The 56991-nt window shown below is 73.1% G+C and carries 47 protein-coding genes and 1 pseudogene (2 of these 48 running past the window's edge); 33 read left to right on the top strand and 15 right to left on the bottom strand.

The window, feature by feature from the left end:
- Together ACFKCF_RS35520 and ACFKCF_RS35515 are read left to right on the top strand one after the other, a co-directional pair.
- A protein-coding gene (locus tag ACFKCF_RS35520) for a CU044_5270 family protein (RefSeq protein WP_394499662.1) crosses the window boundary here: on the top strand, positions 1-18 show its 3' portion. It extends 1011 nt beyond the left edge of the window; only the last 18 of its 1029 coding nucleotides appear in the window; its start codon lies off the left edge, out of view; its stop codon occupies positions 16-18.
- 74 nt (positions 19-92) lie between these two features.
- Positions 93-923 carry a hypothetical protein gene (locus ACFKCF_RS35515; protein ID WP_394499661.1) on the top strand — a complete coding sequence of 277 codons (831 nt, stop codon included), beginning with the start codon at positions 93-95 and terminating at the stop codon, positions 921-923.
- Between the two features lie 79 nt (positions 924-1002).
- Here the strand turns inward: ACFKCF_RS35515 and ACFKCF_RS35510 are convergent, their stop codons facing one another.
- Positions 1003-1734: a helix-turn-helix transcriptional regulator gene (locus ACFKCF_RS35510; protein WP_394499660.1), complete on the bottom strand. Its 732-nt coding sequence runs from the start codon at positions 1732-1734 to the stop codon at positions 1003-1005.
- Between the two features lie 16 nt (positions 1735-1750).
- Positions 1751-2740, bottom strand: a complete 990-nt coding sequence (locus ACFKCF_RS35505) for an alpha/beta hydrolase (protein WP_394499659.1) — start codon at positions 2738-2740, stop codon at positions 1751-1753.
- Between the two features lie 110 nt (positions 2741-2850).
- Between ACFKCF_RS35505 and ACFKCF_RS35500 the strand changes: the two genes are divergently transcribed.
- On the top strand, positions 2851-3237 hold the full coding sequence (locus ACFKCF_RS35500; protein ID WP_394499658.1) for a VOC family protein: 387 nt from the start codon (positions 2851-2853) through the stop codon (positions 3235-3237).
- Positions 3238-3253: 16 nt separating this feature from the next.
- On the opposite strand, the gene ACFKCF_RS35495 is transcribed toward ACFKCF_RS35500, so the two are convergent.
- Positions 3254-8731 carry a biotin carboxylase N-terminal domain-containing protein gene (locus ACFKCF_RS35495; protein ID WP_394499657.1) on the bottom strand — a complete coding sequence of 1826 codons (5478 nt, stop codon included), beginning with the start codon at positions 8729-8731 and terminating at the stop codon, positions 3254-3256.
- A 519-nt stretch (positions 8732-9250) separates the two neighbouring features.
- Between ACFKCF_RS35495 and ACFKCF_RS35490 the strand changes: the two genes are divergently transcribed.
- Positions 9251-11341, top strand: a complete 2091-nt coding sequence (locus ACFKCF_RS35490; protein ID WP_394499656.1) for a S8 family serine peptidase — start codon at positions 9251-9253, stop codon at positions 11339-11341.
- 182 nt (positions 11342-11523) lie between these two features.
- Here the strand turns inward: ACFKCF_RS35490 and ACFKCF_RS35485 are convergent, their stop codons facing one another.
- Complete coding sequence (locus ACFKCF_RS35485) at positions 11524-13329, bottom strand: glycoside hydrolase family 2 protein (protein WP_394499655.1); 1806 nt, start codon at positions 13327-13329, stop codon at positions 11524-11526.
- Positions 13330-13429: 100 nt separating this feature from the next.
- On the opposite strand from ACFKCF_RS35485, the gene ACFKCF_RS35480 reads away from it, so the two are divergent.
- The 6 genes from ACFKCF_RS35480 to rbsD are packed head-to-tail and all read left to right on the top strand — an operon-like array spanning position 13430 to position 19234.
- On the top strand, positions 13430-14446 hold the full coding sequence (locus tag ACFKCF_RS35480) for a LacI family DNA-binding transcriptional regulator (protein ID WP_394499654.1): 1017 nt from the start codon (positions 13430-13432) through the stop codon (positions 14444-14446).
- Positions 14443-15951 (top strand): sugar ABC transporter ATP-binding protein, encoded by a 1509-nt coding sequence (locus ACFKCF_RS35475; protein ID WP_394499653.1) that lies wholly within the window; start codon positions 14443-14445, stop codon positions 15949-15951. The genes ACFKCF_RS35480 and ACFKCF_RS35475 overlap by 4 nt, the downstream gene beginning before the upstream one ends.
- Entirely contained in the window at positions 15935-16903 is a 969-nt protein-coding gene (locus tag ACFKCF_RS35470; protein WP_394499652.1) for an ABC transporter permease, read from the top strand. The genes ACFKCF_RS35475 and ACFKCF_RS35470 overlap by 17 nt, the downstream gene beginning before the upstream one ends.
- A gap of 41 nt (positions 16904-16944) precedes the next feature.
- Positions 16945-17898, top strand: a complete 954-nt coding sequence (locus tag ACFKCF_RS35465) for a D-ribose ABC transporter substrate-binding protein (protein WP_394499651.1) — start codon at positions 16945-16947, stop codon at positions 17896-17898.
- The gene (locus ACFKCF_RS35460) at positions 17895-18848 is read left to right on the top strand and encodes a ribokinase (protein ID WP_394499650.1); all 954 of its coding nucleotides are present in this window, start codon (positions 17895-17897) and stop codon (positions 18846-18848) included. The genes ACFKCF_RS35465 and ACFKCF_RS35460 overlap by 4 nt, the downstream gene beginning before the upstream one ends.
- Positions 18845-19234 carry a D-ribose pyranase gene (gene rbsD, locus ACFKCF_RS35455; protein WP_394499649.1) on the top strand — a complete coding sequence of 130 codons (390 nt, stop codon included), beginning with the start codon at positions 18845-18847 and terminating at the stop codon, positions 19232-19234. Before ACFKCF_RS35460 ends, rbsD begins: the two co-directional genes overlap by 4 nt.
- A gap of 16 nt (positions 19235-19250) precedes the next feature.
- Here the strand turns inward: rbsD and ACFKCF_RS35450 are convergent, their stop codons facing one another.
- Entirely contained in the window at positions 19251-20348 is a 1098-nt protein-coding gene (locus ACFKCF_RS35450; protein ID WP_394499648.1) for an enolase C-terminal domain-like protein, read from the bottom strand.
- Positions 20349-20627: 279 nt separating this feature from the next.
- On the opposite strand from ACFKCF_RS35450, the gene ACFKCF_RS35445 reads away from it, so the two are divergent.
- Both ACFKCF_RS35445 and ACFKCF_RS35440 read left to right on the top strand, forming a co-directional pair.
- Complete coding sequence (locus ACFKCF_RS35445; RefSeq protein WP_394499647.1) at positions 20628-21491, top strand: phytoene/squalene synthase family protein; 864 nt, start codon at positions 20628-20630, stop codon at positions 21489-21491.
- Positions 21488-22357, top strand: coding sequence for a DMT family transporter (locus ACFKCF_RS35440; RefSeq protein WP_394499646.1), 870 nt, complete (start codon positions 21488-21490; stop codon positions 22355-22357). Before ACFKCF_RS35445 ends, ACFKCF_RS35440 begins: the two co-directional genes overlap by 4 nt.
- Here ACFKCF_RS35440 and ACFKCF_RS35435 read toward each other — a convergent pair.
- On the bottom strand, positions 22317-23414 hold the full coding sequence (locus ACFKCF_RS35435; protein ID WP_394499645.1) for a hypothetical protein: 1098 nt from the start codon (positions 23412-23414) through the stop codon (positions 22317-22319). The two genes, ACFKCF_RS35440 and ACFKCF_RS35435, sit on opposite strands and share 41 nt — an antisense overlap.
- Here ACFKCF_RS35435 and ACFKCF_RS35430 point away from each other — a divergent pair.
- Positions 23305-23841, top strand: a pseudogene (locus ACFKCF_RS35430) (polysaccharide deacetylase family protein); the annotation flags it as partial. The gene ACFKCF_RS35435 and the pseudogene ACFKCF_RS35430 sit on opposite strands and share 110 nt — an antisense overlap.
- 5 nt (positions 23842-23846) lie before the next feature.
- Here ACFKCF_RS35430 and ACFKCF_RS35425 read toward each other — a convergent pair.
- Positions 23847-24095, bottom strand: coding sequence for a hypothetical protein (locus ACFKCF_RS35425; RefSeq protein WP_394499720.1), 249 nt, complete (start codon positions 24093-24095; stop codon positions 23847-23849).
- Between the two features lie 183 nt (positions 24096-24278).
- On the opposite strand from ACFKCF_RS35425, the gene hpnC reads away from it, so the two are divergent.
- Genes hpnC through hpnH form a run of 6 tightly spaced genes read left to right on the top strand, consistent with a single transcriptional unit; the run spans position 24279 to position 31042 of the window.
- A complete protein-coding gene (gene hpnC, locus ACFKCF_RS35420) occupies positions 24279-25157 on the top strand; it encodes a squalene synthase HpnC (RefSeq protein WP_394499644.1) in 879 nt (292 codons plus the stop codon).
- 16 nt (positions 25158-25173) lie between these two features.
- The gene (gene hpnE / locus ACFKCF_RS35415; protein ID WP_394499643.1) at positions 25174-26505 is read left to right on the top strand and encodes a hydroxysqualene dehydroxylase HpnE; all 1332 of its coding nucleotides are present in this window, start codon (positions 25174-25176) and stop codon (positions 26503-26505) included.
- Positions 26502-27512 carry a polyprenyl synthetase family protein gene (locus tag ACFKCF_RS35410; protein ID WP_394499642.1) on the top strand — a complete coding sequence of 337 codons (1011 nt, stop codon included), beginning with the start codon at positions 26502-26504 and terminating at the stop codon, positions 27510-27512. Before hpnE ends, ACFKCF_RS35410 begins: the two co-directional genes overlap by 4 nt.
- A 1-nt stretch (position 27513) precedes the next feature.
- On the top strand, positions 27514-29391 hold the full coding sequence (gene shc, locus ACFKCF_RS35405; RefSeq protein ID WP_394499641.1) for a squalene--hopene cyclase: 1878 nt from the start codon (positions 27514-27516) through the stop codon (positions 29389-29391).
- On the top strand, positions 29388-30041 hold the full coding sequence (locus ACFKCF_RS35400) for a hypothetical protein (RefSeq protein ID WP_394499640.1): 654 nt from the start codon (positions 29388-29390) through the stop codon (positions 30039-30041). The genes shc and ACFKCF_RS35400 overlap by 4 nt, the downstream gene beginning before the upstream one ends.
- Positions 30038-31042 carry an adenosyl-hopene transferase HpnH gene (gene hpnH, locus ACFKCF_RS35395; RefSeq protein WP_394499639.1) on the top strand — a complete coding sequence of 335 codons (1005 nt, stop codon included), beginning with the start codon at positions 30038-30040 and terminating at the stop codon, positions 31040-31042. The genes ACFKCF_RS35400 and hpnH overlap by 4 nt, the downstream gene beginning before the upstream one ends.
- Here hpnH and ACFKCF_RS35390 read toward each other — a convergent pair.
- Both ACFKCF_RS35390 and ACFKCF_RS35385 read right to left on the bottom strand, forming a co-directional pair.
- Entirely contained in the window at positions 31016-31789 is a 774-nt protein-coding gene (locus ACFKCF_RS35390; protein ID WP_394499638.1) for an SDR family NAD(P)-dependent oxidoreductase, read from the bottom strand. The two genes, hpnH and ACFKCF_RS35390, sit on opposite strands and share 27 nt — an antisense overlap.
- An 847-nt stretch (positions 31790-32636) precedes the next feature.
- A complete protein-coding gene (locus tag ACFKCF_RS35385; protein WP_394499637.1) occupies positions 32637-35708 on the bottom strand; it encodes a BTAD domain-containing putative transcriptional regulator in 3072 nt (1023 codons plus the stop codon).
- A gap of 167 nt (positions 35709-35875) precedes the next feature.
- On the opposite strand from ACFKCF_RS35385, the gene ACFKCF_RS35380 reads away from it, so the two are divergent.
- From ACFKCF_RS35380 to ACFKCF_RS35320, 13 genes are all read left to right on the top strand, one after another.
- Positions 35876-36703 (top strand): S8 family serine peptidase, encoded by an 828-nt coding sequence (locus tag ACFKCF_RS35380; RefSeq protein ID WP_394499636.1) that lies wholly within the window; start codon positions 35876-35878, stop codon positions 36701-36703.
- A gap of 10 nt (positions 36704-36713) precedes the next feature.
- A complete protein-coding gene (locus ACFKCF_RS35375; RefSeq protein WP_394499635.1) occupies positions 36714-37367 on the top strand; it encodes a GAF domain-containing protein in 654 nt (217 codons plus the stop codon).
- Complete coding sequence (locus tag ACFKCF_RS35370) at positions 37367-38458, top strand: radical SAM protein (protein ID WP_394499634.1); 1092 nt, start codon at positions 37367-37369, stop codon at positions 38456-38458. Before ACFKCF_RS35375 ends, ACFKCF_RS35370 begins: the two co-directional genes overlap by 1 nt.
- Positions 38458-39441, top strand: a complete 984-nt coding sequence (locus ACFKCF_RS35365; protein ID WP_394499633.1) for a hypothetical protein — start codon at positions 38458-38460, stop codon at positions 39439-39441. The genes ACFKCF_RS35370 and ACFKCF_RS35365 overlap by 1 nt, the downstream gene beginning before the upstream one ends.
- Entirely contained in the window at positions 39438-40157 is a 720-nt protein-coding gene (locus ACFKCF_RS35360) for an iron-containing redox enzyme family protein (protein WP_394499632.1), read from the top strand. The genes ACFKCF_RS35365 and ACFKCF_RS35360 overlap by 4 nt, the downstream gene beginning before the upstream one ends.
- A complete protein-coding gene (locus ACFKCF_RS35355; protein WP_394499631.1) occupies positions 40115-40300 on the top strand; it encodes an aroma-sacti cluster domain-containing protein in 186 nt (61 codons plus the stop codon). The genes ACFKCF_RS35360 and ACFKCF_RS35355 overlap by 43 nt, the downstream gene beginning before the upstream one ends.
- Positions 40301-40387: 87 nt before the next feature.
- Positions 40388-43369, top strand: coding sequence for an AAA family ATPase (locus ACFKCF_RS35350; protein ID WP_394499630.1), 2982 nt, complete (start codon positions 40388-40390; stop codon positions 43367-43369).
- A gap of 68 nt (positions 43370-43437) precedes the next feature.
- Positions 43438-44304 carry a thiopeptide-type bacteriocin biosynthesis protein gene (locus tag ACFKCF_RS35345; protein ID WP_394499629.1) on the top strand — a complete coding sequence of 289 codons (867 nt, stop codon included), beginning with the start codon at positions 43438-43440 and terminating at the stop codon, positions 44302-44304.
- A gap of 5 nt (positions 44305-44309) precedes the next feature.
- Positions 44310-46697 (top strand): lantibiotic dehydratase, encoded by a 2388-nt coding sequence (locus ACFKCF_RS35340; protein WP_394499628.1) that lies wholly within the window; start codon positions 44310-44312, stop codon positions 46695-46697.
- A 53-nt stretch (positions 46698-46750) separates the two neighbouring features.
- On the top strand, positions 46751-46900 hold the full coding sequence (locus ACFKCF_RS35335) for a hypothetical protein (protein ID WP_394499627.1): 150 nt from the start codon (positions 46751-46753) through the stop codon (positions 46898-46900).
- 82 nt (positions 46901-46982) lie between these two features.
- Complete coding sequence (locus tag ACFKCF_RS35330; protein ID WP_394499626.1) at positions 46983-48164, top strand: lanthionine synthetase LanC family protein; 1182 nt, start codon at positions 46983-46985, stop codon at positions 48162-48164.
- Positions 48165-48187: 23 nt separating this feature from the next.
- Positions 48188-49963: an ABC transporter ATP-binding protein gene (locus ACFKCF_RS35325; protein WP_394499625.1), complete on the top strand. Its 1776-nt coding sequence runs from the start codon at positions 48188-48190 to the stop codon at positions 49961-49963.
- Positions 49956-51824, top strand: coding sequence for an ABC transporter ATP-binding protein (locus ACFKCF_RS35320; protein ID WP_394499624.1), 1869 nt, complete (start codon positions 49956-49958; stop codon positions 51822-51824). The genes ACFKCF_RS35325 and ACFKCF_RS35320 overlap by 8 nt, the downstream gene beginning before the upstream one ends.
- Here ACFKCF_RS35320 and ACFKCF_RS35315 read toward each other — a convergent pair.
- The 4 genes from ACFKCF_RS35315 to ACFKCF_RS35300 all read right to left on the bottom strand — a co-directional run bounded on the left by ACFKCF_RS35315 (position 51821) and on the right by ACFKCF_RS35300 (position 55589).
- Complete coding sequence (locus ACFKCF_RS35315) at positions 51821-53314, bottom strand: protein kinase (RefSeq protein WP_394499623.1); 1494 nt, start codon at positions 53312-53314, stop codon at positions 51821-51823. The two genes, ACFKCF_RS35320 and ACFKCF_RS35315, sit on opposite strands and share 4 nt — an antisense overlap.
- Positions 53314-54855: a serine/threonine-protein kinase gene (locus ACFKCF_RS35310; protein WP_394499622.1), complete on the bottom strand. Its 1542-nt coding sequence runs from the start codon at positions 54853-54855 to the stop codon at positions 53314-53316. The genes ACFKCF_RS35315 and ACFKCF_RS35310 overlap by 1 nt, the downstream gene beginning before the upstream one ends.
- Before the next feature lie 88 nt (positions 54856-54943).
- Complete coding sequence (locus tag ACFKCF_RS35305; RefSeq protein WP_394499719.1) at positions 54944-55300, bottom strand: hypothetical protein; 357 nt, start codon at positions 55298-55300, stop codon at positions 54944-54946.
- Positions 55191-55589, bottom strand: coding sequence for a GNAT family N-acetyltransferase (locus ACFKCF_RS35300; protein WP_394499717.1), 399 nt, complete (start codon positions 55587-55589; stop codon positions 55191-55193). Before ACFKCF_RS35300 ends, ACFKCF_RS35305 begins: the two co-directional genes overlap by 110 nt.
- Here ACFKCF_RS35300 and ACFKCF_RS35295 point away from each other — a divergent pair.
- Positions 55522-55698 carry a hypothetical protein gene (locus tag ACFKCF_RS35295; RefSeq protein ID WP_394499718.1) on the top strand — a complete coding sequence of 59 codons (177 nt, stop codon included), beginning with the start codon at positions 55522-55524 and terminating at the stop codon, positions 55696-55698. The genes ACFKCF_RS35300 and ACFKCF_RS35295 overlap by 68 nt on opposite strands.
- Before the next feature lie 20 nt (positions 55699-55718).
- Here the strand turns inward: ACFKCF_RS35295 and ACFKCF_RS35290 are convergent, their stop codons facing one another.
- The gene (locus tag ACFKCF_RS35290; protein ID WP_394499621.1) at positions 55719-56963 is read right to left on the bottom strand and encodes an MFS transporter; all 1245 of its coding nucleotides are present in this window, start codon (positions 56961-56963) and stop codon (positions 55719-55721) included.
- On the bottom strand, positions 56954-56991 hold the 3' end of the coding sequence (locus tag ACFKCF_RS35285; RefSeq protein ID WP_394499620.1) for a MarR family winged helix-turn-helix transcriptional regulator. The gene runs 463 nt beyond the window's last position; 38 of the gene's 501 nt are visible here — the last part of the coding sequence; the start codon falls outside the window, past its right edge; the stop codon is at positions 56954-56956. Before ACFKCF_RS35285 ends, ACFKCF_RS35290 begins: the two co-directional genes overlap by 10 nt.

The following is a 56991-nucleotide window of genomic DNA, read 5'->3' as shown; positions in this document are numbered from 1 at the left end:
CTGCGCATCCCCTGCTGAGACCTTCCCCCGATCCGGCGCCTCTGGCGCCGGGAGCTCTGTTTCGCATGTCCGGATAACGAAGGGAAATCACCATGTTCATTGCCAAGGCGGTCGCCGCCGGCCTGCTCGCGACCTCGTTCGGCGGCCTGGCCACGGCCACGCCGGGGACCGAGGCCGCGTACGAGAACAAGGCCAAGATCGAGTCGATGCGGGCCGGCTGCATGAAGGAGCAAGGGCTCACCTACCTGCCGGAGAAGGTCATCAAGCGCGACCGGACGAAGGAGGAGCTGGCCCGGCGCGCGGGCGACCACGAGGCGCTGCGGGCCTACCGCGCCAAGTACGGCTTCGGCGTCTGGTCCAGGCTCGTCTTCCCCGGTGACCCCGCGGTCGACCGGGACATGGGGGAGAGCAGGAACAACAAGCTCCTCATGTCGCTGTCGGCCAAGGACCTCAAGGCCTGGCGGGCGGCGGACGACAGGTGCTTCGCCAAGGCCGTCAAGAGCGTGCTGGGCAAGACGGTGACCTCGCAGGCCGGCTTCCTCGCCGACGTGAACTCGGCGCTGGCCAAGGAGCTGCGTGAGCTCGACAGCGACCCGAAGCTGGCCGCGCTGGGCAAGGAGTTCGGCGGCTGCCTGAAGATCGCCGAGACCAGGCCGACGGTGCTGGCCGACCGGGGACGGGCCGCGTTCGCCTCGGAGGCCACCGAGGTCGCCAGGAGCCAGAGCAAGGGCTCGCTCCCCAAGGGAACCACCGCGCTGCCGGGCCTCACTCCCGAGCAGGCCCGGCCGTATCTGGCCAAGGAGGTGAAGGCGGCGCTGGCCGACCTGGAGTGCGGCAAGGCCTTCTACCCGGCGTACGCGCCCCGGGCGCGGGTGATCGAGGAGCGGGTGTACCAGGAGTTCGCGCTGGACTTCGCGCTCTGAGCACCGGACGGGGACCCGTGACCAGGGTCCCCGTCCGGATCGAGCGGCCACCGCGCCGCCGACCTCACCCGGACCGCCGTCAGGACCTGCGTGGTGGGCTCTCCCAGCTGAGGGAGCGCAGCGTGTCGGCCTGCCGGACGCGTTCGGCCAGGCCCTGGTCCAGGGACGACACCGTACGGGCGGGGCAGGGCTCGTCCCGCAGCTCGGCGGCGAGGATGCGGTCCAGGCGGAAGCCCCGCCCCGCCCGCCGGCTGCGGCACCATCCGATCAGGTACCACGAGCCCAAGGCGGTGAGCAGCCCGCCCGGCTCGACCTCACGCTCGCTCTCCCGGCCCGCCGAGTCGGCGTACCGGATCCAGACGACGCGCCGGCGGGCCACCGCCTGCTCGACGACCGGGAGCACGCCAGAGGCGATCCGGGCGGGCAGCAGGTAGATGCGTTCGGTCAGGGCACGCACCTCCTCCGCGTCGGACTCGCCCAGGGCGGCGGCCAGTTTCCGCATGGCGGCCGGCCCCGCGGCCGAGAACGGCGTCGTCTGCTCGGCTCCGGCCAGCGCCGCGGCCACCGCCAGTGCCTCCGCCGCGGTGAGGTTGATCGGCGGCAGGGCGGTGTCGCGGTCGATGAACCAGCCGCCGTGCCGCCCGGCCTCCGCGCGCACCGGCACCCTGGCCTCCATCAGCGCCTGCAGATCACGCTGTACGGTACGCCGCGACACCCCGAACCGCTCGGCCAGCCAGCCCACGGTGCGCGGCCGGGGCGCGGCCGCGCGCAGCTCGTCCACCAGGGCGTAGAGGCGTTCGGTACGGTTCATGGCGTCATCCCTCAGGTTAGGCCAGCCGCTCGCGCAGGAAGTCCTCCTGGGCCGCCAGCTCGCGCCGGGCCAGCGCCGTGGGATGCAGCGTGAACCCGTGCCAGCCCTCCTCCGCCACCACCAGCTCGGCCGTGTTGCCGGCTGCCGCCCAGCGGGCCGCCATGAACAGCGTGTCGTCGAGGACGGGATCGGCCGTTCCCACCGTGAAGCGCGCGTGGGGCAGGTCACGCAGGTCCGCGTAGAGGGGGGAGATGTCGGGATCGAGGCGTTCGTCGGGCGACAGTCCCGGAAACTGCTTGCTCCAGAACCATTCCTGGACCGGCCGGTTGATCAGCCGGTTCCGATCGCCCGACGCGCGGCTGCTCGGCGTGCCATGGCCCAGGTCGTAGCCGCCGAAGGAGAGCTGCGCGGCCAGGAACGCCTCGGCGGGCACCACGGCGTGCCGGTCACGCAGCCGCAGGAGCGTGGTGACGCTCAGCCGCGCCCCGGCCGACTCGCCGCCGACGAGCAGGCGTTCCGTGCCGAACTCGGCGGCGGCGTTCGCCAGCAGCCACAGCGCCGCCTGCTCGGCGTCGTCGTTCCCGGCGGGGTAGGGGTGCTCGGGGGCGAGCCGGTACCCGACGCTGAGCACCGCCACCCCGCAGTGGGCGGCCACGTCGCGCAGGCGCGGATCCTGCCCGTCCGCCGAGCCGATCACCCCGCCACCGCCGTGGAGGTGCAGGAACACGCCCTCCGGCGCACGCCCGCCCGGCGGCAGGAAGACCCGGAGCGGGAGCCGGCCGCCGTCGGAGGTGGTCACGGTGCGCCAGCTCGCCTCGGGAACCAGCGGCAGGGTGGGGAATCCGCCTCCGCCCGTGCGCTGGAACTCCCGGGCCGCCACGGGGTCGTCCTGGACGTGCAGCGGCACCTGGCCGTCGAGCAGCTTCTCCATGCGGTCGTTGACGGCGACGGTCTCGGCCAGCTCATCGGGGTCCTGGCCGATCAGGTTGATGGTGGGTACGTTCATGCGGCCCAGCGTCCCGCCCTGCCGCGACACCGTTGTGTCACGGTTGGCGAGTGATGTCGCTCACATCGTGATACCGCGTTTCCGCCGGTCCGACGGGGAACAGGTCGGGAATGGAGGTGCTGAGCAATCGAGTGCTGCTGCGTCCGAAGGATCTCGCGCGGAGCCTCGGCTTCTACCGCGAGACGCTCGGCCTGGCCGTCTATCGCGAGTTCGGCCCCGCCGACCACCCGGGCGTGGTCTTCTTCCTCGGCCAGGGGTTCCTGGAGATCTCCGGGCACTCCGACGACGGGGCCGGCTCGGGGCTGTCGCTGTGGCTGCAGGTACGCGATGTCGCGCAGGAGGAGAAACGGCTCCGGGAGGCGGGGGCCACGGTGGCACGTGAGACGCGGCTGGAGCCGTGGGGCCTCCTCGAGCTGTGGATCGAGGACCCCGACGGGCATCGCATCGTGCTCGTCGAGGTCCCGTCCGACCACCCGCTGCGCCGTGACCCCCGCTGACGGGGTGGCGTGACGGTCAGGCCATCGCCCGCTCGATGGCCTCGATGATCCGCGGCCGCAGCTCGGCGGCGCGGATGATCGCGTCCACCGAGCCGACCTCGACCGCGCGCTGGATGCTGTGCACCCGGTCGAACTCCGCGGCGACCTCGCCTAGCTTCTCCGCCCGGACGGCGGTCTGCACCTCGGCGAGCTGGGCGTTGAGCACCGCCCGCTCGGCGCCGCTGGCCGCCGAGACCCGCGCCTGCAGCTCGGTCACCCGCGGGTCGGTCGCGGTGCGGTTGTTCACCTCGCCGGAGAACACCACGGCGGCCGCCGGGGCGCCGCCGAGCACCGAGGCGAACGATCCCTCCAGCGCGAGCACGGTCATGTTCGGGTTGAGCGCCTTGGAGAACACCACGAACGCGCCGCCGTGGTAACGGGAGATCACGCAGAACACGATCGGCCCGTCGAAGTTGACGATCGCCCGGCCGATCTCCGCACCGTACTCCAGCTGGAGCTTGCGCATCGACTCCGGCGAGCCGTCGAACCCGGACAGGTTGGCCAGCACCACCAGCGGCCGGTTGCCGGACGCGGAGTTGATCGCCCGCGCGGTCTTCTTCGACGACCGCGGGAACAGCGTGCCCGCGGTGTAGGTGTCGGGGCCGTCGGTGGGCGGGAAGCCGCGCCGCGGCACCGAGCGCGACTCGATGCCGATCAGGCAGACCGGCCAGCCGCCGATGTGCACGTCCTGCACCGCGGACGTCTCCGCGTCGGCCATGCCCGCCCAGCGCTCCAGCACCGGGTGGTCCTGGTCGGACACGGCCCGCATCACCGTGCGGATGTCGAACGGCTTCTTGCGGTCGGGGTTGTGCTCGGCGGAGAAGATCTGGCCGACGGTGGCGAAGTCGCTGCCGTCGATCGTGTGCGGGAACTCGGAGATGTCGCGGTCGGCCGGGTCAATCGTGCCGGCCCGCCGCGGCGCCGTCTCGCCGGGCACGACGTAGGTGTGGTCGTAGTGGGCCATGAGCACGTCGCGGGCGGCCGGCAGGTTGGGCGCCCAGTATTGGGCCTGGCCGTTCGGCCCCATGACGCGGTCGTAGCCGCCGATGCCGAAGTTGTCCTCGGCCGACACGCCGCCCGAGAAGTCGAGTGACTGCTTGCCGGTGAGCACCATCGCCGAGTCCGGCGTCATCACCAGGATGCCCTTGGTGTGCATGAGCATCGTCGCCTCGGCGTTCCAGTACGGCTGGGCGCCGACGGTGATCCCGGCGACCACGATGTTGATCTCGCCGCCGGCCTGGGTGAACGTGACGATCCGCTTGAGCGCGGCCGCGACCCAGTCCATGTTCTCGGTGCCCGAGGTCATCGAGATCCGCGCGCCCGCCGACAGCGCGTACCACTCCAGCGGGACCCGCATCCGCTCGGCGAGGTCGAGGGCGGCGATCACCCGCGAGCACTCGGGCTCCGACAGGGCGCCCAGCGCCTTCGTCGGGTCGCCGAGCAGGACCACGCGGGTGACGCCTTCGGGGTGGCGCTCGGTCGGCGTCGTGACGACGCCGGCCACGATCGCCGCGGAGTTCTTCCCCTTGGGCCGGTCGACCGGCACGAGCGCGCCGTCGGCGTCGAGGTCGTATTCGACGAAACCGCCGTCGGGCCCGGCGAGCAGGCCGGTCAGCTCGTACGGGTAGACGTTGCCGCGCCGGGCCGCGCGCAGCACCTTCTGGCGGTAGTCGTCCAGCGGCTGGACCGGCTCCGTCGACGGCTTGCCGACGTCCAGGCTCGCGCCGTGGCCCGGGTCGAGGGTGATCCGCACGGCCACCTCGGCCAGCTCGCCGGCGGCGTTGCGCTGGCGGGCCACGAACTGGACCTCCTCCAGCCCCGCGCCCGCCGTGGTCGGCAGGATGCGCTGGACCAGCATGTTGAGCTCGTCGGTGGACAGCTCGGTCGACGGCCAGACGTACATCAGGATCCGGTTGGTGTCGAAGCGCTTGTTCTGGGGGCGCTGCGCCTGGATGTTGCGGATGGCGTCGAGGCCGGCGGTGAGCGCGTCCTCCACCGCGGGCAGCGCGATCAGCCTGCCGTCGGCCTCGCGCAGCGGCGTCAGGTCGCGGACCTGGCCCATCGCGATGAGCCGCTCGTCGGCCGGGTTGCTGCGCGCCACGGCCTTGAACAGGTAGACCTCCTCGTCGGCCGACGGCAGCCGGGTGAGGTCGAACTCGCGCAGCCGCTGCAGCTGCAGGCGCTCGGCGATCTGCGGGTGCAGGCCGCGGATCAGCCGATCCTCGGCGAAGCCGGCCCCGTCAGGACGGAAGGTGAAGTGGTGATGCATCACGGCGCCGCTGGTGCCGACGACGGTGGTGGTGACCCGGCTGACGCCCGCGGGCCGCGAGTGCTCGGCGAGGAGGCGGCCGATCCGCGCCGCCATCGCGTCGGCGTCCGGCTGGTCCTCCCAGGTGACGTAGAGGTCGGCGACCAGCACCCCTTCGCCGTCCCCGTCGGTGGCGAACGTGCCTACCGCGCCGATGGCGGCGGGCAGGGCGGCGATGTCGACCGCGGTGGTGACCACGCGGGTCACGCCGTCCGCGCCGGTGCGCTCGGCGGTGACGAACGGGCAGCCCGCCACCTCGCGCGCGGTGACCTCCGACAGCCCCCGGTTGCCGTAGTAGCGGCGGGTCAGCACCTCCAGCAGCGGCGCGTGATCCAGCCCGTGCCGGCCGATCCGCTGGCCGATCAGCCGGACCAGCGGCTCGGAGCTGGCCACCATGGCCTGGATCCGCTCGGCGCGGTCCGGCGCGTCGGGGTCGGCGTCCAGGTAGCGCAGGTCGTCGCGCACCGCGGCGTAGACCTTGGCGCGGTTGCGGCGCAGCAGCGGCTGGGCGAACCAGCGGAACACCACGCCGCGGGCCAGGTCGGACACCGTGGGGAAGCGCACCTGCGTGGCCTCGATCAGGTGCTCCAGGGCGAGCCCCGCGCGCTCGCTGAGCGACTCGAACGGCGACGCGCCGGCCAGCCACTCGCGCAGCAGCTCCGACACGATCGCGACGCCGGTGCTCATCTGCTGCTGGGCCAGGAAGATCCGGAAGACCGCGGCCTCCAGCTCCGGCGTGCGGTCGAGGTCGTGGACGCCGTAGTGGGCGAGGACCCTGGTGAGCTTGGCCTGGAAGCTCTGGGTGACGCCGGCGCGCTCGACGTCGAGGCTCTGCAGGTAGCTGTGGAAGAACTCGCGCGGGCTGTGCACGGGGTTGCCGGGCTCGACGTCGAGCGCGCCGCCCGGCTTGTTGCGGCTCAGCTCGGCCAGGTCGGCGAACACGGTGAGCAGGTCGAGCTCGCCCTCGATCGGCTGCCTGCCCAGCTCGGCGCGCGCGTCCAGGTAGGCCGCCAGCACCCGCTTGCGGTCGTAGGGGTCGCCGTCGAAGCCGAGCAGCAGGCCGCGCAGGTCCTGCAGGCCGCGCTCGACCCGGTCGGCCGCGGACACGTCCGACGGCACGGCGGGCAGGTCGATCTCGACGGCGCCCGCGGCCTCCTCTTCGGGGCCTTCGTCGGCGAGGGGCTCCAGGCGCATCAGCGGCGCGCCGGTCTCGACCTGGCTGCCCACCGACACCGGGCACTCGCGGACGCGGGCCCGGAACGGCGCGCGCAGCACCGTCTCCATCTTCATGCTCTCCAGCACCAGGATCGGCGCGCCCGGCTCGACCTCGTCGCCGACCGACAGCGGCGTCGCGACCACCAGCGCGGGCGCGGGAGAGCGGACGACGCCGCCCTCGTCGCGGCTGATCCGGTGGGTCACACCGTCGACCTCGACCAGGTGGATCGGCCCGTGCGTGGCCGACACCACCCGGAACCGGCGGCCGTTGACCACGATCTGGCCGCTGTGCTCGTCGAACCGCTCGACCTCGACGTCCGCCGGGTGCACGTCGCCGCCGCCGGAGATCCCGACACGGAAGCGCCGGTGCCCGACGCGGGCCACGCTCACCCGGTAGCCGACGCCGCGGAGCTTGAGGTCCAGCGGGCGGCCAGAGTCGTGCTGCACCTGCGGGCGGCCGCCGTGCGCGGTGGACAGCAGCCGCCGGCGGCCGACCTCCTCCTCGTCCTGGTATGCCTCGATCGCGGCGGCGGCCAGGGCGATCGCGGAGTGCCGGTGGCTGACCAGGCGACCCTTGGCGCGCACGCGGTCGATCCAGCCGGTGTCGGCGCTCGCGTCGATCACCTCGGGCTGGTCGAGCAGGTCGAGCACGAAGCTCTTGTTGGTGGCGCCGCCCTCGATGATCACCGTGGTGCCGGCCATCGCGCGGCGCAGCCGGCCCAGCGCCTGCTCGCGGTCGCGGCCGTAGGCGATGATCTTGGCGATCATCGAGTCGAAGTCGGCGGGGATGGTGTCGCCCTCGCTGACGCCGGTGTCGACGCGGATGCCGGGCCCGGTGGGCAGCACCAGGCGGGCGATGCGGCCCGGGGCGGGCGCGAAGTCGCGGTCGGGGTCCTCGGCGTTGAGCCGGGCCTCGACGGCGTGGCCGGCCTCGCCCGGCTGGGGGCCCTCCAGCTTCCCGCCGCCGGCCACGTGCAGCTGCAGCCGGACCAGGTCGGTGCCGGTGGTGATCTCGGTGATCGGGTGCTCGACCTGCAGCCGGGTGTTGACCTCGAGGAAGGCGAACAGCTTCTCGCCGGGGTGGTAGAGGAACTCGACGGTGCAGGCGCCGCAGTAGCCGACCGCCACGGCGAGCCGCTCGGCCGAGGCCTTCAGCTCGGCCGTCTGCTCGATGCCCAGCACGGGCGAGGCGGACTCCTCGATGATCTTCTGGTTGCGCCGCTGCACCGAGCAGTCCCGCACGCCCAGCGCCCACGCGGTGCCCTGCCCGTCGGCGATGACCTGGACCTCGACGTGGCGGGCGCCGGTGACCAGGCGCTCCAGGAAGACCACGCCGGAGCCGAACGCGCGCAGCGCCTCCTGGCTGGTGCGCTCGTAGGCGTCGGCCAGGTCCTCCTTCGAGGCGACCATGCGGATGCCGCGCCCGCCGCCGCCCGCGGTCGCCTTGAGCATCAGCGGGTAGCCGATCTCGTCGCCGGCGCGCAGCGCGTCCTCCAGGGTGGCGACCTCGCCGCGGCTCCACGGCGCGACGGGGACGCCGACCTCCTCGGCGATGAGCTTGGCGCCGATCTTGTCGCCGAGCTTGCGCATCGCGTCCGCGCTCGGCCCGACGAACGTCACGCCGATCTTCTCGCACAGCTCGGCGAACGCCGGATCCTCGGCGACGAAGCCCCAGCCGACCCACGCGGCGTCTGCCCCGGTCTCCACCAGCGCCCGTTCGAGGACGGCGTGGTCGAGGTACGGGCGGGCGGAGGCGGGGCCCAGCGGGTAGGCGAGGTCCGCCTCGCGGACGAAGGTCGCGCTGCGGTCGGCGTCGGTGTAGAGGGCCACCGTCTCGATCCGCGCCCCGGTCTCTGCGCAGAGATCCCGGACGGCGTGGATGAGCCGCATCGCTGCCTCTCCACGGTTGACGATGGCGACACGACTGAACACCGGCTGAGCCTCCCCTTACTCACGCACAAAGGCGACGCCCGGGTCCCGGAGCGCCGCCTGCACCTTTCTACACCCTGCTCGATCTCCGCCCGCTACACCAATGGCCCGCATCGCTCATGGCGAAGCTGCTCGGTTGTGGAAACCCCACAAAAGGTGCCCCACGCGCTCCCGCTCCGCCACGGGCCGCCCACGGCGCATCGCCAGGGCTTCACCAGCTTTCGGATCGGACGCGTACGCGCTTCGGCGAATCAGCGGGAATTTCGTTTCGGCAATTATCGGGGGGGTCGCCACAGAAGCGCCATAGAACCACTATAAAGGCGTTGTAAAATCCCCGGCAGCTGCATTCTTGCAGCCATCTGACCTGGGAGAACGACTGCCGTCCGGCGTTTATGACAGGCGCGAGAGATGCAGCTCCGTATGCGATTTGAGCACCGTACAGAACATCTGTCCAGACCCTTGTCGGGTGCTTGGTGATCACTTACTGTCCAGGTGATCAAATCACTCGTCAAGGAGGCCTGGTTGCGCCGATTAACGTCCACGGTCGCCGTCGTGGCGGCACCGCTGAAGAAGTTGGTCATGTCCGGCGTCGCCATGGCCTTGGCGGCCACGGCGGTCACGAGCGTACCGGCTCATGCCGCGCCGGTGAACGAGCGAGCCACGGCGGCGCCGTCGATGGAGCCGGGGTTACGCGCGCGGGCCGCCGCCGCCGGCAAGATCAGAGTGAACGTCGTCACCAAGACCCGGGCCGATCTGCCCGACGCGGCGAGCGCCGGTCAGGTGCTGCAGACGTTGTCCCGGTTCCCCATGGTGACCTTACGCGTCGACGCGACGGCGCTGGACCGGCTGGCCAGCCGGCCGGGCGTCGTGAGCGTGTCGGAGGACCGGCCGGTGCCGCCGGTCCTGGCCGAGAGCGTCCCGTTGATCGGCGGCGATCGCACCCGGGCGGCGGGCCTGACCGGCGAGGGCAGCGCGGTGGCCGTCCTGGACACCGGCGTCGCGACCGGCCATCCCTTCCTGGGCGGACGGGTGCTCGAAGAGGCCTGCTTCTCCCCCGTCGACGCCGACTACGGGGCCACCAGCCTGTGCCCCGGCGGCACCGCTCAGCAGGAGGGTCCCGGCGCGGCCGACTCCGAACAGGGGCCGTGCGCGGACCCCGCCCTCGACTGTGATCACGGCACGCACGTGGCCGGCATCGCCATCGGCGACGGCAAGGGCCTGACCGGAGCGCCGCCGGCCGGTGTCGCACCCGGAGCCGACCTGGTCGCCATTCAGGTGTTCAGCAAGTTCACGTCGGAGGACTTCTGCGGGGCGGGCGCCGCGCCGTGTGTGCTGAGCTTCACCAGCGCCCAGATGGCGGGCCTGGAGAAGGTCCTGCAGCTGAAGGAGTCCGGCACGCCGCTGGTGGCCGCCAACCTGAGCCTGGGCGGCGGCCGCTACACCGCGACGTGTGACGCCGATCCACGCAAGCCCGCCATCGACGCCCTCCTGGCGGCCGGGGTGGCGACGGTGGTGGCGGCCGGGAACGACGGGTACGGCGACGCGGTGAGCGCCCCGGCCTGCGTGCCCTCGGCCATCACGGTGGGCAGCACCACCGACGACGACACCGTGTCCGCCTTCAGCAACCGCGGCCCCCTCCTGGACCTCTTCGCCCCCGGGACCTCGATCATCTCCTCGGTGCCCGGTGACAAGTGGGCGCCGCTGAGCGGCACCTCGATGGCCGCTCCGCACGTGACCGGCGCGCTGGCCGTGCTCCGCCAGGCCTTCCCCCAGGCGAGTATCGCGAAGCTGGAAACGGCCATGAGGACCAAGGGCAAGGCCATCACCTACACCGGCGCCACCACTCCGCGGCTCCAGCTGGACAGTGCCGCCCTCCCCCAGAACCCGACCCCTACCCCCACGCCGGATGATCCGAAGGGCGTCTGGCCGCCGTACTTCGTCAACCTGGACGACCACGCCATTCCCGATCGGGGCAAAGTGGACTCCCCGCTCCAAGTGAGCGGCATCCTCGACAAGGGGCCGGTCCAGCTGCACGTCTGGGTCTCCATCAAGCACCCCTGGGTGGGCGATCTGAAGCTCGAACTGATCAGCCCGGACGGGAAGGTGTTCCCGCTGCGCGAGCCGTCCCCGGACGGCAGCGATTCCATCGACGAGACGTACGACGTGGACACCAGCTCCGTGACCACGCCGAACGGCACCTGGAAGCTGCGTGCCACGGACGCCTACGCGCCCGACGCCGGCTTCATCGACGGCTGGTCGATGGACTTTCCGTTCTTCGAGAACTGGGACGACCACAACATCCCGGACAAAGGCGTCGTCACCTCGCCCATCACGGTGACAGGCTGGCTCCCGGGCAACGCGCCCTCGAAGGCGACGGTCTACGCGGAGATCCACCACACCTGGGTGGGCGATCTGAAGATCGACCTGATCAGCCCGAACGGCAAGGTGTACAAACTCCGCCTACCAAACCCCCAGGACAACGGCGACGCTATCTGGGAGACCTATCCGGTGGATGGCAGCGCCTCACCGGCGAACGGGACGTGGACGTTACGCGTCGAGGACGTCACCGCGGGTGACACGGGTTACCTGGACGGCTGGTGGATCAAGTTCTGAGCCGCTGATCCACCTGGCCTGCCTGTGATGCCCGAGCACACAGGCAGGCCATCGGCGTTCGCGCGGTGGCCTGCCCATACCGAGGACCAGCGCCTGGGACGCCGTGCGCGCGGCCGTCGACGCCGAGGCCGCCGCCCGCACGCCCGGCTCACCGCCTGTTCACCGTGACGCCGGCTTCGAGGTCATGGCCGCCGTTCGCAGGCGGCCGGCCGGGACTGGACGGCGCGGACGCGCTCGACGTCGAGCTTGGCCGTCCGGTCGAAGCGGTAGACGCCGTTCTCCTCCTGGAACACGTCGGTCAGCTGCGTGTAGCAGTAGCCGAACATGTCCGGGTCGTCCAGCAGCGTCCCGGTCAGGCCGGCGAAGCGGGTGTGAAACTCCTCCTCGTCCCCCACCCGTTGGCCGTAGCCCCAGGAGCTCTCGCGGTCCGCGTCCTGCTCGGTCCCGGCGAGCTCGGGATTCCACCAGATGCCGCCGTACTCGCTGACGAGGTACGGCTGCCCGCGGTAGGGGACGGAGATCGGCCGGTCGGGTGCGCCGTTGACGAACGGCTCGTCCTTGCCCAGACCGCCCAGCTGGGCGGCGAACACGCCGGGCTCCTGCTCGTAGTTGTGCGAGTCGTAGACGTCCGTCTCCCGCACGCGATGGCTGTAGCCCGAGGCGTCGATGACGGGGCGGGTGGGGTCGGCGAGCTTCGTGGCCAGGAACATGCCGCGCGTGACGTCGTCAAGCTGGGTGACGTGGTCGTGGATCTCCTGGGTGGTCTCGTTGAGCGGGCACCAGCCGATGATCGAAGGGTGCGAGACGTCGCGTTCCAGGACCTCCAGCCACTGCGTGACGAAGGAGGCGGTCGGCTGCTGCTCGTGCCCGGTCGAGGCGCCCCAGTCGCCGAACTCGCCCCACACCAGGTAGCCCAGCCGGTCGGCGTGGTAGAGGAAGCGCTCCTCGAACACCTTCTGGTGCAGGCGCGCGCCGTTGAAGCCCGCGGCCAGCGCCAGCTCGATGTCCCGCAGGAGCGCGGCGTCGGTGGGGGCGGTCATGAGGCCGTCGGGGTAATAGCCCTGGTCGAGCACGAGCCGCTGGAAGACGGGGCGGCCGTTGATGAGCACGCGCTTGCCGTCGATCGCGATCGAGCGTAACCCGGCGTAGCTGTCGGCGGCGTCCGTGACGGCGCCCGCGGCGTCGAGCAGCTCGATCCTGACGCCGTAGAGAAAGCCGTCGCCCGGCTCCCACAGGCGTACCCGCTCCAGCGGCAGGCGCACGGAGGGGGCGAGGTCCACGTCGGCGCGGGCGGTCGCGGTGGCGACGACGCCGTCCCCGTCGGAGACGGTCACGCGGACCGCGCTGCCCGGCCGGTTGCCGGACAGGGGGACGACGACGTTGAAGGAGGAGGTCCCGACGTCGGGCGTGATGCGCGGGCGGCGCAGGTGCACCTCGGGGACGGGCTCCAGCCACACCGTCTGCCAGATCCCCGTGGTGCGGGTGTAGAGGCACTCGAAGTTCTGGTACCTGGTGGACTGCTTGCCGCGCGCCTGGGGCCCGTGCCGGGGGTCGCGTGCGCGTACCACGATCGTGATCTCCTCGCCGGGGCGCGCCACGGCCGACAGGTCGGCCGTGAACGGGGAGAAACCGCCGCGGTGGCGGGCCACCTCGACGCCGTTCACCCACACCGTGGCGTCGTGGTCGACAGCGCCGAAGTGCAGCAGCGTCCGGCGGCCCGCCCACGCGGCGGGGATCGTCACGGTGCGGCGGTACCACACCGCCTCCATGAAGTCAGTGTGCCCGAGGCCGGACAGCTCCGACTCCGGCGCGAAGGGCACGGTGATCGTCCCGGAGAGCTCGCGCTCACGCAGGCCGCGCTCCAGGCCGGAGTCCGCGGCGTCGATCTCGAACTGCCACGGGCCGTTGAGGTTGAGCCAGTCCTCGCGAACCAGCTGTGGGCGGGGGTATTCCGGGCGGGGGACGTCATGGGGAGCGGAACTCGGCATCTGGCACCCTTCGAGAATGTGACCTGAATCACACAGCCTATCGATTCACAATCATGTAACCGATTACATACCCTCATGAAACCGATTACATGGAGGTCAGGTGGCTCGAATCAAAGATGTCGCCGCGCAGGCGGGCGTCTCCGTCGCGACGGTCTCCCGGGTGCTCAACGACAATCCCTCCGTCACCGAGGAGACGCGCAACCGGGTCCACGACGCGATGGCGGCGCTGAACTACCGGCCCAACGCCGTCGCGCGGTCCCTGCGCACCGAGGCCACCAGGACGCTCGGGCTGATCATCGGCGACATCCTCAACCCGTTCTTCGCCGAGCTGGCGCGGGCCGTGGAGGACGAGGCCCGCGAGGCCGGCTACACGGTGATCATCGGCAACGCCGACGAGCGCGCCGACCAGCAGGACCACTACGTGCGCACCCTGCTGGAGCGGCGGGTCGACGGGCTCCTGATCTGCCCCACCGCCGAGGTGACGCCCCTGGTGGAGGAGGTCAGCCAGGGCGAGCGGCCGCTGGTCTTCCTCGACCGGACGCTCATCGGCGTGGAGGTGCCGTCGGTGCGGGCCGACGGCAGTACCGCCATCGCCGAGCTGGTCGCCCACCTGCGCGCCCTCGGGCACCGGCGGATCGCGTTCGTGTCCGGGCCGAGCACCCTGTCCACCGGGCGCGAGCGGGCCGAGGCCTTCCTGCGGGCGGCGGCCGAGCACGGCCTGGAGGTCCCCCCGGAGTACGTGCGCTTCGGCGACTTCCGCGCCGGCAGCGGCCGGCGGATCACCTCCGAGCTGCTCGACCTGCCCGAGCCACCGCAGGCGATCTTCCTGGGCGACAACCTCATGGCACTCGGCGCGCTCGACGAGGTCAGCGAGCGCGGCCTGGACATCCCCCGCGACGTCGCGCTGGCCTCGTTCGACGACGTGCCGTGGTTCAACCACGTCCATCCACGCATCACCGCGATCAGCCAGCCCACCGCGGAGCTGGGCCGGCGCGCGGTGCGGGTGATCCTCGACGCGCTGAGCGGCCGGGCCGCCGAGTCGGTGGTACTGCCCGCCAGGCTCGTGGCGCGCGAGTCCTGCGGAGAGGCAGGCACAAGGAAGGAGGGCCGTTCGTGAGCCAGGAACGGGAGATCCTGCGCGTTGAGGGGCTCGGCAAGAGGTTCCCCGGCGTGGTGGCGCTCGACGGCGTCGACTTCGACCTGCGCGCGGGCGAGGTGCACGTCCTGCTCGGCGAGAACGGCGCCGGCAAGAGCACGCTCATCAAGATGCTGTCCGGCGCCTACCAGCCCGACAGCGGCCGCATCCTCGTCGACGGCGAACCGGTCGACATCCGCAACGCCTCCGACGCCCAGCGGCTCGGCATCGCCACGATCTACCAGGAGTTCAACCTGGTCCCGCAGCTGACCGTGGGCGAGAACCTCGCCCTGGGCCGGCCGCCCCGCCGCTTCGGCTTCGTCGACACACGGCGCATGCACGAGCAGGCGCGCGGCATGCTCGACCGGGTGGGCGTCGGCGTCGACCCGCGCACCCGCGTCGCCGACCTGGGCATCGCGCAGATGCAGATGGTCGAGATCGCCAAGGCGCTCGCCCTGAACGCCCGCGTCCTCATCATGGACGAGCCCACCGCCGTGCTCACCACCAGCGAGGTGCGGCGCCTGTTCGAGCTGGTCGGACAGCTGCGCGAGCGGGGCGTCGCGGTCGTGTTCATCACCCATCACCTGGAGGAGATCGCCCAGATCGGCGACCGGGTGACCGTGCTGCGCGACGGCCGCTCCGTGGCGCAGGTACCGGCCGGCACCCCCGAGGAGGAGCTGATCCGGCTCATGGTGGGCCGGCCCATCGACCAGCAGTACCCGCGCCAGGCCGGCGCGGCCGGCGAGCCGCTGCTGCAGGTGCGCGACCTGAGCCGGGCCGGCGCGTTCTCCGGCGTGTCCTTCGAGGTGCGGGCCGGCGAGGTCGTCGGCCTGGCCGGGCTGGTCGGCGCGGGCCGCACCGAGGTGGCCCGGGCGGTGTTCGGCGCCGACGCCCCCGACTCGGGCGAGGTGCTGGTACGCGGCCGGCGGCTGCCCGCCGGCGACGTGCGCGCCGCCATGGAGGCCGGCCTCGGCCTGGTTCCCGAGGACCGCAAGGGCCAGGGGCTCGTCCTGGGCGCCGACATCGCCGAGAACCTGGGCCTGGTCACCCTGCGCGGCGCCAGCCACGGCGGGTTCGTCGACCGGGCCGGCCAACGCCAGGCCGCCGCGCGGGTGGCCGCCCGGCTCGGCGTGCGGATGAGCCACCTCGGCCAGGAGGTGCGCACCCTGTCGGGCGGGAACCAGCAGAAGATCGTGATCGGCAAGTGGCTGCTCGCCGACGCCAACGTGCTCATTCTCGACGAGCCGACGCGCGGCATCGACGTCGGCGCCAAGGTCGAGATCTACCAGTTGATCAACTCACTCACCGCCTCCGGCCACGCGGTCCTCATGATCTCCAGCGATCTGCCCGAGATCCTCGGGATGAGCGACCGCATCCTCGTCATGGCCAGAGGCAGGCTCGTCGGCGAGCTGGAGGCCGCCGAGGCGAACCAGGACTCCGTGATGGCGCTGGCCGTCACCGAGGTGGAGGATGCTCGTGTCCACTAACGTGCTGGCCGTACGGCCGACGGCCAGGACCCTGCTGGCCGAGAACGGCTCGGTCGCGGCGCTCGTCGTGCTCGTCGTGGCCCTGTCGTTGCTGTCCGGCGACTTTCTGACCGTGACGAACCTGCTCAACGTGGGCGTCCAGGCGGCGGTCACCGCGATCCTCGCGTTCGGCTCGACGTTCGTCATCATCACCAGCGGGATCGACCTGTCCGTCGGCGCCGTGGCCGCCCTGTCGGCGATCGTGCTGGCCTGGACGGCCGCGGACAGCGGGCTGCCCTGGCCGCTGGCCACGCTCGTCGCGCTCGCCGTCGGTGTCGCCTGCGGGCTGGTCAACGCCGCACTGATCGCGTACGGCAAGCTGCCGCCGTTCATCGCCACGCTCGCCATGCTGGGCGTGGCGCGCGGGCTGGCCCTGGTGGTCTCCCAGGGCAGCCCCATCGAGATGCCGGAGGCGGTCTCCCACCTCGGTGACACCGTCGGCGGCTACCTGCCGGTGCCCGTGCTGGTGATGGCGCTCATGGGCGTGATCGCCGCCGTCGTGCTCAACCGCACCTACGCCGGCCGGGCGATGTACGCCATCGGCGGCAACGAGGAGGCCGCCCGGCTGTCCGGCATCGCCGTCAGCAGGCAGAAGCTCATCACCTACGCCCTGTCCGGCGCGTTCGCCGCGGTGGCCGGCATCGTCCTGGCCAGCCGGCTCGCCTCGGCCCAGCCGCAGGCGGCCTCCGGCTACGAGCTGGACGCGATCGCCGCCGTGGTCATCGGCGGGGCGAGCCTGTCGGGCGGCAAGGGCAGGGCGCTCGGCACGCTGGTCGGCGCTCTCATCCTGGCCGTCCTGCGCAACGGGCTGAACCTGCTGTCCGTTTCGGCCTTCTGGCAGCAGGTGGTCATCGGCGTGGTGATCGCCCTGGCCGTCCTGCTCGACACCCTGCGCCGCCGAAGCGGCCGCTGACATCTCCGCAAACCCAGTAAGAAAAAGTGAGGTACCACCCCATGCGCATTCACGCCCTCGTAGCGGCGGGCGCCGCCCTGACCCTCGGCCTGACCGCCTGCGGCTCGTCCGGCACGTCCTCCGCCGGCTCGGCGGGAGCCGCCTCCGGCGGCGACGTCAAGATCGGCATGTCGATCTCGACCCTGAACAACCCGTACTTCGTGCAGCTGCGTGCCGGCGCCGAGGCCGAGGCCAAGAAGCTGGGCGTCACGCTGACCGTCACCGACGCGCAGAACGACGCCTCCCAGCAGGTCAACCAGGTGCAGAACTTCACCAGCCAGAGCATGAAGGCGATCATCATCAACCCGGTCGACTCCGACGCCGCCGCGCCGGCGGTCAAGATAGCGGAACGTTCCAGCATCCCCGTGATCGCCGTGGACCGCGGCGTCAACGGGGGCAAGGTCGCCCAGACCGTCGCCTCCGACAACGTGGCCGGCGGCAAGCTGGCCGCGGAGCAGCTCGCCAAGGAGATCGGCGAGAAGGGCGAGGTCGTCGTCCTCCAGGGCGTGCCCGGCACCTCCGCCTCGCGCGACCGCGGCCAGGGCTTCGCCGAGGGCATCAAGGCGTTCCCCGGCATCAAGGTCGTCGCCCAGCAGCCGGCCGACTTCGACCGCGCCAAGGGCCTGGACGTCATGACGAACCTGCTGCAGTCGCACCCCGGCGTCACCGGCGTGTTCGCCGAGAACGACGAGATGGCGCTCGGCGCGATCAAGGCGCTCGGCGCCAAGGCCGGCAAGGACGTCAAGGTGGTCGGCTTCGACGGCACCCCCGACGGGCTGAAGGCGATCGAAGCCGGCACGCTGGCGGCCAGCATCGCCCAGCAGCCGGCCCTGCTCGGCCAGCAGTCCGTCCAGAACGCGGTCAAGGCCGTCAAGAGCGAGCAGCTGCAGGCCACCGCCAACGTGCCGGTGAAGGTCGCCGTCAAGGACAACCTGTCCGAGTTCACCGGGGCATGAGCTCCGTGGTCGAACACGACGACGGCGCGCCCCGCCACCCGCTCGACGTCGTGGTGGTGGGGTCGGCCAACGCCGACCTGGTCGTCCAGGTCGAACGGCATCCCGCGCCCGCGCCGGGCGAGACCGTGCTCGGCTCGGACCTGGCCGTCCATCCCGGTGGCAAGGGCGCCAACCAGGCCGTGGCCGCCGCCCGGCTCGGCGCGCGGGTGGCGCTGCTCGGCCGGGTCGGCGCCGACGGGCACGGCCGGCTGCTGCGCGAGTCGCTGGAACGCGACGGCGTGGACCTCGGCCACCTGCACGACACGCCGGCCGCCAGCGGCATCGCCATGATCGCCGTCGGGCCGCAGGGCGACAACAGCATCATCGTCGCCCCCGGCGCCAACGCCCGGCTCACCGAAGGCGACGTGCTGAACGCGGCACCGCTGCTGCGGTCGGCCCCGGTCGTCTCGCTGCAGATGGAGATCCCGCTGCCGGCGGTGCTCGCCGCGGCCCGGCTGGCCCGCCGCGCGGTGCTCAACCTGTCGCCGGCCGTGCCGGTGCCGGACGAGCTGCTGGCGCTGTGCGATCCTCTGGTCGTCAACGAGCACGAGGCGACCCTGCTGCTCGGCGCGCCCCGTGAGCCCCGGAAGCCCCGGGAGCCCCGCGAGCCGGACCGGCAGGCCAAGGAGCTGCTGGCGCTCGGGCCCCGCTCGGTCGTCATCACGCTGGGCGCCGAGGGGGCCGTGGTGGCCGAGGACGGCGCCGTCCACACGGTGCCCAGCCCCAGCGTGGCGGCCGTGGACACCACCGGGGCCGGCGACGCGTTCACCGGGGCGCTGGCCTGGCGGCTGGCCGCGGGCGAACCGCTGGTGGAGGCCGCGGCGTTCGCCGCCCGCGTGGGGGCCGCGGCCGTGCGCAGGGCGGGGGCCCAGGATTCGTACCCGACTATGGCGGAGGTGGAGGACCTGTGAAGCGCGGCGGCGTGATCAATGCGGCCCTGGCGGGCGCTCTGGCGCGGCTCGGGCACACCGACGAGGTGCTCATCTGCGACAGCGGCATGCCGCTGCCCGCGGGGGCGCAGGTGGTGGACCTGGCGTTCGTGGCGGGCATCCCGTCGTTCGCCGACGTGCTCGACGGCATCCTCGCCGAGATCGTCGTCGAGGGCGCGACAGCGGCCGAGGAGGTCCGCACGGCCAACCCCACCTGCGACGCGCTGCTCGGCGAGCGGCTGCCGGGGCCGGCGTACGTGCCGCACGAACGGCTCAAGGAGCTCTCCGCCGCCGCCAAGCTGGTGGTACGCACCGGTGAGGCGCACCCGTACGCCAACGTCATCCTGCGCTGCGGCGTGGCCTTCTGACCCGGCCGGCACGGCTCTAGGCGACACGGTAGGCCTGCGCGGTCTCGATGCGCAGCGTCAGGCCGTGGCCCGGGGTGCCCGTGTGCGGGCGGGCCTGGCCGCCGGTGGGGTCCGCGGCGCCGTCGAAGAGGGCCGCCTCGATGCGCTCGTGGTCGTGGAACCACTCGATGTGGCGCAGGTTGACGGTGGCGGCCGCGGCCGGGAGGTGCAGGTTGGGCGCGCAGTGGGCGGAGACCTGCAGGTGGTGCCCGGCGGCGACGGCGGTGGCGGCGAACCAGCCGGTGTAGCCGCCGCAGCGGGTGGCGTCGACCTGCAGGCAGTCAACGGCCTGGGCCTGGCACATGCGGTTGAAATAGGGCGGGTCGCAGCCGTACTCGCCGGCGGTCACGTCGGCGGCGCTGCGCTCGCGGACCAGCCGCAGCCCGGCCAGGTCGTCGGAGGAGACCGGCTCCTCGAACCAGGTCACCTCGTGCTCGCGCATCCGCTCGGCCACGCGGACGGCCTGCTTGGCGCCGTAGCCGCCGTTGGCGTCCACGTACAGCTCGGCCCGCTCGCCGATGACCCGGCGGGCCAGCGCCACGCGGTGCAGGTCGCGCTCGGGGCACGTCCCGGAGGACTCACCGATCTTGATCTTCACCCGGCCGATGCCCTGGTCGTGCACCCAGCCGGCGAGCTGGGCCGTGGTGGCGTCGTCGGCATAAGTCGTGAAACCGCCTGATCCGTACAGCGGGACCTCCTGGCGCGCCGCGCCGAACAGGTGCACGAGCGGGACGCCGAGCAGCCGCGCCTTCAGATCCCACAGCGCGACGTCCACCGCGGAGAGCGCGTATCCGGCGACGCCGGGCCGGCCGGCGTTGCGCACCTGCCGGTTCATCGCGGCCGACAGGGCGGGGATGCCGAGGGCGTCGGCCCCGGCGATCGTCTCGGCGAGCAGCCCGGTGACGAGGGACGCCGTGGCGGCGGGGGCGTAGGTCCAGCCCGTGCCGGTCGTGCCGCCGGCCGTCACCGTGACGACCACCAGCGTGGTCGCCCGCCAGGCCAGGGTGCCGTCGCCTTCGGGCTGATCGGTAGGTATCCGGTAGGCGCTCGCCGCGACCTGATCGATGGTGCTCATCCCGTCCAGCCCTACCCCACCCGCCTCGGACAAACGCGCGCAGCGAAATTCCCGGCCCATTGTTCCGCCCTTCATCGGGACGTAAATAATTCGTCCGGTAATTCCCGGCAGCGTTCCATGGGACCGGTGCCCGAGTTTATTTCCGCGACATAACGGACAGCCATCACTCATGCCCTGGGGGAATCAACGCGAACGGCCGTCGCGGCCATGATGTTCGCCCGAGCCGCAAGTCTGTGGCGACGGCACGATGGCGCCTCTTCGCGTGACGACGCCGGGGCGATGGGCGTCGGCGACGCGTACCGGCACTGCGAGCAGATCATGCGCGGTCAGGCCCGTAATTTCTCCTACGGCCTGCGGCTGCTGCCCGCCCCCAAGCGTCGCGCGCTGAGCGCCGTCTACGCGCTGGCCCGCAGGATCGACGACATCGCCGACGGCGACGGCCCCGCCGGGCGGCGGCTGGCCCGCCTGTCCGCGATCCGCGGGATGCTCGACGGGACAGCTCCCGCGCGGCACGACCTCGTGCTGGTGGCGCTGTTCGAGGCCGCCCGCCGCTATCCGATCCCGCTCGCGGCCTTCTCGGACCTCGTCGACGGCTGTGCCGCCGACGTGCGCGGGAGCACGTACGCGACGTTCGACGACCTGGCCGGCTACTGCCGGTGCGTCGCCGGTTCGATCGGGCGGCTCTCGCTGGGCGTGTTCGGCGCGGACGACATGGAGGCGGCCACGCCGCTCGCGGACGCGCTCGGCGTCGCCCTGCAGATCACCAACATCCTGCGCGACCTGCGGGAGGACCGTTTGGCCAAGCGGGTCTACCTGCCGGCCCGCGACCTCGAACGGTTCGGCTGCACCCTGGACGTCGACGCGTACGGCCGCTTCAGCGACCCGCCCGAGCGCCTGGCCGCGCTCGTCAGATTCGAGGCGGACCGGGCCCGCGACTGGTTCGCCACCGGGATGCGCCTGCTGCCCATGCTGGACGCCCGCAGCGCCGCCTGCACGGCGACCATGGCCGGCATCTACCGGTGCCTGCTCGACCGCATCGCCGCCGATCCCGGCCGGGCGCTGGCCTCCCGGCTGTCGCTGACGACGAGGGAGAAGTCCATGGTCGCGGCACGCGCTCTCGCCCGGACGAGGCGTGCGAATTGATCATTGCCGCGCTGCTGGCGGTGCTCGCCGCGCTGTGCAACGCCGCCACGTCGGTCCTGCAGCGGCGGGCGGCGCGACCGCTGCCGCAGGAGCTGGGCCTGCGCCTCGCCCTGATCTGGGCGCTCGTCGGGAACCCGCTGTGGCGCTGGGGGATCGTGGCGATGATCGGGGGCTTCGTCTTCCAGGCGGCGGCGCTCTCGAAGGGCGGCATCGCCCTGGTCCAGCCGGCCCTGGTGATCGAGCTGCCGTTCACCATGATCATCATGTCCTGGACGTTCGGCACGGTTCTGGACGGGAAATCATGGCTGGCGATCGGCGCGTTGTCGGCCGGCCTGGCGATGTTCCTCGCCGCGGCGGTCCCCGGCCCGGGGCGGTGGTCACCGGACGCGGCCGGATGGATCGTCGCCGCCGCCGCGACCTCGGCGACGATCGCCGCCCTGGTGGCGGTGGGGGCCCTGACCAGGGGGCCCGTGCGGGCCGCCGCGCTGGGCGTGGCCGCGGGCTTCGGCTTCGCCTTCACGGCCACGCTCATCAAGAAGTGCACGACGCTCCTGGAGGACGACCCGGGCGCGCTGCTGGTGTCCTGGCCGCTGTACGCGATGGTGGCCGCGGGCCTGTGCAGCCTGTTCCTCCTGCAGAACGCCCTGCACAGCGGCACCCTCGTCGTCGCCCAGCCGGCGCTGACCATCAGCGACCCCTTGGCGGGCATCCTGTACGGCGCCCTGATGTTCGGGGAGCCCATCCGCACCGGGCCGTGGCTCGTGTTCGAGGTGGCAGGCGCCGGGCTGCTGGTCTACGGGGTCATCGTGCTGGCCCGGTCGCCGCTCATCCAGGACCAGGGCGTGAGCCCCTCGACGCGGAAATGAGCCCCGCCTCGACCGGCATCGAGGAGAACAGCGCGTACGCCCTGTCCACCCGGCGCTTGCGCGATCGCGGGTCCTCGAGCAGGTCCAGCGCCTCCAGCAGCTCGGACGCGGTGCCGGTGTGCAGGCTCACCCCGGCCCTGGCCATCGCCCGCGCGCCGGCGACGCCGTGGCCGCCGATGGGCCGGTGGATGACGACCGGCAGCCCGGCGGCGAAAGCCTCCTGGCAGGTCAGGCCGGAGCCGTTGTCGACCAGGGCGTACGCGGCCGCCATGAGCTCCGGCACGTCGTCGCGCCACCCCAGCGCCGGGCCCACCCCGGCGGCCCGCAGGCGGCGCCGCAGCTCGGCGTTGTCCCCGCACAGCACGATCGGGGTGTACCGCCCCGATCCCGCCAGCGTGCGCGCGGTCGCGACGACGTCCCCCACACCCCACGAACCAGTCGAGACCAGCACGAGCCGGTCGCCCGGGTCCACGCCGACCCGGGCAGCCACTCCTCCGGGATCGGCCGCCGCCCGCGCGAACTCCGGGCGCACGACCGGGGCGCAGCCGAGCGCCGGACGGCCGCTCCGCGCGGCGATCTCCCCGACGATGTCGGGATTCGGGCACAGATATCGATCGTTGCCGGGGTGCAGCCACAGCCGGTGCACCGTGAACTCGACGATCAGCACCGTGCTCGGGCAGGGCAGCCCGCCGCGCTCGCGCAGCAGCCCCGCGACCTGAGCCGCCAGGTGGAAGGTCGAGACGACCTCGTCAGGCGGCCGGGCGGCGACGAGCCGGCGCAGGGCGGGCAGGGCGAGCACCGTGAGCGGCGACGTGCCGGCGGCCCGTTTGCCGACGAAGAAGACCTGGTAGATGACGTCATAGAGCCAGGGGGCGCGCAGGATCATCCAGCGATATCCGTGGCGCAGCACCGATCCCAGCTTGAGCGGGAGCAGCTGGAGGACATCGATGATCTGCGAATCGGCATTCTCGGCGGCGAGCCGGGCGGCCAGCTCGGCGGCGACCCGGTCATGGGCGCTGCCCATCGGCGCGCTGAGGATGAGGACCCGCCTGGCCATCTCATCTCCCCCGATCGGCCGCGTCGCGCTGCCGCTCGGGCTCGCCGGCCTGGCGCTGCTGCACGCGGGTCCCGCCATCACCTGGCTGCCACCGGTCCGGCGACGGATGCCCGCCATCGCCGGCGTCGGCGACCCGGGCCATGTGGCGCTCACCTTCGACGACGGCCCCCATCCCGGCTCGACCCCGCGCTTCCTCGACGAGCTGGGGCGGCTCGGCTGTCACGCGACCTTCTTCGTCCTCGGCGAGCTGCTCGAACGCCACCGATGGCTGGGCCGCCGCATCGTGGCCGAGGGTCACGAGCTGGCCGTGCACGGCTGGCGGCACGGCAACCCCTTGCTCGCCCCGCCGGGGCGGCTGACGGCCGAGATCGGCCGGACCGCCGAGCTGGTGAAGGCGGTCGGCGGCGTGCGCCCGGCGTGGTACCGCCCGCCCTACGGCGCGCTCAGCCTGGAGGCGCTCGTCTCCGCCCGGCTGCGCGGGTTGCGCCCCGTGTTGTGGACCGTCTGGGGCCGGGACTGGGAGGCGGCGGCCACGCCCGGCTCGGTGCTGGCCACCGTGGCGGCCGGGCTGCGCGGCGGGGCGACCGTCCTGCTCCATGACTCCGACCACGCCTCCGTCCCTGGGTCCTGGCGACCGGCTCTCGACGCCCTCCCCGCGCTCGTGGCGCGCTGCAGGCTCATGGGCCTGAACGTGGGCCCGCTGCGCGAGCACGGCATCGCGTTATCCATAACGGCCACTCCCCCTTTCCCAAGGAATTCAAACGCCGTTTTCCCGGCCCCGCCCGCGGGTAAATTCCGAGCAAACAGCCGGGCACCGGAATACCGTCATGTTTGCGCTCCCCGGCGCCGGATAATTTCCCTGTCGTGCGGTCAGAGAGATGCCATTCGCGGGAGCCGGCGGAAAAGGCGCGCCGGGAGAACTTCCCGGTGGCCTCGCGGCTGCTGCCGCGCCGGCACCGCGACCATCTCATGGCCGTGTACGGCTTCGCGCGCTCGGTGGACGACATCGGTGACGACGAGCCCCCCGGCGACCGCCTGAGGCTGCTGGACGAGGTCGAGGCGGACCTCGCCCGGCTCTACGACGGTCACCCGCCACGGCTCGGGCCGCTGCGCGCGCTGGCCCGTACCGTCCAGGAGTGCTCGATCCCCGCAGAGCCCTTCCGCCGCCTCCTCGAGGCCAACCGCCGCGACCAGACGGTCACCCGCTACGAGACCTTCGACGAGCTCCTCGGCTACTGCGAGCTGTCGGCCAACCCGGTCGGCCATCTCGTCCTGTACGTGTTCGGCGAGGTCAGCGGCCCTCGATTGGCCCTGTCCGACAAGGTGTGCTCGGCGTTGCAGGTCATCGAGCACTGCCAGGACGTCGGCGAGGACCACCGGCGCGGCCGCGTCTACCTGCCGGCGGAGGACCTGCGCCGGGCGGGCTGCCCGGTCGGCGATCTCGCGGCGGCGGCCACGTCGGCGCGGCTCCGCGAGGTGGTGGCCGTGCAGGCCGCGCGCGCCGGGACGATGCTGGCCGAGGGGGAGACGATCGTCGCCTCGTTGTCCGGCTTCGCCCGTACGGCGGTCGCCGGCTACGTCGCGGGCGGCCACGCGACCCTGGCGGCGCTGAGCGGCGCCCGCTACGACGTCCTGGGCCGCGCCGTCCGGCCACGCCGCCTGCGCCTGCTCGGGGCGTGGGCGCGTGTCCTCATGACCATGAGCCGGCCCGACGCGGGTCTGCGACGACTGCCGTCGGCGTGAGAGGGCTGTCCCTGTGATGACGATCGCTCCGGTGGCGGTGGTCGGCGGCGGCCTGGCCGGCATCACCGCCGCCCTCGCGCTCGCCGAAGCCGGCTGCCCGGTGACGCTCTACGAGGCCCGCCCGAGGCTGGGCGGCGCCACGTACTCCTTCCGGCGCGGCGGGTTGACGGTGGACAACGGCCAGCACGTCTTCCTGCGCTGCTGCACGGCGTACCGGGGGCTCCTGGAACGGCTCGGCGGCAGCGCGCTGGCCGGCCTGCAGAGCCGCTTCGACGTGCGGGTGCTCGGCGCGGCGGGCCGGTCGGGGCGGCTGCGCCGCGCCGCGTTGCCCGGCCCGCTCCACTTCGTGCCCGCGCTCGCGGGATACCGCCTGCTCGGGCCGGGCGACCGGATCCGGGCCCTGCGCGGCTCGCTCGCGCTCAGCAGGCTCGACCCGGCCGATCCGGCTCTCGACGCGGTGACGTTCGGGAGTTGGCTGGCGGCGCACGGCCAGCGGGCCCCGGTACGGCAGGCGCTCTGGGACCTGCTCGCCGTCGCGGCCCTGAACACGGGGGTCGAGGAGGCCGCGCTCGGCCCGGCGGTGAAGGTGTTCAAGACCGCCATGCTCGGCCGGCCGGACGCCGCCGACCTGGGCATCCCCCTCGTCCCGCTGGGCGAGCTGCACGACACCGCCGCCAGGGCCGCCATCGCGGGGCGCGGCGGCGCGGTACGCCTGTCGGCGAAGGTCACGGCCGTCGAGCCGGGCCCGGCCGTCGTCGTGGACGGCGTCCGGATCGAGGCGTCGGCGGTCGTCGTGGCGACGCGCCACGAGCAGGCCGCGAAGCTGGTCCCCGCCGAGGCGGCGCCCGGCCGGGACGGATGGGGCGGCCTGGACGCGAGCCCCATCATCAACGTCCACGCGGTCTACGACCGGCCGGTCATGCGCGGGCCGTTCGTCGCGGTCACCGGCTCGCCCGTGCAGTGGGTGTTCGACAAGACCCGGGTCGCCGGGCTCGGCGAGGGGCAGTACCTGACGGTGTCGGTGTCGGTCGCGGACACGTGGATCGACCGGCCGACCGCGGACCTGCGCGACGTCTTCGTCCCGGCGCTGCGCTCGGTGTTCCCGGCCGCGCGAGAGGCCAGGATGACCGACTTCTTCGTCACCAGGGAGCGGCGCGCGACGTTCCGCCAGGCTCCCGGCAGCGGGGCGCTGCGCCCGGGCAGCGCCACCCGGTGGCCCGGGCTCTATCTTGCCGGCGCCTGGACCGACACCGGCTGGCCGGACACGATGGAGGGCGCCGTGCGCAGCGGGCTGCAGGCCGCGCGCCTGGTCAGAAGCCATGTACGGCATCGGGAGAGCGTGTCATGACCCTGACCCTGCCGCCGGCGGAGGCCGCCCGCGAGCTCGTCGAGCCGGTGCTGCGCGAGGCCGTCGAGCGCCTCGACCCACGCATCGCCCGCGTCGCCCGCTACCACTTCGGCTGGACCGACGGTGACGGCCGGCCCCGCGCCGCCGGCGGCAAGGCGCTGCGGCCCACGCTCGCGGTGCTGTCGGCCCGGGCCGCCGGAGCCGACGTCGGGCGGTGCCTGCCCGCCGCCGCCGCGGTGGAGCTGATACACGCGTTCTCCCTCCTGCACGACGACGTCATGGACGACGACCCGGTGCGCCGGCACCGTCCGGCCGCCTGGACGGTCTTCGGCCGCTCCCAGGCGATCCTCTGCGGCAACGCGCTGTTCGCGGAGGCCTTGGAGCTCCTGCTGCACCAGGGCACCCCCGGCTACGCGGCGGCCGCCCGCGCGCTCGATCACGCCACGCTCTCGCTCATCGCGGGCCAGGCCCTGGATCTGGAGTTCGAGGAGCGCGACGACGTGACGCGGGAGGAGTGCCTGCTGATGTCGCGGCACAAGACCGCCTCGCTGCTCGCCTGCGCCTGCTCGATCGGCGTCACGGCGGCGGAGGGTCCCGCCTCGCTGGCCGAGGCTCTGGACGCGTTCGGCACCGAGGCCGGGCTGGCCTTCCAGCTGACCGACGACCTCCTCGGCATCTGGGGACGGCCCGAGGCGACGGGCAAGCCGGTGCTGGCCGACCTGCGGGCCCGCAAGAAGAGCCTGCCCGTGGTCGCCGCGCTCACCAGCCGCACGCAGGCCGGACGCCGCCTCGCCGAGCTGCTGGCCAGGCCGGGACAGCTGACGGAGGCCGACCTGCGCGACGCCGCCCACCTGGTCGAGCGGGCAGGCGGCCGGGCGTGGGCCGAGCTGGAGGCCGGACGGCGCCTCGAGGCCGCGACCCGATGCCTCGACGCCGCCGACATGCCCGCGGACGTACGCACCGAATTCCTGCACCTCGCCCGATTCATCACATCCAGGGACCACTGACATGACCACCCTCGAGACGACCCCGAGCCTGCTCACCGACGCCGAGCACGCCCTCCGCGCCGCCTGCGATCACCTGATCGGCCTGCGCTCCCCGGAGGGCTGGTGGAAGGGCGAACTGCAGACGAACGTGACCATGGACGCGGAGGATCTGCTGCTGCGGCAGTTCCTCGGCATCCGCACCGAGCAGGACACCGCCGAGGCCGCCCGGTGGATCCGTTCGGAGCAGCGGGCCGACGGCACGTGGGCCAACTTCCACGAGGGGCCCGCGGATCTGTCCACCACGGTCGAGGCGTACACCGCGCTGCGGCTCGCGGGCGACCCGCCCGACGCCGAGCACATGCGTGCCGCGTCCCAGCAGGTACGCGCCATGGGCGGGATCGAGGCGAGCCGGGTGTTCACCCGGGTCTGGCTGGCCCTGTTCGGCGAGTGGTCATGGCGGGACCTGCCCGTCATGCCCCCCGAGATGATCTTCCTCCCTCCGTGGCTCCCGCTCAACATCTACGACTGGGCCTGCTGGGCCAGGCAGACGATCGTGCCCCTGACCTTCGTGACCGCGCACCGGCCGGTGCGCCGGCTCCCGTTCGAGCTGGCCGAGCTGCGGACCGGCCGGGCGCCGCGGCGCGCCGCGGGCGGGGGCTGGGAGGCGGTGTTCGGCGCGCTGGACCGGGCGTTGCACCGGTACGAGCGGCGCCCGTCACAGGCCCTGCGGCGGGCCGCGCTGAGGCGCGCCGTCGACTGGATCGTCGCGCGCCAGGAGGCCGACGGCTCGTGGGGCGGGATCCAGCCGCCGTGGGTGTACTCGATCATCGCGCTCCACCTGTCCGGCTACCACCTGGACCATCCGGTCATGCGCAAGGCGATCGGAGGGCTCGACCGGTTCACCGTCCGCGACGACAAGGGGCGCCGGTTGGAGGCGTGCCAGTCCCCCGTGTGGGACACGGCGCTGGCGATCAACGCGCTGCTCGACGCGGGCACCCCCGCCGATCATCCGGCCGTCACCGAAGCCGCCGACTGGCTGCTGCGCGAGGAGGTCACGACGGCGGGAGACTGGGCGGTGCGCAGGCCCGGCCTGCCGCCCGGCGGCTGGGCGTTCGAGTTCGACAACGACGGCTATCCCGACATCGACGACACCGCGGAGGTGGTGCTCGCGCTGCGCCGGCTGGAGCGCCCCGGCGTGCGGCCGGCGATCGAGCGCGGGGTCCGCTGGATGGCCGGGATGGCGAGCGCCGACGGCGGCTTCGCGGCGTTCGACGCCGACAACGTCCGCGCGCTCTGCACCAAGCTGCCCTTCTGCGACTTCGGCGCGGTGATCGACCCTCCGTCCGCCGACGTCACCGCGCACGTCGTCGAAGCATTGGCCAAGGAGCGGCCCCGCTCCCCCGTCCTGCGCAGGGCCGTGATCTGGCTGCTCAAGGCGCAGGAGGAGGACGGATCGTGGTTCGGCCGCTGGGGCGCGAACCACGTCTACGGCACCGGGGCCGCCGTGCCCGCCCTCGTCGCCGCGGGGGTCCGCACGGGACATCCCTCCGTACGCCGGGCCGTCGCCTGGCTGGAACGGCACCAGAACGATGACGGCGGCTGGGGCGAGGACCTGCGCTCCTACCGCGACCCGGCCTGGATCGGCCGCGGGGCCTCGACCGCCTCGCAGACCGCCTGGGCGCTGCTGGCCCTGCTCGCCGCCGGCGAACGCTCACCGGCAGTGGAAAGGGGGGTTCGCCGGCTGGTCGAGGGGCAGCGGCCGGACGGCACCTGGGACGAGCCGTATTTCACCGGCACGGGTTTCCCCGGTGACTTCTACATCAACTACCACCTCTACCGGCTCGTCTTCCCGATCAGCGCCCTCGGGCGTTACCTGCGCCGCGACATGGAGCTCTCATGACGGGGCTGCTGGTGTGTGCCGCGCTCGGGATCGAGGCCCGCGCGATCAGGCGCGGCCTGCCGGCCCGCCTCGCCAGGGTCGTCGTCACCGGCGCCGGCCCGCGGCGGGCGGCCCGCGCGGCCGCGAGCCTGCACCTGGGCCTGGGCCTGGGCCAGGGCCGGGACCTGGGCCGGGACCTGGGCCAGGGCCGGGACCTGGGCCGGCGGGAGGCGGTGGCCGTGGTCGGCTTCGGCGGCGCGGTCGGCAGGAGCCTGCGGCCCGGCGACGTCCTGGTGGCGAGCGAGGTCCGCTTCAGGGGACGCGTCCATCCCTGCCCGTCCGCTCCGCTCCTCGCGGGCGAGCTGGCCGGCGCCGGCCTGCCCGCCGTGGTGGGGCCGCTGGTGACCGCCGATCACGTGGTCCGCGGCGCGGAGCGGCACCGCCTGGCCGCCGAGGGCGCGTACGCCGTGGACATGGAGACCGGCCCGCTGGCCCGCGCCGCCGCGGGGCGCCCGCTGGCCGCCGTGCGGGTCATCGTCGACACGCCCGAGGCGCCGCTGCTGAGCCTGGCGACGCTCACCCGCGGCGTCGCCGCCCGCCGCACGCTCGCCGCCATCGGCCCCGTCCTGGTGCGCTGGGCGGCGGTGCTACCCGAGGAAGTGCTGTCATGACCATCCCGCTCCGACAGAGCCTGCGCGTCGGCGGCTACATCCTGCGTCAGCGGCTGCGGGGACGGACCAAGTTCCCGCTGCTGGTGGAGCTGGAGCCGCTGTTCGCGTGCAATCTCAAATGCGCCGGCTGCGGCAAGATCCAGCATCCCGCCGACGTGCTGAAACGGCGCATGCCGGTGGAGCAGGCCGTCGCCGCGATCCAGGAGTGCGGCGCCCCCATGGTGTCCGTCGCCGGCGGGGAGCCGCTCATGCACCCGCAGATCGGCGAGCTGGTCCGCCGGCTCGTCGGCATGAAGAAGTACGTCTTCCTGTGCACGAACGCGCTGCTGATCCCCAAGAAGATCGACGAGTTCGAACCCTCCCGGTACTTCACCTGGACCGTGCACATCGACGGCGTGCGCGAGCGCCACGACGCCTCCGTGTGCAAGGAGGGCGTCTTCGACGAGGCGGTCGCCGCCGTGCGCGAGTGCCAGCGGCGCGGCTTCCGGGTCACCACCAACACGACGTTCTTCTCCTCGGACAGCCCGCGAACCGTCATCGAGGTGCTCGACTACCTCAACGACGAGCTCGCCGTCGACCAGATGATGATCTCGCCTGCGTACGCGTACGAGAAGGCGCCCGTCCAGGACCGGTTCATGGGCGTGCGGGAGACGCGCGCGCTGTTCCGCGAGGCCTTCGCCGGCGGGAGGCGGCGGCGCTGGCGGTTCAACCACTCGCCGCTGTTCCTGGACTTCCTGGAGGGCCGGATCGAGCTCCCGTGCACCGCCTGGGCCATCCCGTCGTACTCGCTGTTCGGCTGGCAGCGGCCGTGCTACCTGATGGCCGACGGGTACGCGCGGACCTACCGCGAGCTCATCGAGGACACCGACTGGTCGGCCTACGGCCGGGGCCGCGACCCCCGGTGCGACAACTGCATGGCGCACTGCGGATACGAGCCGACCGCCGTCCTGGCCACGATCGGGTCGCTGAAGGAGTCACTGCGCGCCATCAGGAGCGGCTGAGCCCTCGACGCGCCCGAAGCGCCGCGCGAGCACCCGGAACGCGCCGGGGGCCGCGCCGCGCAGCCTGGCCGGCACCCGCAGCCATCCCGGCACGAACGACTCCGGCCGGCCGTCCCTGATCGCCGCCACGATCGCGCGCGCCACCCGCTCCGGCGCGATCGGCGCCGGCCAGCCGCGCGTGTACGGGGTGCCGCGCCGTACGAAGAACGGGGTGTCCACCACCCCGGGCAGCAGGACGGACACGCCGACACCTGGCACGTCGTGCAGCTCGTGGCGCAGGCCCTCCGCGAAGGCCATCAGCCCCGCCTTCGTGGCCGAGTACACGGCTTCCCGCGCCACCCCCACCGCCCCGGCGATGGAGGCCACGAACACGAGGTGCCCGCGACCCGCCGCCACCATCCCCGGCAGCAGCAGCCGCGTGAGCTCGATCGGCGCGGCGAGATTGACCGCCAGCAGCTGCTCGACGCTGCCGGCCGGCATCCGCACGAACGGCCCCGCCCACCCCACGCCCGCGTTGTTCACCAGGACGTCGACGTGACCGCTCCGCGCGACCAGCTCCTCGGCCCGGGTGGCGACGTCGCACACCAGCAGGCGCCCGCCGGTGGCCGAGGCGACGGCCGCCAGCCGCTCGCGATCGCGCCCGGCCAGCGTCAGCCGCGCGCCGGTGCCCGCCAGCTCCCGCGCGGTGGCCGCCCCGATGCCCGAGGAGGCCCCGGTGACCAGGACGTGGGCGCCGGCGAGCCGCATGGCCTCACCTGTTTCCATAACGGTGCGTATCACGACGTACAGTCGTGTGCTTTCCACTCCCGCGCCGTCCCAACCCGCCGGGCGGCATCCACCCGGCCAGGGCACCCGGACGAGGCCGCCCCGATCTCCCGACGCCGGTTCAGCTCAGGCCGGGACGTGCCGCGGCGGCCACGATCGTCGCCGCGAGCGCCCTCCGGTGGTCCTCGGCCCAGGTCGGCCCGAGCGCCGCCCGCGTACCGTGCAGGATCTCACCGGCCCCAACCGAAATGACGGGCTGTCCCCACGCGCATGGCTCCGATTATGCTCCCGCCCATCCCTTTTGCCCCGGACGCCGGCCTGCGGCGACGGCTGGTATACAGAATGGACGACAGCGGGCCGGCCATGTTTACGCCGGGCGATTTCCGCGGGCGGCACGCCTGCCGGACGACGCCGCCGCCGACCCGGCCTCCGCGTCCCGTCCCTCGCCTGAGGCGCGTGCCGGAAGCGGCCGCGGGGCCGCGGGGAGGACGGACGGATCGAGCGGATCGGATGGCGGGCGGTTCGTGCCCGTGACCGTCGAGACGCTGATCAGCGGCATGCCGGGCGTCGGCGGAGCCTGCGCGAGCCGCGCACCGCCGGGGATACGCCGGCGGCGGATTTTCCTGCCGGACGTACGGCGGGCGAAAAATTTAATGGCGCATTTACCCGCGGTCGAAATTCAGCGTCGAGGCAGTTCGAAGGAGCCGTGGGAATTGTTGGTGTCGTCGTGTACACCGAGCGTGGTAATCGCTGCTTTCCTCATATTTCCAAGGTAAATGCCGGAGCCCCGTCAGGCAATAAGGCAGCCTACCGAAATATGGCGAATTATTCATTCTGAATCGACGGACAATGCCGCGCTGATTTCCCGGTCGTCGGCGCGCAGCTGGATGGCCGCCAAAGCGCTGAGCGCCTGCTCCTCCAGCTGGCGGAACCCCCGGCGGCGCGCGTCGTTGAGCGCCTCGTGACCGTGGGCGGAGGCCTGTTCCAGGTTTCCCAGCCGACAATGGGCGCCGGCCAGCCCGATGAGGGACTCCAGCCGGGGCTGCGGGTTGCCGACCTCGCGGGCGATGGCCAGCGCTCTGCCGTGCTCCTCGGCGGCCTGCTCCGGGCGCCCGAGACGAGCGCGTACGGTGGCCCGGGTGTTGAGCGTGTCGGCCTCCGCCCGGCGGTCGCCGATCGCGACGGACAGCTCCACCGCGCGGTCGGCGAGTTCGAGGGCGTCCTCGTATCGGCCGGCGTCACGGTGGACCGCGGCCAGTGTGTTCAGGACGAGGACCTCGCCGTAGCGGTTGCCCGACTGCCGGAAGATGGGCAGGGCGCGGTCGAGGTAGTCCAGCGCGCGGTCGAGTTCGCCGAGGTCGTGGTAGATCTCGCCCATGTTCTCCAGCGCGATCGCCTCGCCGTTGCGGTAGGCGGCCTGCTGGTAACGCGCCAGCGCCTCGTGCTGGAGTTCGGCGGCCCGTGCCAGTTGCCCCTGGCTCCGGTAGACCATGCTGAGGTTGGCCAGGCTGGTGGCGTGGATGGTGCGCTGGCCCGTCTGTCTCGCGATGGCGATGGCCTGGCTGTAGTGGTCGGCGGCCTCCTGCAGCGAGCCCAGCTTCCAGTGCACGTTGCCGAGGTTGTTGAGCACCGCGCATTCGCACTCGCGCCACCCGGCGCTCTGGGCGAGCTTCAGTGCCTGCCCATAGTGGCTCAGCGACTGCGGGTGCATGCCCCGGCTCTGGTAGACCTGCGCCATGCTGAGCTCCGTGGCGGCCTGGGCGGTGAGGTCCCCGTCGAGGCCGGCGGCCGAGCGGGCGGCCTCGGCGACGGCCTGCCAGTCGTTCGGGTCGCGCCGCAGCGACAGGTAGCCGCGCAGCGTGTCGGCCAGCCGCCAGGCCACCTCGCGGGGGCCGTGCGCGGCCGCGTACGTGATGGCCGCGATGAGGCCGGAGCGCTCGGCGTCGAGCCACGCCAGCGCCGTCGCCGGCTCCTCGAACGTCAGCGGGGGCCTGCGCGGCGGCGGTCCCGCCAGTTGCAGGGCCTGCGGGTAGAGCAGGCGTTTGGCCTCGTCGGCGACCCTGAGGTAGAAGTCGAACAGGCGCGCCAGCGCGGTCGTCCGCTCGGTCTCGGTCGCGCTGTCCCGGGCGTAGAGCCTGATCAGGTCGTGGAACCCGTACCGGCCCGGAGCGGTCTGCAGGATCAGGTGCGTGCGCTCCAGGCGGTCCAGGGCCCGCCGCACCTGCTCGATCGGGTCGGCGGCCAGCGCCGCGACGGCCTGCGGGGTGAGGTCGGGGCACGGGCTCAGGCCCAGCAGCCGGAAGAGACGCTGGTCCGGCTCGTCGAGGGCGGCGTACGACAGGTCGAACGCGGCGCGCACGGCGGCCCGGCCGTCCCCGTCGACCTGCAGGGCGTTCAGGCGATCGCTCCCGGCGAGCTCCGTGACGCCGTCGATGATGGCGCGCGTCGGCTGCCGGGACAGGTTGATCGCCGCGATCCGCAGCGCGAGCGGCAGATAGTCGCACAGCAGCGCCAGCCTGGCGGCGGCCTCCGCCTCCTGCCGTACGCGGTCGGCGCCGAGTATCCGGGCCAGCAGGGTCCGCGCCTCGGCGGGGTCCAGCACGGCCAGCGGGAGCGGCCGGGCGCCGTCGAGGGCCACGAGCCCGCTCAGCCGGTCCCGGCTGGTCACCAGCGACAGGCAGTCGGTGGCGCCGGGGAGCAGCGGGCGGACCTGCTCCGGCGTGGCCGCGTTGTCGAGCAGGACGAGGACCCGCTTGCCGGCCAGCAGGGTCCGGTACAGGGCGGCCGCCTCGTCCGCGTCCGCGGGCACGTGCTCGGGGGCGACCCCGAGGGAGCGCAGCAGGCGGGCCAGCGCCTGCTCCGGCCGCATCGGCGGCCCGGTGGCGAAGCCGCGCAGGTTGACGTACAGCTGGCCGTCGGGGAAACGATCGCGGATCCGGTGCGCCCAGTACAGGGCCAGGGCGGTCTTGCCGACCCCGGCGGCGCCGGTGATCGCGATCGTGACCGGCGTGCTCGTGTGGTCCTGAATGTGCTCGTCCAGCCACCTGAGCTGCCCGGCCCGGCCGGTGAAGTCGGAGACGGACCGCGGCAGCTGCGCCGGCACCGCCGGCGGCGCCGGGCCGGCCGCCAGGACGCGATCGGGCTGCGGCAGCAGCACCGGGTCGTTGCGCAGGATGGCCACCTCCAGCCGCTGGAGTTCGAGGCTGGGGTCGATGCCGAGCTCGTCCGCCAGGCGGCGGCGCGCTCTCCTGGCCTCCTCCAGGGCCGTGTGCGTCTGCCCGCTGCGGTAAAGGGCGATCATCAACTGGCAGGTCAGCCGTTCGCGGAACGGATGATATCGGGTCAGCTCGGTCAGCTCGTCCAGCAGCTGGCGGTGGCGGCCCAGCCGTAACCCGGCGTCGATCTTGTCCTCCAGCGCCACCAGCCGCGACTCCTCCAGGCCGCTTCCCAGGCGCTCCTGGGTCTCTGGAGGCGCCGTCCCCGCCAGCACGGGGCCGCGCCACAGGCTGAGGCCCTGGTCGAGCAGCGCGACCCGGCGCTCGTCGTCGGGTTCCGCGCGGGCCCGCTGCACCAGGCCGCGGAAGCGATGGGCGTCGATCCGCTCCGGGTCGGTCCGCAGGACGTAGCCTGCGCCCTGCGCCGTCAGTGTGACCTCGGCCTGGGCGGGGTCGGCGCGGGCCAGGATCGAGCGCAGCTGGGAGACGGACACCCGGATCGCGTGCTGTGCCGTACGCGGGCGGGACCCCGGCCAGTTCAGCTCGACCAGCCGCTCCACCGTGACCGGATGGTTGGCCTCCAGAGCCAGAACCGCGAATGTCAGCCGCTGTTTGCGTGGGCCCAGTCCGACGCACTGCCCGTTCGAGTAGGCTTCCACGGCGCCGAGCAAGCGGAACTCCAACATGAGTCACACTCCGGTTTGGATTTCGCTCTCATGGTCTGTCAGGCGATGGGGTTTCTCAAGCCCTCGAAATCAGTCCCCGACGGCGCTTTGATCGGACTCTGAAGTAACTATGAACGCCCTCTCCCACTATTTACTCGGAGCCAGAACAATGACGCTGAGGGTGGGCAATGGCTGATTTTCCGGCTGTCGCGGAGGCGCCGCCGCGGACCTTTCGGCTGGCGCACGCCTCACGGGGCGCGGTCATGGACTCGGCCCGGCTGGCGCTGCCCTGCGCGATCACCCGTGAGTGGGCCTGGGGATCGGCAACCGGCTCCGGCGTGCGGGTCTGCCTGATCGACAGCGGGGTCGACGCGTCCCACCCGGCCTTCACCAGGCCGATCACCCCGCTCACGGTGACGGGTGACGGCTTGGAGATCGTGCCGGACGAGGTCGGCGACCAGGCGGGCCACGGGACGGCGTGCGCCGGCGTCATCCGGACCATGGCCCCGGACTGCGAGCTGACCAGCGTCCGCGTGCTCGGCAGCGGGTTGCAGGGCCGTGGCGAGGTGCTGCTGGCGGCGCTGGAGTGGGCCATCGAGCAGCGCTTCTCCCTGGTCAGCCTGAGCCTGTCGACCCGTCGCGCCGAGCACAAGGAGGCCCTGCACGATCTCGTCGACAGGGCCTTCTTCGCCGGGGTCACCATCGTGGCCTCCGCCCACAACCGGCCGGTGCGCAGCTATCCCTGGCACTTCCCGAGCGTGATCTCGGTGGGTTCGCACGCCTTGGCGCTCGCCGAGCACATCGAGTGCAACCCTGAGCCTCCTGCCGAGTTCTTCGCGCGCGGGATCGGGGTGGAGGTGCCACTGCCCGGCGGCGGAACCTCGCGCCTGACCGGCAACAGCTTCGCCACCCCGCACATCACCGGGCTGTGCGCGCGCGTGCTGCAGCGGCACCCGGGCCTTGCCACCGGCCAGCTCAAACACGTGCTGGCGGCCGTCGCGAACAACCGGACATGAGGAGGCCACCATGGGCGTGGGCATCCCTGATTCCCTGACCTCCTCGCTGGGGCGGCTGCTGCGTCCCACCGAGCACGACGAGTTGCTGAGGTCGGCCGTACGGCTGGCCCGGCTGACCTTCTCGGCGTCGGCCGCGTCGGTGTTCCTGTACGACGAGGAGCGCGACCGGCTGGTGTTCGAGGCGTCGTCCGGGGAGGGCGAGGACCGGCTGCTCGGGGTCGCCATCCCGACCGGGCGCGGCGTCGCCGGGTGGGTGTTCCAGACCGGCGAGACCGTGCTGCTCAGCGACGTCCAGGCGGATCCGCGCTTCGATCGGGAGTTCGCGCAGAGCACCGGATACGTGCCGAAGGTCCTGATGGCGGCCCCGCTGGAGCTCGAGGACCGCACCATCGGCGTGATGGAGGTGCTCGACCCGGCTCTGCAGCGGTTCGGGGAGATGGCGGCCGTCGACCTGTTCACCGAGCTGGCCGCCCAGTCGGCGATCACGCTCACGCTCATGGCCGCCGCCCGCTCGCTGACCCGGAGCGCCAGGGAGGGCCTCACGCCCTGGACCCGCCTGGAGATCGCGCTCAGCCGTACGGAGGCCTCCGACGCCGCGGTGGACGAGCTGCTCAACGCGCTGAGCAAGTTCGTCACCGCCACCACGGGCCACGGAGTGACCTGATGCATCTGGCCGAGATGGCGGTGCTGCGCGCCGTGCCCGCCGCGGGCGTCTTCCTCGCCCTCACCCGCCGCTGCCCGCTGTCGTGCGCGCACTGCTCGACGGAGTCCGCCATGGACGGCGTGGAGCACGCGGAACGGCCTTTCCGGCGGCTGATCGCCTCCTTCACCGGGCAGGAGCGTCCGGAGTTCATCGCCATGTCCGGCGGGGAGGCGCTCCTGCGGCCCCGGCTGGTGCGCGATCTCGCCGACTCGGCCCGGCTGTCGGGGACGAGGTCGTACCTGCTGTCCGGGCTGTACTTCGCCCGGGACGGGCACGCGGTGCCGGCCGCCCTGCGGGCGGCCATCTCGGCGGTCGATCACTTCGCGGTCAGCCTCGACCGCTTCCACGAGCGGGAGGTGGGCAGGCGCGCCGCCTTCCGGGTGCTGCACGAGATCCGTTCGTGGGGACCGCAGGTGAGCGTGCAGATCACCGGGGACGGCGCGGAGGACCCCTACGTCGCCGACCTGGTGCGCGAGGTGCGGCGGGAGTTCGCCGACCAGGTGCCCATGCTCGTGGTGCCGCTGCGGCCGGTCGGACGCGCGAAGGCCCTGGACGGCCCGGCCGCCGGCCCGAAGGCCCGGCACGCCGCGTCCGCGCCAGGGCCCGCGCCGTGCGAGATGGCGGCCTGGCCGCTGGTCACCTACGACGGGACGGTCCTCACCTGCTGCAACGACGACCTCGCCGCCGTCCCCCGCCCGCCGCACCTGGTTCTCGGACACGCCGACGAGGATCCCTGGCCGGTGCTGCGCCGGCGCCACCTGGACCGGCCGCTGGCGCGGGCCGTCCGGATGTTCGGACCGCGCTACGCGAAGTCGCGGTTCGGATCGGGCGCCGTCGCCTCCGGCTACTGCGACGTCTGCGTCACCCTGCACCGGGACCGCGGGCTGGGCGAACGAGTCGCCGGCTATCTGGACTCGCCGGCCGGTCCGGCGATGGAGAGCGCCGTACGCGCCCTCGTGGAGCGGCACGGCCCGCACGGTTTCGCCCGCCGCCACGGCATCGCCCGCTACAGCGAGCTGGTGACGCTCGGCTGGGAGGGCCGGGAGCGGTGATGCGCCGGTTGAGGCTAGCGGACATCGAGCGGCTGCGACGGACGCGTGGCCGCACCGTGCTGCTCTACCTCACCGATCGCTGCCCGGTCGGGTGCGCGCACTGTTCCGTCGCCGCGCTGCCGGCCGGCCCGCGCATCACCGACTACCGCCTCTTCACGGACATCCTGGCGGGCATCTGCGCCGAACCCGGCGTCGAGGCCGTCGCGATCTCGGGCGGCGAGCCGTTCGCCGAGCGTCGCGGGCTGATCCTCGCCGTGGACGCGTTCGCGGACGCGGGCAAGGACGTCGTGATCTTCTCCAGCGGCCACTGGGCGTCGGGGCCCCGATGCCCGCGGTGGATCACGCGGGTGCTGGAACGGTCCTCGACCGTGATCCTGAGCACGGACCGCTTCCACCAGGCCGCCGTCGACCGGCGGCGGTTCGGCCGCGCCGTCGCGCACGCGGCGCGGGCGGGCTGCCACATCGTCCTCCAGCTCCTGGACGAGCCCGGCGCGGTGCCGTTCGCCGAAGGGGTCCTCCGCGACACGCTGGGGGACGGCTGGTCCCGGCACGCGGAGATCACGCTGATCACCCCGCTGCGGGCCGGCCGAGGGAGCGGCGTGTTCGCCATCGGGCGCCGCTACGGCGTCGCCGAGCTGGGCGCGTGCCCGCTGACCGCGTCGCCGACCGTCCGCTACGACGGCGTGGTCACGGGCTGCTGCAACGAGAGCGTCATCACGGGCGGCGGCCCCGGCGGGCTGCGCCGGCGGGCGACCGGCGCGGCCGAGGTGCGCGCCGCGCTGGCCGCGTTCCGCGACGACCCGCTGCTGCGCGCCGTCGGTTCGGTGCGGCCGCAGGACCTGGTGCGGCTGCCGCCGTTCGCCGCACTCGCCCGCGCTCGCTATCCGGACGTCTGCGGCCTGTGCTGGCGCCTGCACGAGACCGCCGGGGACGACGGATCCCGGTTGCTCACCGCCCTCATGGGCCGGAAAGGCGGGACATGACCACCAGCCTGCGTCTGATGGCCAAGATCGACCTCGTCATGCCCGCGCTGCTGGCCAGGACGGAGCGGATGTGGCGCCATCCCGCACCGCGCGAGCTCTATCTGGAATGGCTCAGGGCGCTGCACGGCATGCTGCGCGCGACCGTACCGCTCATCCTCGACGCCACCACGGCGTGCCTGGCGCGGGACGACGAGATCGCGCGGGGCGTCGCCGTCTACCTCGCCCGCCATGTGCACGAGGAGTACGGCCACGACCAGGACGTGGTGGGCGACTACGCCCGCGCGGGAGGCGTCACCGAGACCCTGTTCACGGATCCGCCGCTGCCCTGCGTCGCCGCGGTGGTCGGCAGCCAGTACTACTGGATCAAGCACGCCCACCCGGTGGCGCTGCTCGGGCACGTCGCCGTCCTGGAGGGCTACCCGCCCCCTCCCGATCTGGCGCCCCTGCTCTCCCGGCGTACGGGCCTGCCGCTGGACGCGTTCCGCACGCTCGTGACCCATGCCGTCGTGGACGGCACGCACCGCGAGGAGCTGTGGCGCGCGATCGACAGGCTCCCGCTCACCGCCGAGGCGGAGTCGCTGGTCGGGCTGAGCGCCCTCAACACGGCGTACGGCCTGGCGCAGCTCGTAGACGCCGTCCAACTGCGCGCGAACGCCGCAGGAAAGGAGAGGTCATGGCGACCATCGACCAATTGGAAGCCGCCGGCTTCGACCTGACGACCGCGTCAGGCGAGCAGATCGCGGTGCTGCAGTCGCTCAGCGACGAGGAACTCCAGGTGCTCGTCTCCATCAGGGAACGCATGGAGGATGCCGCGGACGTCGAAGGGCATGCCTACGCCAGCGGTGGCTGGTGCTGGTGACCGGTGATGCGACCCTGTGCTCAATGCGGCGGTGAGAACCCCTCCGCCGCCCGCTTCTGCATGTCGTGTGGCGCTGCTCTGTCCCCCGTGCCCACCCCCCGCACCACCCTGCGGTTCGTGACCGTGCTCTTCGGCGACGTCGCCGGCTCGACCGAGCTCGCGCGGGGGCTCAGCCCCGAGGTCTGGCAGAGCACGCTGGCCACGTACTTCTCCGACGTGAGCCGGGCGGCGACCGAGCAGGGCGGCCGGGTGGAGAAGTTCATCGGGGACGCCGTGGTCGCGGTCTTCGGGGTGGAGGCCACCCACGAGGACGACGCGCTGCGTGCCGTGGACTGCGCCCGGGTCTCCCTGGAGAGGATCGCGCGCCAGGCCGCCGACCTGCGCCGTACGCGAGGAGTGGACTTCTCGGTGCGATTCGGGATCGCCTCGGGGCAGGTCGCCCTCTCCGAGCGGGACTCCTCGTTCGCGATCGGCGAGGTCATGAACCGCGCCGCCCGGCTCCAGGCCGCCGCGCCGGCCGACGGCGTCGTCATGGACGTGCGGACCTGGCTGCTCGTCCGGGGAGCCGTACCCACCCGGCCCATCGAGCCGATCGCGGCCAAGGGCTTCAGCCGGCCACTGCGGGCCTGGCAGATCGCCGACGCCGCGGGAGCGGACGCCGACGAGGCGCGCACGCCGCTGGTGGATCGCCGTTCCCAGCTGGACGATCTGCTGACAGCGCTGCGGGCCGGCCTGCGCCGGGCGGGCGTCCCCGCCGTGGTGCTGGCCGGCGAACCGGGCGTCGGGAAGTCCCGGCTGGTGGCCGAGGCGTCGCGGCGGATGGCGCCGGACGCGCGGTTCCTGACCCTGCGCTGCCGGCGCGACGGGCGGCGGCTGGGCTACTGGCCCCTCTACCAGCTGGCCGAGGCCCTGGGGGGAGACGTGCCCAGGGGGCAGGGGCCCCAGGGCAAGGAGGAGATCTTCTGGACGCTGCGGGAGCTGCTGCGGGAGGCGGCGGCACGGCGTCCGGTCGTCCTCGTGCTCGACGACTGCCAGTGGATGTCCCCGGCGGTGCGCGAGTTCGCGGACGGCCTCGACGATCCGGACCTGGACGTCCGGGCCGTGCTGATGCTCAGCGGCCGGGTGGACGAGCCGCCGCTGACCCGGAGGCCGGTGACCACGCTGCGCGTCCCGCCCCTCGGCCCGGCGGACACCCGGGAGCTGGCGGCGACCGTCGCGGCCCGGCTCGGGTCACTCTCGCCGAGCGACGACCTCGCCCGGCGCAGCGCCGGCAACCCGCTCTACCTCGAACAGCTCGCCCACCTCCAGGTGGACGCCGAGGGCCGTACCGATCTCATCGCGCCGAGCGCGGAGGCGGCGGTGGGCGCCCGCCTCGACCACCTGGGCGTGGACGCCCAGCGGCTGCTCGCCATCGCCAGCGCGCTCGGCGGCAGCTGTGTCGCCGGGGACCTGGAGAAGGTCGCCGCGGCCCTGGACCCGCCGCTCGACCAGACCTTCGACGAGACGCTCGCCCAGCTGCTCGGCGACGGGCTGCTGGTCACCCGGGCGAGCTCGGCCGGCGAGCTGGAGGTCGAGTCGCCGGTCGTCGCCGAGGTCGCGTACGGCAGGCTGCCCCTGGCCGACCGCGCCCACGTGCACGCCCAGGTCGCGGACCTGGTCGAGGCCCGCGTCGACCGCCATCCGTCGGAGATCGAGCTGTGCGCCCTGCACGCCGGGCGCGCGCACGCCGCCTGGCTCGAACTGCGCCCGGGAGGGCCGGAAGAGCGGCACGCCGCCGCCCGCGCGGCGCGTGCCCTGTGCGCCGCCGCCCAGTTCGCGGTCTCCCGAGGAGACCTTTCGATGGCGCTGCAGACCGCGGGCCAGGTCGGCCGGCTCGACTCCGGCCTGCCCGGCCTCGAACTGGAGATCGCGGCCGTCGAGACGTACGCCACGGCCGCCGCGGGAAGGGCCGACGAGACCCTGGCCCGGATCGCGGAGGCCAGGAAGCGCTGGGACACCGGCGGCAACCTGGCGGCCGCGGTGCAGCTCACCCTCAACGAGGCGGTGGCCCGCTCCGCGATGACCGGGCGCCGGCACCGGTCGCTGATCGGCCAGGCGCGCGAGCTGGCGTACCGGGCCGACGACCCGGCGGCGTACGCCAGGGTGCTGCTCCTCGAAGGCATCGGGCACATGGAGGACGGCGACTACGTGACGGCCGAGGCCGTGCTGCAGGAGGCGTTCGGCCACGCGCGGCGGGCGCGCTGGTGCTTCGGCGCCACCGAGATCCACGGGAACCTCGCGCTCTGCCTCGCGTACGGCGACACCCCCGCCCCGGCGGCCACGGCGATCTGCGCGCAGCTGCACGGCGAGCTCAAGGACGCCCACACGGTCCGCGCGGCCGTCGGATGCCCAGCGGCCCTGCTGGCGGACATGACGTGCGACTCGGCCACCGCCACGAACCTGCTCGACGAGGGCCGGTCCATCCTGGCCGGGATCGGGCACCAACCCGGCCTGGCCGGGCTGGACATGTTCCGCGCGACCCTCGCGGAACGGCACGGCGACCATGACGGCGCCGGTCAGGCCCTGGAACGCGCCATCCGGCGGTTCGACGCGATCGGGTTCAGCGCGGGCGCGCAGTCGGCCAGGCTCTGGCGCGCGACGTTCGGCGCGAACGGCGCGCCCGTCGCACAGAGCGGGAGCGGTGTATCCGGCGCACAGAGCGGAGACGGCCCGCCCGGCGCACAGAACGGGGAGGGCCCGCCCGATGCAGGCCCGACCGACACAGGCCCGCCCGGCGCGCAGAGTGCGGACAGCTGGGACGTCGAGGTCCTGACCAAGCAGGCCGCCGCGGCCGCCGCGCTGCGCGAGGGCCGCCCGGACGCGGCGGCCGAGCACGTGGTCCGCGCCGGCGCCCGGCTCGACGGGGTGCACGGCGCGGGCGCCCGGATCACTCCCTTGCTCGTGTCGCTGCGACTGGCGGTCCGCTGCCAGGATCGCGGGCTCGCCGAGCGGGTCGCCGGGCTCGCCCGGGCGGACGCCGAGGTGAAACGCGACGTCAGAGCCCTGCGAACGATCGACGCGCTCGTATGAGCCGACTATGAACCGACTCTGAAGCCCTTCCATGACGATCGTGGAGACGGCACCGAGGAGGTGGGCGAATGAAGTGGTCAGCCGGATCGGCGGAATCCGAGGTACTGCCAGGGGCGGTCCTGGAGGACACGGCGGAGCGCTGGCTCCAGTTCGGCCTCACGCCGATCCGGGAGCGGTCCGGCGACCTCTACGCGGGGCTGGCCGTGACCGCCCGGCAGGCCGTCCGCGACGGGCTGGCCCGCGACTTCTTCTTCATGCACAAGCCCCCCGGCCTACGCATCCGGTTCCGGCCGGATTCACCCGAGCTCGACCTGCTGCTGCGCGAGCGGCTGACCGCCTGGCGGGACGACGGCGTGCTCGGCGACTGGCGCCCCGGCGTGTACGAGCCGGAGACGTACCTGTTCGGCGGGCCGGAGTCGATGCGCAGCGTCCATCGGGTCTTCACCGCCGACTCGCTGGCCTGGCTCGGCCACCACCGGCTCCGCCTGGCCGGTCACGGCCCTGGCCCCTCATGGGCGATGTCGCTGCTGCTGCTCCGGACGCTGTTCGGCGCGCTGCAGATCGTGGGCTGGGAGGATCTCGGGGTCTGGGAACGGGTGCGACGCCACCGTCCCCTCGCCGCGGCCGCCGTCGCGGATCCGCGGCTCGCGCGGCTGGCCGCGGCGCTGCGGGAGGTCTGGCCGTCGCGTGCCGCGCTGGCCGCCAAGCTGTCCCCCGAGGCGGCGGAGCTCGCCGAGGACTACCGGCAGGTCGTCGAGCAGGAGGGCGAACGCTGGTTCCGCGACTACTTCGAGAGCGGGTCGGCCGCCATGGGGCCGCGCGCGGTGGCGTCGTACCTGGTCATCTTCCACTGGAACCGGGCGAACCTGCCGTCGGTGCGGCAGGCCCTGATCGCCGAGGCGCTGCTGGCCCGTGAAGAGGGTGACGCGCGGTGACCACCATGAGCGAATCGGCCGTGCTCCGCGTCGCGGGGCTGCCCGTCCGGCTCTGGCTGGCGGCCTCCTCCCCTGACCTGTTCGCGTGCGTACGCGCGCTGAACCGCGTCCATGACGACTACCGCCGGGACGCGTCCGTCCTCGCCGGACGGCTCGGGGACGAGGTGGTGCCGAGGCCGGAGCTGCCGGCCGCGGCGCGGCGTGCGGTCCTCGCCGTACGGCGCCGCCTCCACCGGGGACAGGCCCTCACCGCAGACCAGGCCCGCCTCCTGCGCGCGATCGTGGCGACCCCGGGCCTGACCGCTCAGCTGGACCGCGTGACCTCGCTGTCCGCCGAGCTCCTGCGGTTGGAGGAGCAGGCCGGGGCCCAGATCGAGAAGGAGCACGACCGCCTGCTGGCGACGCCGTGGCACCTGCTCGCCTCGGTGCCCGGCGGCCGGGCCTGCTTGACCTCCGACGTGCTCGCGGACATCGAGCGGCGCCTGGCCCAGGGCGAGCCGTGGACCTCCAAGAAGCTGCGCAGGCGCAGCGACTACCTCTGGCGGATGATCGCCCGGGGCGCGGTCAAGACCACGCCGCGGACCTGGCTGGGCCAGGTGTCACTCGTGCCCGTGGGTACGCCCGTGGCGGAACGTTCGTCCGGGCTCTCGGTGAACGGCCAGGTCGCCGTCGACTGGACGGAGAACGTGCACGCCAGAAGGGTCGAGCTGGCACGATCGGCCGCCGACCGGCTGCGCCGGGACCACCGGGTGTCGATGACCCCCCTGCACCGGGTGGAGGGCGACCGCCTCGCGGTCTGGACGGTCGATCCCGCCTCGTCCACGCCCGACCTGCTCGCCTATCGGCTGCGGCGGAGCCCCGCGCTCGACCGCATCGTCGAGGCCCTGCGATCAGGTGTCCGGCCGGTGTCCGCGCTGGAGGCCGGCTCGCCTCCGGGCCTCGTCGGCAAGCTCGTCCGGCTCGGCGTGCTGGAGGTCTCGGCTCCGCTCGAACAGCGGCGCGGCCGTTGGGAGAAGACCTCCGGATCGACCACCTTCGCCGCCGATGCCGGGTTCGTCGACGTGTACCGGCGTGCCGACGGCGCCTTCACCGCCGACCTGGCGATCTTGCAGCGGGCCTTCGAGCAGTACCGCAGGCTCGGCCTGCTGATCGACGAGGACGGGCCCCGGCCGGAGAGCAGGCTGCGCGAACGGATCGGCCCGCGACCGCGCCCCGTCATGGACGTGTTCGCCGAGGAGCTGGCAGCCCGGATCGCGGAGGGAGAGCTGAACCGCCGGGTTCCTCCGCAGAACGCCTGGCCCCCGGCCCACCGCCCCGGCTCAGGCTACGCGCGGCTCCTGGACCTGATGGCCGCGTCGCCGGCCGCGGCACCCGTCATCGACATCACCCCGGAGATGCTCGACGCCGTCGGAGCGCCGGACGCCCCGATCACCTGGCCGGTCGACTGCGTGGTCCGCCCGCTCCGCGACGGCGGATGGGTGCTGGACAACGCCAGTCCGGCCGCGGTCCTCGACGCACGCTTCGTCGAGACGTTGCGGCGGCTGCACGGGGCGGTGCCCGCCGCCGACGCCTACCGGGCGTTTCTCGCCGAACTCGACCGAATCAGTGGCGTCCCGTCGGTGGAGCTGCTGATTCCACCGCTGGCACCGCAGGCCGCCAACGCGATCCGCAGGCCGAGATACACCTCCCTCTGGACCGGCGACCCCGACCCCGGCCATTACGGCACGACGTGGCGGGCCCGGGCGGCGCGGTTCCTGCCGCTGGGAGAGCTCACCGCGCACCGTGAAGCGGATCGGGTCGTGATCTCCCACGCCGGCGGGCCCGTACGGATCTGCACCCATGCGACGCGCAGCCCCCTGACGCCGTGGAATGTGCTGACCCGGATCCTGTGCGCCGACTCCCAGCAGCATGCCGCCCGATGCCGCCGGCTGCGCTGCTCGCTCACCGCGTTCCCCGAACGGTCCTTCGTCCCCCGGATCACCGTGGCCGGCTCGCTGGTGGTCTCCGCCGCGCAGTGGCGGATCGCCGCCGATCGGCTGGACCTGGCCGGAGGCGGAGACCTGGCCGAGCTGCAGGCGCTCAGCAGGCTGCGGGACCGGCTCGGGCTGCCCCGGTGGGTGTTCGTCGCCGGTCCGTCCGGATACCGGCCGCTGGCCTGCGACCTGGAGAGCCTGCGCGCGGTCCGGGTGTTCGAGCAGGCCCTGAAGGCGCTCGCGCCGGACGCGCCGCCCCAGCTCACCATCACCGAGATGCTGCCCGCGGCCGACGAGCTGAGCGTGTCGGACCACGGCACCGAGCGGGTCGCCGCGGAGGTCGCCGTTCGATTGCCCCACGCGGTGCCGCCCACAGCGCTGGCGGCCGCCGCTGCCCAGATTTCGGCCGGAACGACGTGACCGGCCGGATGCCGAAACACCCCGCCAACCCAAGAGAGAAAGGTGGCCCAGCAATGTCCGAGAACACCGCGCCCGAGCCCCAGGACATCCCCGAGCCCCAGGACGACGTCGAGGAACTGGTCGACGAGCTGGAGGTCCACGGCCTGTCGGACCCCCAGCCGTTCACCGACCCGTGCAGCGGCGGCTGCACCGCGACCTGCTGAACCGCGATCGCCGAGGGCGCCGCGACAGGCGGCGTCCTCGGCGATCCACATGTGAGCCGGCATCCGCTGAAAGGGCATCGTCGTGACATCGACCCACGTGCTCGAACGAGCCGCCGTTCAGGCGGTCGCCGAGACACTCCTTCACGAATACGCCGTGCCGGCCGAGCCGGCGCAGAACAGGCCGGACTCCGGACCGGCCGTGCTCGCCGCGCTGGCCGCCGGTCAGACTCGTCCGCCGGACGAATCAGCCGCCTCCCGCGCCATCGTCACGTGGCTGCGCGACTTCCGTAGCCCTCATTACCATCCGGGCCTTTTCGGCGGCGGCGCGTCGGCCAGGATGTTCGGCCTGCGGATCGCCGCCACGGTGTGGCCGCGGCTGAACGAGCCTCTGGCGAAACAGCGGGCCAGGCTCATCGAGTACGTGGCCGCCCCACGCTGGCGGACCACGAAGGTCGGGTGGGAGGACTACGACCTCATCGTGGGCCCGGCAGGCGTTCTCGTGGCGTTCGCCATCGATCCCGGCATCGACGCCGCGGGCCGGGCACCGCTGATCGCCCGGCTGGCGCTGCTCTGCGAGGACGAGGCACTGTCCAGGTTGCGGGTGGGCCAATACCAGGGCGAGAAGCTGCGCGGCTGGAACGTCGACCGCATCAATCTGGGCCTGGCCCACGGGCTGCCCGGCATCGTGACCGCTCTGCGCGCCGCCGCCGACGCCGACGGGCTGAGCGAGGAATCGGCCGACCTGCTGCGCCGGCTCGGGAACCGGCTCGTGGCCGAATCCTACGTCGACGACAGAGGAGTGATCACCTGGCCGTTCGGGACCACCCGGCTGGACGGGCATCGCGCGCCTCGGGGCAACGGTCGGCGGCAGGCCTGGTGCTACGGATGTCCCGGCAACGCCTGGACGCTGTGGGAAGCCGCGCGCGTGCTCGGCGACGACGACCTGGGCGCCTTCGCCCTGGAGTCGGCACGATCGTTCCTGGCAGCGTACGACGATGATCTTTATCTGGACGGCCTGGGCATCTGCCACGGCGCCGCCGGACTGATGCTGGTGTTCGACGCCTTCGCCCGGTGCGCCGGGCTACCGGAGGCGGCGAAGCTCGCCGATCATCTGGCGGACCACCTCATGGACCGCCTCGACGAGCCCGCCGCGCTCGCGGAGACCGGCTGGTCATTGCTGGAGGGCGCACCCGGGGTGCTGTCCGCGCTGCTGACGAGGAGCGGAGGTGACCGGCGATGGCTGGCCGCACTGGGGCTGAGGTGACCCGTGGTCGCGGTAGGAGCGGTGTGCTGGAGGTGCTCCGCCTCCTGCCGCGCGTGTCGCTCCCGCTGACCGCTGCCCTGACCGCCGTCGTGCTCCTGCAGGCCCTGCTGACCAGCGGATTCATGCTGGCCGGCGCCACCGTCGTGGGAGACGTGGCAAGCGGTGCGGCCGGTGACACGGGCCGCACGCTGCTGCATCTGGCCGTCTTCATCGCCGTCTTCGTGGTGCGGCTGGCCGTCACGCCCGTCCCGGGGATGATCTCCGGCGAGCTGGCGCGACGGCTCAACGCGATGCTCGGCCAGACGACCCTCGAAGGAGCGCTCCGGCCGGTCGGCATCGGTCATCTCAGCGATCCCGCGATCGCCGACCGCATCCAGCTCGCGCAGGGGCTGGCGACGGGGTATCCGCCCGGCGACGCCGTGACGTCGCTCACGAGGCTCGCGACCAGCCGGTTGAGCGGGCTCGCCGCGGCGGTCCTGCTCGCCACCGTCGAATGGTGGCTGCCGCTGCCGCTGGCCGCCGCCTGGATCACGCTGTCCCGATGGCGCCTGCGCGAGGTCAGGAAGGCCGTGGACGCCGAGGAAGAGTCGATGCCCGCGCTCCGCCAGGCCGCCTACGCCCGGGATCTCGCGATCGGCGACGCCGCGGCCAAGGAGGTCAGGGTCTTCGGCTTCCAGGACTGGCTGCACGACCGCTTCACCCGGGCCTGGCTGGTCGGCATGGACGCGCTGTCCGGGTCGGGCCACCTGCTCAGCAGGACGGCGGGGCCGGTCCTGCTGGCGCTCTCCCATGCCGCCGTGTTCGCGTACCTGGCCTTCGCCGTGGCGGGCGGGCGGCTCGACGTGGAGTCGATCACCGTCGCCCTGCAGGCCATCGCCGCCATGGGCGCGCTGGGCTGGATCGGGGACATCCAGTGGATGCTGGCCCAGGCCGGCGCCGCCGTGCCGCACGCCCTGGCGGTCGGCCGGCTCGGGGTGGAAGCCGAGCACAGCCGGTCGGACACCACCGCGCCGGACGAGCGGCTGCCCGCGCAGGAGATCCGGTTCGAGGACGTACGGTTCGGCTACCCCGACCGTCCGGTCCTGAAGGGACTGGACCTGAGCATCCCGGCCGGTTCGTCACTGGCGATCGTCGGGATGAACGGCGCGGGCAAGAGCACGCTGATCAAGCTGCTGGCCCGGCTCTACGACCCCGTCTCCGGCCGGATCACGGTCGACGGCGTGGACCTGCGCACCCTCGACCCGCTCGCCTGGCGCCGCCAGTTGGCGATCGTCTTCCAGGACTTCGTCCGCTACGAGCTGCCCTTGCGGGACAACGTCGGATTCGGACGGCTCGACGCCGACCGCTCCAACGGCGCGTTCGACCGTGCCGCCAAGCTCTCCGGCCTCAACGACTTCCTGCCCAGGCTCCCGGCCGGCTGGGACACCCCGCTCAGCCGCAGGTTCGAGGGCGGCACCGACCTGTCCGGCGGCCAGTGGCAGCGCGTCGCGCTGGCCCGTGCGCTGTTCGCGGTCGAGCACGGCGCCCGCGTGCTCGTCCTGGACGAGCCGACCGCCAACCTCGACGTGCGTGCCGAGGCCGAGATCTACCAGCACTTCCTCGAGATCACCCGCGGGCTCACCACGATCCTGGTGTCCCACCGGTTCGCCACGGTACGGCTGGCGGACCGGATCTGCGTGATCGACGGCGGCGAGGTCATCGAGTACGGCTCGCACGAGGAGCTGATGGCACTCGACGGGCGCTACGCCCACCTGTTCACCCTGCAGAGCGCGCCGTTCAGGGAGGCCCGCCATGTCTGACCGAACCTCCCCGCGCGTCGCGGTCCGCGCCATGGCCCTGTTGATCGGGGCCGCCTTCAAGGCCGACGCCCCCAGGGCCGCCCTCGTCCTCGGGCTCGCGCCCGTGGTCGGCGCGGTCGCCGCCGTGACGGCGGTCGGCCTCCAGCGCATGGTGAACTCCGCGGTCGAGGCGGACCTGCCCGGCATGCTGAGCGCCGCCCTCATCCTGGCGGGCGCGCTCGTCGCGGGCCAGTTCGCGGGCACGGTCGCCGCGGACCTTCGCATCCGGCTCCAGCAGCGGGTCGGGCTCCTGCTCGACCAGCGCATCATGGCGATGACCAGCGGCCTGCCGCACCTGGACCACCACGAGTACCCGCCCTATCAGGACCAGCTCGAACTGCTCCGCAGCCACCGCACGTCGCTCGGCTCGGCCTTCGGGGCCCTGGTGGAGAACCTGAGGGCGCTCGTCGCCTTCGGCTCCACCGTCGCGCTGCTGATGAGCGTCCGCCCGGAGTTCCTCCTCCTGCTGCTCCTGGCCCTCCCCACGGTGCTCGCCGTACGACGCGGCGAGCGGGCCACCGCCAGGGCGGAGGAGGCGACCGTGGCGCCGGCGCGGCTCCGGCAGGGGCTGTTCACGACCGCCTGCTCCCCGGGCGCGGCCAAGGAGCTGCGGGTGTTCGGCCTGCAGGAGGAGATCGCCGGCCGCCACCGCGCCCTGTGGGAGCAGGTCGACGGGCCCCGGAGGCAGGCGGAGGTCCGCACGGCCATGTGGACCTCCGTAGGATGGCTGATCTTCGGCGCGGGCTTCGCCGGCGCTCTCTACCTCGTCGTCACCGCGGCGCTGCGGGGGCAGGCGAGCCCCGGTGACGTCGTCCTCACCATCGCGCTGGGCGGCCAGCTGACCGGCAGCGTCTCCGGGTTGATCCAGATGCTCTCCTGGATGCAGAAGACGCTGCGCGCCATGGGGTACTACCTGTGGCTGGACGACCATGCCAGGGCCCGCATCCGGCCACGGGAGGCGGAGGCCCCCGAACCGCCCGCCGGAGCCGATCTCGTCCTGGAGAACGTCTCCTTCAGCTATCCGGACGCCACCCGGCCGGTGCTGCGGGACGTGTCGCTGCGGCTTCCCGCCGGCCGTACCGTGGCCATCGTGGGCGAGAACGGCGCCGGGAAGACGACGCTGGTCAAGCTGCTGTGCCGGCTGTACGACCCCACCGCGGGCCGGATCACGTACGGCGGGAGCGACCTCGCCGGCTACGACGTCCGGGCCTGGCGCGACCGGGTGACGGCCTGCTTCCAGGACTTCTGCCGCCTGGAGTTCCTGCTGCAGGAGTCGGCCGGCATCGGCGACCTGCCCCGCATCGACGACGAGCCCGCCGTCAGGGACGCCCTCGACCGCGCGGGCGCGTCCGGCCTGCCCGCCCTGCTCCCCCATGGCCTGCGGACCCAGCTCGGCCCCACGTTCCCGGGCGGCACCGACCTGTCGGGCGGGCAGTGGCAGAAGGTCGCGCTGACCCGGTCGATCATGCGGGACGCGCCGATCCTCCGCGTGCTCGACGAGCCGGCCGCCAGCCTCGACCCGGCGAGCGAGTACGAGATCTTCCGGCGCTTCCAGATCGCCGCGAGCCGGACGGAGAACGGCACGATCACGGTCTTCGTCTCGCACAGGTTCGCGACCGTGCGCACCGCCGACCTCATCGTGGTCCTGGACGGCGGCACGATCCGCGAGCTGGGCAGCCATGCGGAGCTCATGGACCTGGACGGCCTGTACGCCACGCTCTACCGGCTGCACGCGAAGGGGTACGAGGAGACGAAGCCTTCCTGGACCGACGCCCTGGACAAGGACTTCGAGGACGCGCCCCCGGTGGCGGCCGAACTCTAGGAGTAGCGCTCGCACACCGTGAACGACACGCTCCTGGTGGCCTTCGAGGGTGTCAGCAGGTGGAAGACGATCGTGTGCCGGCCCGGTTCGAAGGCGCCGAAGGGGTTGCGCCGGTTCTTGGTCGTGCCGGTCACCCAGTCCGTCTTCCAGCCCTCGTCCTGGCCGTCCACCACCCAGCGGTAGCCGTACTCCACCTGCCTGCCCGACGGCCCCCTGAGCGAGGCGACCGGGAAGAGGCTGGGCGACCAGCAGCCCTTCTCGGTCCGCAGCCCGTCCAGCGTCAGCGACACCAGGCGTACGGTCCCCGCCGGCGCGGCCGTGGTCCTCGTGGGCTTGGGGGTCGGTCGCGCGCGGGAGACGGTGGGGGTGGAGGCGGCCGTCCTGGTGGGACGCGTCTTCCTGACCGGCGTGCTGGGTGTCTTGGCGGGGGTGCCGGCAGGCTTCCTGGCCGGCGTGCTGGGGGTTTTGGCAGGCTTCTCGGCCGGTGTGCCGGTTGTGCTGGTGGCGCCCTGGCCCGCGGCCGAGGGTGAGGGCGCGGGTGTCGTCGCCACGGTGGGCGCGGCCGTCGTCGCCGGTGCGGGCATCCACACGATCGCCCCGGCCACCAGGGCCCCGGCCACCGCCAGTGCCCCGGCGCCCGCCAGCAGCGCCTTGCCGCGCGGGCGGCTCGCCACGGTGTCGTCCCGACGGCTCGGGGGCCCGCCCGCCGGAGCGGTGGGCGGGGCGCCGATGAGCCGGAGCAGGACGTCCTGCATGGCGGGCCGGGCGGCGGGGTCCTTGGCCAGGCAGGCCAGCACGATCGGGCGCAGCGGACCCGGCAGGTCGCCCAGGTACGGCTGGTCGTGCAGGATCCTGCGGATCACCGCGGGCAGCGAGTCGTCGCCGAACGGCGGGCTTCCCGTCGCGGCGAACACCATCACCGACGCCCACGCGAACACGTCCACCGCGGGACCGAGCGGGGCGCCCGCGAGCTGCTCGGGCGCCATGTACGCGGGCGTGCCGACGATGCTGCTCGTCACGGTCAGCGAATGGCCGGCCGCGCGCGCGATCCCGAAGTCGATGACCCGCGGCCCGTCCCTGCCGAGCAGCACGTTGGCCGGCTTGAAGTCGCGATGCACCACCCCGGCCCGGTGGATCGCCGCCAGGGCGGTCGCGGTCGCCACCGCCAGCCGCTGCAGGTCGGCACCGACGTGGCGACCGGCCTGCTGGAGCGAAGGGCCCTCGACGTACTCGGTCACGATGTACGGCCGCCCGCCCAGCGAGGCGTCGAGCACCTGAGCGATGCAGAACGGCTCCACCCGGCGCGCCGCGTCGATCTCCTTGGCGAAGCGGTGGTCATCGGCCAGGCCGTCCACCAGCACCTTCACCGCGACCCGCCGCCCGTCGGGCCCCTGACCCAGGTAGACCACGCCCTGCCCGCCCACGCCCAGCCGCCCGAGCAGCCGGTAGGGGCCCACGGCCGGGGGATCCTCCGGCAGGAGCGGGTTCATCACTCCGTCCCGACCGGGCAGACGGTGAACGAGAACGCCTTGGACGCCGTCGCGGGCGAGGTGACGCGGAGGGTGATCCGGTGAGGGCCGTTCGACGTCACGAGCGGGCCGACGACCTGCATGGTGTGGGACTCGGCGATGACGGACTCGGAGCGCTGCACCACCCGTCCGTCCAGAACCCATTCGTAGTGGAACCTGGTGGCCAGCTTGGTCCCCTCGACCAGGCCGAAGGTGTTGGTCTGGCCGATCTGGCAGTCCTGGGTGTTGGCCTTCCTGGCGCCCATCGCCCGGATCCACACCACCCGGAAGGAACCGCCGCCCGACGAGGGTTTCGCCGACGCGGTCGTCGGCTTGGGAGCGGGCTGCGTCGGCTTCACGGTCTTCTTCACGGTCGGCTTCGGCGTGCTCGCCGGCTCCGACGGCGAGGGACTCTTGCTCTTTTTCGGCGGCTGAGGCGATTTCGATTTCGTCGAAGTCGGAGTCGCAGCGGGAGCCGAGGTCGAGGTCCGGGCCGGCGTCCCGGCGGAGGTGAACGCCAGTGCCTGCGTACTCGGCCGCTGCTGCTGGAATGGGAGGCTCGTGGCCACCCAGGCGACGGCGCCCGCGACCGCCAGCGCCCCCACGCCGGAGACGACCGCGACGACCACCGTCCCGCTCCCGCGCCGCCGCCGTCCCGGGACCGTGGACACGCCGCCGCCGCCGGCCGGACGCCCGGGTGCCATGGACACACCGCCGTTGCCGGGCCCGGCCGGACGGCCGGGGGGCTGCCCGCCCAGGAGCCACAGCAACACGTCCTGCATGGTCGGCCGGTGGGCCGGATCCTTGGCCAGGCACGCCAGGACGATCGTGCGCAAAGGTGGCGGCAGGTCGCCGACCTGCGGCTCGTTGTGCAGGATGCGGTTGATCACCGCGGGCAGCGAGTCCTCGCCGAACGGGGGCGCCCCGGTGGCGGCGAACACCATCACCGACGCCCACGCGAACACGTCCACGGCCGGCCCGATCCGCTCGCCGGCGAGCTGCTCGGGCGCCATGTACGCGGGCGTCCCCACGATGCTGCCGGTGGCCGTCGCCCCCGCTTCGACGGACCGGGCGATCCCGAAGTCGATCACCCGGGGGCCGCCCTGCCCCAGCAGCACGTTGGCGGGCTTGAAGTCGCGGTGGACGATGCCGGCCTGATGGATGGCCGCCAGGGCGGTCGCGGTCGCCACCGCGAGCCGCTGCAGGTCGGCGCCGACGTGACGACCGGCCTGCTGGAGCGAAGGCCCCTCGACGTACTCGGTCACGATGTACGGCCGCGGGCCCGGCGAGGCGTCGAGCACCTGAGCGATGCAGAACGGCTCCACCCGCCGCGCCGCGTCGATCTCCTTGGCGAACCGCTCGCCGGCGAGCCCCTCGCGCAGCACCTTGATCGCGACCGGCCGCCCGTCGGGCCCCTGGCTCAGGTAGACCACCCCTTGGCCGCCCGCGCCCAGCCGCCCGGACAGCCGGTAGGGCCCCACGGCGGCGGGATCACCCTCCCGCAGAGGCTCGACACGCGACATGGGGCTCCTGTGACGACCGTATGGGATCTTCGGCACCATAGCGGGAAATGTCAGATCTAGTGAGCCAGTCGCGTAAACCCGCGCGAGATCAGGCGACGGGCTCCGCCTGCTCGTGCGAGTAGGTGCGGGACCAGGCGATCAGGCCGTCCCGCACCCCGGCGACCATGACGATGGTGCCGACAAATCGGGTATCCGTGGCGATCAGCCGCCCGTGCAGCCGGTACTCGGTGATGATGACCTCGGGGTCCGCCATCTCGTGGATGGCGACCCGATCGACGCCGGTGAACTCCTGGAGGATCGGACGATGCGCGCCGACGCCCGCCGCAACCGGCAACTCATCCTCGACGCCGTCGTCGCGGACCACCTGAGACGGCTCCACCGCACCGCCGTCGAAGCCCTGGAATCCCGGACACCCGGGCCGGCGCTGTTCGGCTTCCTGCACCACATGCTCGACACCGCCGGGCCGAAGCAGGACCTCGCCTGGCGGCGAACGCCGTGTCGAGCGCCTCGTCGTACCGGTCGTCACTGGACATCAGCCCGCTCAAGCGCAGCGTGGCCGTCGGCCCCCGCGGCTCGTAGCCGACCGAGCGGTAGATCGGCGTGGTGGCCGGATGAAGCGCTGAGACCGCGTCGCCGAGCGAGGCCGCCCGCTCGACGACGGCCCGCATGAGCCGGCTGCCGACGCCACGGCCCCGATCCTCGGGACTGACGGTGACGCCCGCGACGCCCGCCATCGGCTGCGGCCTGCCGTGGGAGCGGCCCGAACGAGCGCGTACGGACATCGAGGACGTCGTCGAGATCGTCGGGAGTCAGGTCGCGGATTTCCGCGATCACACAACCTAGGCAGCACCCCGGGGGACTGGCTAGATGCCGGCTGGGGCGGGGGCCGCGGAGGAGCGGCGCAGGGCCGGGGTGGTCGTTCCCACCGCGGCGATGGCGGCCAGGCAGAGCAGGCCGCCGCCGATCAGGGCCGCCGCTCCCGAGGTGGCGTCCGCGACGAGGCCGCCGCGCAGGTTGCCGAGGTCGGGGCCGGCCTGCCCGACGATCTGTTCGGCGGCGCCGACCCGGCCGAGCAGTTCGTTCGGGGTGTGCAGCTGGACGATCGTGCTCCGGGACACCACGGAGACGGTGTCGGCGGCGCCGGCCAGGACGAGGAAGGCCAGCCCGGCCCACGGGTCGGGTGACCCGCCGAACAGCGCGAGCGCCCCGCCCCACGTGGCGGAGCCGGCGAGCATGACCAGGCCGGGCCGGGGCAGCCGGGTGAAGGTCCCGGAGAAGACGGAGGCCACGACGCCACCGACGGCTATGGCGGTGAGGAACAGTCCGAGAGTGCGCGGGTCGCCGCCGAACCGCTCCGCGTTGATCAAGGGGAACAGGCTGATCGGCATGGACAGCACCGTGGTGGCGAGGTCCGTGAGCAGGGCTCCGCGAACGACGGGAGTGCGGGCGAGGAAGGCCAGGCCGTCCAGCACGCCACGCAGTCCGGGGCGGGCGGGCTCGCCCTCGGGACTCATCCGCGGCAGACCGACCACGCCGTAGAACGCGGCGGCGAAGGTCAGCGTGTCGATCAGGTAGCAGCCCCCGACGCCCAGCGCGCCCACGATCAGCCCGCCCAGCGCGGGGCCCATCAGCATGGCGCCCTGGAAGGAGATGCGTCTCAGCGCCAGTCCGGCGGCCAGCTGGTGCCTGGGCAGGAGGTGCGCGATGAACGTACGCGAGGCCGGGCCCCCGACGGCGCCGAAGCAGGAATGCGCGACCACCAGCCCCAGAATCCCGGCGGGCGGGAGCTGTCCGAAGAAGCCCTGGGCAGTGAGAAGGAGCGAGCACCCGGCATGCCCGCTGGTCGTGATCAGGCAGAGCCTGCGGCGATCCACCCGGTCGACGAGCGATCCGGCGAACAGCCCGAGGACCACGAGCGGGATCGCCTGCGCCAGGCCGACGGCGCCGGTCCACGCGGTGCTGCCGGTCATCTCCCAGACCTGGAACATCACCGCGACGATCGTCATCTGGCTGCCGAAACCGGACAGGGCCTGGCCGATCCATAACCGCCGGAACCGCGGTGACGTCCGGAGCGGGGTCACGTCGAGCAGCGTGCCCCTCAGCCCCATCCGGGGTCCTGTGCCAGCTTCTCGGCGA

The organism is Nonomuraea sp. JJY05, assembly GCF_043496855.1.
GTDB lineage: Bacteria > Actinomycetota > Actinomycetes > Streptosporangiales > Streptosporangiaceae > Nonomuraea.
Note: the sequence above shows the minus strand (reverse complement) of the source record. Positions and strands in the feature narration are given on the sequence as shown.

Coding starts and splice junctions, on each gene's coding strand:
- ACFKCF_RS35375 (WP_394499635.1), top strand. CDS start 36,714: ATGGGCGTGGGCATCCCTGATTCCCTGACCTCCTCGCTGGGGCGGCTG.
- ACFKCF_RS35465 (WP_394499651.1), top strand. CDS start 16,945: ATGCGCATTCACGCCCTCGTAGCGGCGGGCGCCGCCCTGACCCTCGGC.
- ACFKCF_RS35355 (WP_394499631.1), top strand. CDS start 40,115: ATGGCGACCATCGACCAATTGGAAGCCGCCGGCTTCGACCTGACGACC.
- ACFKCF_RS35335 (WP_394499627.1), top strand. CDS start 46,751: ATGTCCGAGAACACCGCGCCCGAGCCCCAGGACATCCCCGAGCCCCAG.
- ACFKCF_RS35360 (WP_394499632.1), top strand. CDS start 39,438: ATGACCACCAGCCTGCGTCTGATGGCCAAGATCGACCTCGTCATGCCC.
- ACFKCF_RS35310 (WP_394499622.1), bottom strand. CDS start 54,855: ATGTCGCGTGTCGAGCCTCTGCGGGAGGGTGATCCCGCCGCCGTGGGG.
- ACFKCF_RS35390 (WP_394499638.1), bottom strand. CDS start 31,789: ATGCGGCTCGCCGGCGCCCACGTCCTGGTCACCGGGGCCTCCTCGGGC.
- ACFKCF_RS35385 (WP_394499637.1), bottom strand. CDS start 35,708: ATGTTGGAGTTCCGCTTGCTCGGCGCCGTGGAAGCCTACTCGAACGGG.
- ACFKCF_RS35435 (WP_394499645.1), bottom strand. CDS start 23,414: ATGGCCAGGCGGGTCCTCATCCTCAGCGCGCCGATGGGCAGCGCCCAT.
- ACFKCF_RS35450 (WP_394499648.1), bottom strand. CDS start 20,348: ATGAGCACCATCGATCAGGTCGCGGCGAGCGCCTACCGGATACCTACC.
- ACFKCF_RS35300 (WP_394499717.1), bottom strand. CDS start 55,589: ATGGCGGGCGTCGCGGGCGTCACCGTCAGTCCCGAGGATCGGGGCCGT.
- hpnH (WP_394499639.1), top strand. CDS start 30,038: ATGACCATCCCGCTCCGACAGAGCCTGCGCGTCGGCGGCTACATCCTG.
- ACFKCF_RS35370 (WP_394499634.1), top strand. CDS start 37,367: ATGCATCTGGCCGAGATGGCGGTGCTGCGCGCCGTGCCCGCCGCGGGC.
- ACFKCF_RS35295 (WP_394499718.1), top strand. CDS start 55,522: ATGAGCCGGCTGCCGACGCCACGGCCCCGATCCTCGGGACTGACGGTG.
- ACFKCF_RS35470 (WP_394499652.1), top strand. CDS start 15,935: ATGCTCGTGTCCACTAACGTGCTGGCCGTACGGCCGACGGCCAGGACC.
- ACFKCF_RS35410 (WP_394499642.1), top strand. CDS start 26,502: ATGACCCTGACCCTGCCGCCGGCGGAGGCCGCCCGCGAGCTCGTCGAG.
- ACFKCF_RS35460 (WP_394499650.1), top strand. CDS start 17,895: ATGAGCTCCGTGGTCGAACACGACGACGGCGCGCCCCGCCACCCGCTC.
- ACFKCF_RS35500 (WP_394499658.1), top strand. CDS start 2,851: ATGGAGGTGCTGAGCAATCGAGTGCTGCTGCGTCCGAAGGATCTCGCG.
- shc (WP_394499641.1), top strand. CDS start 27,514: ATGACCACCCTCGAGACGACCCCGAGCCTGCTCACCGACGCCGAGCAC.
- ACFKCF_RS35380 (WP_394499636.1), top strand. CDS start 35,876: ATGGCTGATTTTCCGGCTGTCGCGGAGGCGCCGCCGCGGACCTTTCGG.
- ACFKCF_RS35290 (WP_394499621.1), bottom strand. CDS start 56,963: ATGGGGCTGAGGGGCACGCTGCTCGACGTGACCCCGCTCCGGACGTCA.
- ACFKCF_RS35445 (WP_394499647.1), top strand. CDS start 20,628: ATGGGCGTCGGCGACGCGTACCGGCACTGCGAGCAGATCATGCGCGGT.
- ACFKCF_RS35320 (WP_394499624.1), top strand. CDS start 49,956: ATGTCTGACCGAACCTCCCCGCGCGTCGCGGTCCGCGCCATGGCCCTG.
- ACFKCF_RS35510 (WP_394499660.1), bottom strand. CDS start 1,734: ATGAACCGTACCGAACGCCTCTACGCCCTGGTGGACGAGCTGCGCGCG.
- ACFKCF_RS35315 (WP_394499623.1), bottom strand. CDS start 53,314: ATGAACCCGCTCCTGCCGGAGGATCCCCCGGCCGTGGGCCCCTACCGG.
- ACFKCF_RS35515 (WP_394499661.1), top strand. CDS start 93: ATGTTCATTGCCAAGGCGGTCGCCGCCGGCCTGCTCGCGACCTCGTTC.
- ACFKCF_RS35340 (WP_394499628.1), top strand. CDS start 44,310: ATGAGCGAATCGGCCGTGCTCCGCGTCGCGGGGCTGCCCGTCCGGCTC.
- ACFKCF_RS35345 (WP_394499629.1), top strand. CDS start 43,438: ATGAAGTGGTCAGCCGGATCGGCGGAATCCGAGGTACTGCCAGGGGCG.
- ACFKCF_RS35425 (WP_394499720.1), bottom strand. CDS start 24,095: ATGAGCCTGCAGCGCGCCACGAGCGCGGGGAGGGCGTCGAGAGCCGGT.
- ACFKCF_RS35400 (WP_394499640.1), top strand. CDS start 29,388: ATGACGGGGCTGCTGGTGTGTGCCGCGCTCGGGATCGAGGCCCGCGCG.
- ACFKCF_RS35485 (WP_394499655.1), bottom strand. CDS start 13,329: ATGCCGAGTTCCGCTCCCCATGACGTCCCCCGCCCGGAATACCCCCGC.
- hpnE (WP_394499643.1), top strand. CDS start 25,174: ATGACGATCGCTCCGGTGGCGGTGGTCGGCGGCGGCCTGGCCGGCATC.
- ACFKCF_RS35365 (WP_394499633.1), top strand. CDS start 38,458: ATGCGCCGGTTGAGGCTAGCGGACATCGAGCGGCTGCGACGGACGCGT.
- ACFKCF_RS35505 (WP_394499659.1), bottom strand. CDS start 2,740: ATGAACGTACCCACCATCAACCTGATCGGCCAGGACCCCGATGAGCTG.